Consider the following 57671-nt stretch of genomic DNA (forward strand, 5'->3'; position numbering starts at 1 on the left):
GCGGAATGAATGGAACGGACGGGTAGAGGAAACCGCCTCTCTGGCCGAATTCGAGCGCCGTTGACACCTCCCATACGGAGGCTCGTACGCCTTTGACGGAACTCTTACGGCCGACTCGTCCAGCTGCGGGAACCAATCCCCCGTCCGTCCGCATCGTCGACGGCCCACACCAGCGAGGTGTGGGCCGTCAAGGTGAGGTGTCACGAGATGCGGAACCGCAGTCGGCAGATCACCGCGTCCGTGTCACGGCGCACCGCGTGGGCGACCACAGCGCCCCGCTGGTTCTGGAGCAGCCGCTGCCACAGCCGGTCCGGCTCGACCTCGGGGATCAGCACGGTGACCCGGGTGCCGGGCTCGTAGACCGCTATACGACACACGTACGACGCTATGGGGCGGCCGAGTGCCCTGCGCTCGGAGGCAAGCCGAACGAGTGGGAACCCAGGGTTCCACTCCTCCCAAGCGCTCTCCAGGGCCGCGACCTGGGCGCGGTCCTCGGTGTCGGGGTGGCACACCGTGACGGCGCGCACCTCGTCGCCGAGGGAGGCGGCGGCGTTCAGTGCCTCCACGGTCAGCCGGGACAGGTGGGACACCGGAACGATCACCAGCGAACGCGCGCGGTGCGGCGGCTCGGGAATCCGCCCCAAGCCCAGTCGCTCACCGATCCGCCCATACGCCCGGTGCACCGTCTCGAAGGCGGCCACCAGCAACGGCACGGCGATCACTATCAGCCAAGCACCGTCCGCGAACTTGGCCGCCGTCACCACCATCGCCGAGACACCCGTGAGCACCGCACCGACACCATTCAGCGCCGCCCTGCCCCGCCACCCCCTCCCCCGCTCACCGCGCCAGTGCCGGACCATCCCCACCTGCGCGATGGTGAAGCCGATGAAGACACCGATCGCGAACAGCGGCACCAGGGTGTTGGTGTCGCCGCCGGAGAAGACGAGCAGCGCCGCCGAGACCAGGGCCAGCGCGAGCACACCGTGGCGGTGGACCTGCCGGTCGGCCTTCAGGGCGAAGACGTGCGGGAGGTAGTTGTCGCGGGCGAGCAGCTTCAGCAGCACGGGCAGGCCACCGAAGGAGGTGTTCGCGGACAGCGCCAGCAGAATCATCGTGGCGAACTGGATGACGTAGAAAGCCCAGTTGTGCCCGAGCGAAGCATCCGCAAGCTGAGCCAGGACCGTGACACCTTCGACCGGCTGGAGGTGGAAACGCGAGATGAGAACCGACAAGCCGATCAGCATCACCCCCAGGACAGCCCCCAGCGCCACCTCCGCCCGCTGCGCCCGCCGCACCCGCGGCACACGGAACGACGGCACGGCATTGGCCAGCGCCTCCACACCCGTGAGCGCACTGCACCCCGAAGCGAAAGCCTTCAGCAACAGCAGCGCACCGACCGTCGTCGCATTGCCCGCAAGAACCGAGGCATGCCCAGCAGCAGCCGCAGTGCTGACAGGCGCGGACCGGAACAGACCCACCGCGATCAGCACCAGAACCGACACCACGAAAACCGCCGTCGGCACGATGAACACCCGCGCCGACTCCACAATGCCCCGCAGATTCACCCCCGTGATCAGCACCAGCACGGCCAGACACAGCCACAACCGCTCCCCGTACAGCTCAGGAAACGCCGACGTCAGCGCCGCCACCCCCGCCGTGACAGCCACCGCCACATTCAGCACGTAATCCAGCACCAGCGACGCCGCCGCCACCAGGCTCGTACGCGCACCCAGATGCGCCCTGGCCACCGCATACGACCCGCCACCATCGGGAAACGCCGCGATCACCTGCCGGTACGAAGCCACCAGCACCGCCAGCAACCCCGCGATGCCCAACGTCACCGGCAACGTGAAACCGAGCCCCTGCGCACCCGCCGCCGCCAGCACCAGAACAATCGCCTCCGGCCCGTACGCCACCGACGCCATCGCATCCAGCGACAGAGCAGCCAGACCCGTCAAGGCGGTCAAACGATGACGCTCACCGGTATCCGGCAGCTCCTCGTCGGCGGGGGCTGCGCCGGGCGCGGCGGTAAGGACAGACATGGAAAACGGGCTCCTTCACGAACTGCACGAAAAGACCCGCGCACGCGGGGAGGCGATGCGCGGGTGCGCCCAGGTTCTGTCCACGTCCCGCCGACTCCGACCCTTCCTTGCGCCTTCTTCGCGCCGAAACCCCCGACCTTGACGCGGCCTTGACGGCTGCGTGCACCACACGACTCCCGTCGGGGCGAATCCCTTCCCGACGGCATGCGCTACGACCGGGCGTCAAGGACGAGCAGGGACGAGCAGGAACGCGGCGAGCCCGACGAAGCCCGCGATCAGCCGCAGCACCCGGCGGGCCGCGGCCTCCCCGGTGGCCGGCTCGGGCACGTGGTGACGGGTGACCTCCTCGAACATCAGTCGGCCGTGTGTGAACTGCCGGTAACAGGCGGTGCGGGTGTCCGGCAGCGGCTGTGTGCCGTCCTCGCCCCGGCGTTTCGGCACTGTCCTCGCCCGGCGTTTCGGCACTGTCCTCGCTCGCCGGGTCGTCCTCGTGCGCGCCGGAGAGCACGGCAAGCGTGGCCAGACGGGGACCAAGTCACGTACGGAGATGGAGAGTTGACGTCACATCAGTCAAGAACGGATGCGCGGACGCACCCGGTTCCTGGTGGGCGAGGGTTCGGCGTCAACGTTCCGTATGCGGTGCCCCAGGACTTGGCGCTCATACGCTGCCTCTTACGCTCCGCGCACCACCGGGGTGCTCCGTCCGCTCGCCGAAGGGCAGGGACAACACCATGGTCAGGCCCCCGCCGGGAGTGTCCTCCGGCGTGAGGGTGCCGTCCATCGCCTCCGTCAGGCCCCGCGAGAGTGCCAGGCCCAGGCCGAGGCCCGTGGTGTTGTCGGTGTCACCCAGACGCTGGAAGGGCTCGAAGATGCGGTCACGGTCATTGGGGGGCAGGCCGGGGCCCCGGTCGACGACCCGCACCTCGACGCGGCCCGCGTGGGCACTGGCGGTCAGCAGCACCTTGCGCCCGGCCGGACTGTGCCGGGCGGCGTTGGCGACGAGGTTCGCGATCACGCGTTCCAGGAGTGGGGGATCGGCCAGCACGGCCGGAACCCCCTCCAGGTCCGCCACCTCGACTTCGGGGGTGTCGGCCAGCGCCGCCGGGAGGACCTCTTCCAATGCCGTGGCCCGCAGGTTCAGCGTGAGCACGCCCGCCTGAAGGCGGCTGAGGTCCAGGAGGTTCTCGACCAGGCGGTTGAGCTTGGCCATGGACTCGTCCGCGGTCGCCAGGAGTTCCTCCCGGTCCTCGTCGGAGAAGTCGACGTCCCGGCTGCGCAGCGAGGAGACGGCGGCCCAGCCCGCCGCGAGAGGCGTGCGCAGATCGTGGCCGACCGCCCGCAGCAGCGCCGTACGCATCCGGTCGGCCGCCCTGACCGGTTCGACCTCGGCGGCGGCCTCCGCGAGCCTGGTCCGTTCGACCGCCGAGCCCACATGCGCGGCGAAGGCGGCAAGGACACGCCGCTCGGAGGAGGGCAGGGCGCGCCCGCGCAGGACGAGGAAGGCGCCGGGCCCCGCGGGCACGACCGTCGCGCCGTTGTCTCCGGGCGGCTCGTCCACCAGTTCCGCCGAGTCCATACCGAACGTCTCGCGCGTGCGTTCCACCAGCGCCGGGATCGTCGCACCACCGCGCACGATGGTGCCGGCGAGCGAGGACATGGTCTCCGCCTCCGCGGTGGCCCGCGCCGAGCGCCGCGACAGGCGCAGCGAGCGGTCCACGACAGCAGCCACTATGGCGGCCACCACCGCGAAGACCGCCAGCGCCAGCAGCGCGTTCGGGTCGTCCAGCGTGAACTGGCCGACGGGCGGGATGAACCAGTAGTTGAGCAGCAGGGACGCCGTCACCGAGGCGATCACCGCCGAGACCACCCCGCCTATGCAGGCCACACCCACCACGGTGAGCAGGAACAGCAGCGCCTCGCTGGTGAGGTTGAGCCGGTCCCGGGCCCAGTCGAGATCGAGCAGGAAGGTGAGCGCCACAGGCAGCAGCAGTCCGGCCACCGGGCCCGCGATCCTTCGTACTCGCGAGAGGGTACGGCGGCGGGAGGGCAGCAGCGTGCCGCGCCCGGCGCGTTCGTGCGTGACCGTGTGGATGTCGATGTCGCCGGAGAGTTCGACGACCGTCTCGCCGGTGCCACGTCCCGTGAGGAAACGTTCGATGCGGCCGCGGCGGCTGGTGCCGAGGACGAGCTGGGTGGCGTTCTCGGCGCGCGCGAAGTCGACCAGGGCGGTGGGCACGTCGTCGCCGACGACCGAGTGATAGCTCCCGCCCAGGTCCTCGACCAGCCGTCGCTGCCGGGCGAGCGAGGCGTGCGAGGTGCCGGCGGCGAGACCGTCGCTGCGGGTCACATGCACGGCGAGCAGATCACCGCCCGCCGACCGGTCGGCGATCCGGGCGGCCCGCCGGACGAGGGTGTCTCCCTCCGGCCCGCCGGTGAGGGCGACCACGACCCGCTCCCGGATCTCCCACACCCCGCCGATGCCATGCTCCGAGCGGTACGACTGGAGCGCCTCGTCCACCCGGTCGGCCACCCACAGCAGGGCGAGCTGGCGCAGTGCGGTCAGGTTGCCGGGGCGGAAGTAGTTGGCGAGGGCGGCGTCGACCTTCTGGGGCGCGTAGATGTTGCCGTGCGCCATCCGGCGGCGCAGCCCCTCCGGCGGAATGTCCACGAGTTCGATCTGCTGTGCCCGTCGTACGACCTCGTCGGGCACCGTCTCGCGCTGCGGCACTCGCGTGATCTTCTCGACGACGTCGTTGAGGGACTCCAGATGCTGGATGTTCAGCGCCGTGACGACGTCTATCCCGGCGGCGAGCAGCTGCTCGATGTCCTGCCAGCGCTTGGCGTTGCGACCGCCTCCTGGCACGTTGCTGTGGGCGATCTCGTCCACCAACGCGACCTGCGGCCGGCGCGCGAGGACCGCGGCGAGGTCCATCTCCTCGAACTCCCCGCCGCGATAGGCGCAGGGCGCCCGCGGTACGACCTCCAGGCCGTCGAGCATCGCCTCCGTGCCAGGACGCCCGTGGCACTCCACGAACCCCACCACCACATCCGCGCCGCGCGCCGCCCTGCGGCGCGCCTCGTCGAGCATGCGGTAGGTCTTGCCGACCCCCGGCGCCGCCCCCAGATAGACCTTCAACCGTCCGGGCCGTACGTCACCCGCACCGGGCCGTACGTCACCCGCACCAGGCAGTACGTCACCCGCACCGGGCAGTACGTCACCCCCGCCAGTCCGTACGTCACTCATGTCGGTCCGTACGTCACTCATCGCAGCCGACGTGCTCCGCTCACTGGAGATCAATTCCCCGGAGGGAAGGGTTACTTCCCCCTACCGAAGCGCTTGTGCGAGTCGTTCTGCGCGCTCATTGACGCATCCTTGGCGCTGGTCACATGGACGTTGACACTGCTTTGACGGGCCCTGGCCCGATAGGGTGAAAGCGGTGTGCCGGGAAGTCTGGTCGGCAGGGAGCCACAAGGTCTCCTTCTCATGGCCAAAGGGATGGCATGCGCAGCGTAGGAACGGTCCTGGCTCTCGTGGTCCTCGCCACCGTGGTGGCCACCTTCGCGCGCCGTTGGCGGATCCCCGCGCCCTCCCTGCTCGTCGTCGCGGGCCTCGCCGTCGCACTGTTGCCGGGGACCCCGGAGATCCAGATCAGCCCCGAGATCATCGGACTCGTCGTACTGCCACCGCTCCTGTACGCGAGTGCCGAGGAACTGCCCTGGCGCGAGTTGCGCGCCGTGTGGAAGCCGGTCGGGGTGCTGTCGATAGGCCTGGTCCTCGCCTCGGCGGCCGCGGTCGGGGCGGTCGCCTCCCTGGTCACCCCGCTGTCGTGGCAGATGGCGCTCGTGCTGGGCGCTGTGCTCGCGAGCACCGACCCGGTGGCGGTCACCGCGCTCGGCAGACGGCTCGCGCTGCCGCCCAAGGTCCAGGTCCTGGTCCAGGCCGAGAGCCTCTTCAACGACGCGACCTCGCTCGTCCTCTTCCGGGTCGCGGTGAGCGTCGCCGTGGCATCGGCAGCGGTCGGCTGGGGTGCGGCGGCGGGTGAGTTCGCGCTGCTGGCGGGTGGCGGCATGCTCATCGGCGGGGCAGTGGCGGGCGTGGTGACGCTGATCCGGCGGCGCACCGAGGACCCGGTCCTGGAGACGGTGATCGCCCTCGTCACGCCGTACGCGGCCTACGTCCTGGCCGAGGCGGCGCACGCGTCGGGTGTCACCTCGGTGGTGGTGGCCGGGGTCGTCCTCGGCGGCCGGGGCGACCGCCTCACCAACGCCCGCATACGCCTCCAACTGCACGCCGTCTACGGCACGGTGGTCTTCCTGCTGGAGAGCGTGGTGTTCTCGCTCATCGGGCTGGCGCTGCCGGCCCAGGTGCGGGCCCTGTCCGACGGCAGCCGGGCCTGGCCGCTGTACGCGCTCGCCGTCGCCGCCACGCTGATCGCCATGCGCATGCTGTGGCTGGCGCCGCTGTCCGCGGTGGTGCAGCGCAAGGGCGGTATCCAGCGCATGAACTGGCGGGTGCCGGTCGTACTGACCTGGGCGGGCACCCGCGGCGTGGTCCCCCTGGCCGCCGCCCTGTCCATCCCGGTCACCACGAAGGCCGGGGCCACGCTCACGGAGCGCCCGCTGGTCCTCGTCCTGACCACGTCGGTCGTGGTCGCCACACTCGTCGTGCAGGGCTTCACGCTGGCATCTGTCGTACGGCGCTCGGGCATCGCGCTGGAACCCGACCACACCGAACGCGAGGAGGCTCAGGCCCGCTGCAGCCTGGCCAACGCGGGCCTGAGCCGCCTGGACGAGATATCCGAACTCGAAGCCGTCCCCGACATCGTCCTCGACCGGCTCCGCCGCGGCCTGACGGCCCGCCTCGACGACGCGAGCGATCGCCTCGGGCAGCCCGACGGCGACGGCACCCCGACGGAGTCCGCCGACCTCACCTATCGCCAGCTACGACGCGACCTGATCACGGTCGAGGAGGCCGAGCTCCAGCGTCTGTACGACCAGCACCGCATCAGCGACACGACCCGCCGCCGCCTGCAACGCTCGCTGGACCTGGAGGAGGCACGACTCGCGGACGCTTACGGGCTGCCCCGCGACTGATTTTGAGCGTCCCTGACCAGGTGTCCCTGACTGGGGGGCGGCCCGTGGGTGATTCACGGTCAGCGGAACTCGGCGAGCCGCGGCCGTAGCCCGAGGGCGGTGAGCGCGGCCGCCGAGATCAGGGCTCCCAGGGCGCCGGGCAGCAGGTCCGCCACTGCCGAGCGGCCGGCCCGGACCGAGGCGGTGTAGTGCCGGCGGTTGATGTCCGTCACCTGGTCCAGCGCCGTCATCCAGGCCCCGAAGTGGGCGTTGGACGTGCCCGGTTCCCAGCCCATGCAGAACGCGACGGCCTCGCGTTCCTTCCCCTGCGCGAACAGGGCGCGGATCTTGCGGTCGTCGCGCTGGTACACGGCGTACGCCTCGACCGTCTTCTCCGCCGCGGCCCGCTCGCCGACGAAGGTGATGTTGTCGAGTTCTCGCCGGAACTCGCCGGTGAAGCGCAGGTCGTCGTGGTCGGAGCCGTATGCCTGCCACGTCGTGGCGAGCCCGTCGTCGTACGTGGTGAGCGTCGCGCCCTTGAGCCCGTACAGCTCCTGCGACTTGGCGAGGAAGGCCTGCGCGTACTGGTCCCGGCGCTCGGGGTCGAGGAGATAGCGGCTCTCGTCGGCGTTCGCGTCGTAGGCGATCGCGCGGGCTCGGGAGAGCGCGACGACGGAGTCGAAGGCGTCACGCCGTGCCCCGCGCAGGTGCTCGGCGGTGGCCGACAGCGCCTGGATGCCGAGGAGGACGGCGAGCACCGCGCAGACCGTGGCGGCCAGGACGCCGGGGTTGAGGATCCGGTGGAAGCGGCGGCCCAGGTACCACTGGAGGACGCCGAGTAGGACGAGGAGCAGTACGCCGAGGACGACGGCGACGACGAGCTGGGTCGCCAGGGTGGAACGGGTTTGTGCGTACCGCGTGTTGAACGCCCTGTTGTTGGAGTCCACCAGCTTCCGTGCGTCTGGCAGGAGGTGGTTCCGCAGCAGGTCGGTGGCCTTGCGGTAGTCCCCGAGTGCGGCCGGTTCACCGCCGGTGCGGCCGTCGTTCTCCAGGGCGCGGCCGATCAGCTCCTAGTACTCGGCGAAGTCGTCGGTCAGGGACTCCACGGTGTGCTCGTCGGCGGCGTCGCCCTGGGCGGCGACGGCGAGCGTGCGCAGGTCGTGGCCGATCGCGCGGCGCGCGTCCCCGTAGAAGCCGACCGCCTTCTCGTACGGCGTCGCCAGGCGCCCCCTGCCCCCGTCGCCGCCGGCCAGCAGAAGGTTGGCGGCCTGCGCGTCCATGTCGTTCAGGGCGAGGTCGAGGTCGGCGGCGCTGGTGGTGCGGGGCGCGTCACGGCCCGCGACGGTGTCCCAGGTGCTGGTCGCGGCGAGCCCTGCCAGGGCAAGCAACAGGGCCAGGGCGACGGCGAGCGAGACCGTGGCCACGCGCAGGAGACGCAGCCGCGCGGGCAGGGAGACCCAGTAGCGGCGGCGCAGAGCGGCCCACGCGGCCACGGCCTCGCGGCGGAGGCGACGCCCCGGGGCCACCCGGCCGCGGCCCCCCTCCGGGCCGCGGGCCGGGTCCACCCCCGGGCCGGGCGACCGGTCTGTGCTGTGACTGTGCGCTGGTCCCGGCCCCCGCCTCAGGACTGCGCGTGGTGACGGCCATGGCGGTCCCCCCTGTTCGAGCGAAGCCGAGAACTTGGGGGAGGTCACGGCCCTCCAACGTCACGCCACGGACGGTCGCCCGTGTCCCCCCGCGGCGCTCAGTCTGGAACCGGTTTCGGCCACCGACGTCGTGCGTTGATGATCTCCTGACGCCTTCTCAGGTGACCTTGACGGGGCCTTGATGTCACGCTCCGACCGGCCGTAAGAGAGGCGCAAATTCCCTGCTCGGCCGTGCGGTTCGAAGGTGCGGCCGGGCTAGATTTCCCCTCGGCCGCCGGAGAGGCCTCGGACGTCGGTGACATGACGGCTTCACCCCGGAAGCACCCTCGGTCGCCTTCCTCACCCGAAGGCATCCGAATGGCCTCCCGGCGGTCGAGCACGCGGCGGCGTTCTCGTCGTCATCGCGCCGCCGACGCCCGTGCGCAGCTCTGCGGTGCCGTGACCCCGGCACCGCAGAGCCCGGCGGCCACCACACGCTCTGTCAGCCCGACCGGTCGCCGGCGTGCCTTGTGCGCGTGGGCCCGGCTCCCCACCGAGGCACGAAGGTCCCCATGTTCTCCGCCGCTCCCCAGCAAGCCCCGCCGTCCCACCCTCGGCGCACCCCCCGGCCCGGATCGGACGGAGGGGCGAAACGCCGGGCACCGGGCGGGCTGTTCGAGCCGACGCAGCTCGTTCAGTCGTTCCCCGAGGCGCTGCGCAAACTGCACCCGCGGGTCCTGGTCAAAAACCCCGTGCTGTTCGTCGTCTCCGTCGGGGCCGTCCTCACCACCCTTTCCGCGGTCCTCCACCCCGACGTCTTCACCTGGGTGATCAGCGCCTGGCTGTGGCTGACGGTGATCTTCGCCAACCTCGCGGAGGCCGTCGCCGAAGGCCGCGGCAAAGCACAGGCCGAGTCGCTGCGCAGAGCCCGTACGGACACCGTCGCGCTACGCCTGCGCCACTGGAACTACGGCATCGACCTGCGGCACGCCGAGACGGAGGCCGTGGCCGCCACCGACCTCAAACCGCTCGACGTCGTCCTGGTCGAGGCGGGCGAGCTGATACCGGCCGACGGCGATGTCGTCGACGGCGTCGCGGCCGTCGACGAATCCGCCGTCACAGGGGAATCCGCACCCGTCATCCGCGAATCGGGCGGCGACCGCAGCGGCGTCACCGGCGGCACGACCGTCCTCTCCGACCGCATCGTCGTCCGCGTCAGCGCCCGCCCGGGCCACTCCTTCCTCGACCGGATGATCGCTCTGGTCGAGGGGGCCTCGCGCCAGAAGACCCCGAACGAGATCGCGCTGAACATCCTGCTCGCCGCGCTCACGATCATCTTCGTCCTGGTCGTCGTCACCCTCCAGCCGATGGCCGAGTACGCCGACGCCGCCCAGTCCACCACCGTCCTCGTCGCCCTCCTCGTCACCCTCATCCCCACGACGATCGGCGCCCTGCTGTCCGCGATCGGCATCGCGGGCATGGACCGCCTCGTCCAGCGCAACGTCCTCGCCATGTCCGGCCGCGCGGTCGAGGCCGCCGGCGACGTGGGCACCCTCCTCCTCGACAAGACCGGCACCATCACCCTCGGCAACCGTAAGGCCACCGCGTTCGTGCCGCTGCCCGGCATCACGGAAGAACAACTCGCCGGCGCCGCCCAGCTGTCGTCCCTGGCCGACGAGACACCGGAGGGCCGCTCCGTCGTCGTACTGGCGAAGGAGCGGTACGGGCTGCGGGCGCCCGCCGAGGGCGAGCTGAGCCATGCCCGGTGGGTGAAGTTCACTGCCCAGACCCGGATGAGCGGCGTCGATCTGCGCTGGGACAACGGTGCGGTGTGCGCGATCCGCAAGGGCGCCGCCCAGGAGGTCATCGAGTGGGTTCAGATGTACGGCGGCCACGTCCCGCCCGAGGCACGGTCGTTGACGGTCTCCGTGGCCGGATCGGGCGGTACTCCGCTCCTGGTGGCCGTGCACGACTGGGACGGGCCGCGGGTACTGGGCCTGATTCATCTGAAGGACGTCGTCAAGGACGGCATCCGCGAGCGCTTCGCCGAGCTGCGCCGGATGGGCATCCGCACGGTGATGATCACCGGCGACAACCCGCTCACCGCCCGTGCCATCGCCGAAGAGGCAGGTGTGGACGACTACTTGGCCGAGGCGACCCCCGAGGACAAGCTCGCGCTGATCAAACGGGAGCAGGAGGGCGGCAAGCTCGTCGCCATGACCGGGGACGGCACGAACGACGCGCCGGCGCTGGCGCAGGCCGATGTCGGCGTGGCCATGAACACCGGCACCGCGGCCGCCAAGGAGGCCGGGAACATGGTCGACCTGGACTCCAACCCGACGAAGCTCATCGAGATCGTCGAGATCGGGAAACAACTGCTGATCACGCGGGGCGCGCTGACGACGTTCTCCATCACGAACGACGTGGCGAAGTACTTCGCGATCATCCCGGCGATGTTCGCGGGGGCCTACCCGGGGCTGAAGTCGCTCAACATCATGGGCCTGCACAGCCCCACCTCCGCGATCACCTCGGCGATCATCTTCAACGCGCTCATCATCGTCGCGCTGATTCCGCTCGCGCTGCGGGGCGTGCGCTACACGCCGTCGTCGGCGCACGACCTGCTGCGGCGCAACCTCATGCTGTACGGCCTCGGCGGGCTCGTCCTGCCCTTCGTCGGCATCAAGCTGATCGACCTGGTGATCTCCGGGGTGCCCGGGCTGGGATGAGGAGGCTCCTGGCGGCCGGGCGGAGCCCGTCAGGGAAACGTCCTTGCACGTCAGGGGCACGTATGGGAAGGGGAGTTGCGCTTGTCGGGAGCGTGCGGGGCGGCTTCCATGGAACCTGTGAACAGCGCATGGCTTCTCTTCGACCGGCCGCCGAGTCCCGGCGCGACCCGTCGTGCGCCTCGCTGCCCGGAAACGCCCGCGTCCGCTCCGCGCTGACGCCGACGCGTCGTCCGTAGCCCTCGGGGCGCCGTGATCCGTTGCGGCGCCCCGTCCTTCGTATCCGCACCTGTCCGGCGTCCCGCGTTGGGGCCGCCGACGTGCCCGCAACCCCGGATGGACCATGTCTGACCAAGACCTCTCCCCTCTTCCCGGCCGCACCGCCCTCGTCACGGGAGCCACCACCGGCATCGGCCTGGAGACCGCCCGGCAGCTCGCCGAACGCGGTGCCACCGTGCTGCTGCACGGCCGCACCGCCGAGGAGGCACGCGCCGCCGCCGACCGACTGATCGCCATGGCAGGCATCGACGCCGCCCGACTCCGCCCGGTGGCAGCCGACTTCACACACCTCGACGAGGTCGAGTCCCTGGCGAACCAGGTCGTCGCCCAGCACCCGCACCTCGACGTGCTCGTCAACAACGCGGGCATCGCGGCGCCCGAGCGGCACACCGTCACCGCGGACGGCAACGAGATCGCCTTCCAGGTCAACTTCCTCGCCCACTACCTCCTGACCTGCCTGCTGGAACCCGCCCTCACCAGTGACCCCGGCGGCCGGGTCGTCAACGTCTCGTCGTCCCTGCACCGCACCGCGAACATCCAGTGGAGCGACCCCCACCGCGCCCGCCGCTACTCCCGGCTCGCCGCCTACGCCCAGTCGCAGCTCGCGCTCACCGTCTTCGCCGCCGACCCGCGCGTCACCGCGGTCTCCGTCCACCCCGGCGTCTGCGACACGGCGCTGATGCCGCTGTACGCCCACGAAGGCGTCACGCCCGCCGAAGGCGCCACGCACGTGGCCCGGCTCTGCGACCCGGCCGTCGAGATCGTCAACGGCGCCTACTACGACCGCGCCGAGCGCGTCACACCGGCCCCGGCCGCCACCGAGGACCGCACGATCAGGCGCCTCAACAGGCTCGCCGACCTGCTCGTCGGCCGCACCGCTTGAACTTCCCTTTCATACACCGGAGTTGACGCACATGTCCAAGCGCACCCGCAAGAAGAAGGCCCGCCGCAAGAACAAGGCGAACCACGGCCGCAAGGCCGGTCAGCGCTGAGCCCCAGGGGCGACCCCAGCACCCACCGGGGTCGCCCCGTACGCAGTGAAAGGCAGTCCCGTGATCCAGCTCCTCCCTCACCAGATCCCGGCCCTCTCCCGGTGGTTCCCCGCCGCGGCGCCCGGCCCCGCCGCCCTCGCCGAGCACGCCCTGGCCACCGGGACCGGGCAATGGTGGGCCGACCGGGCGGTACACCCGCGGGCCGTCGCCGTGCGCTGCGCCGACCACGCCCTGCTGCGTGGTGACCCGGACGCCCTCGCCGCCGGCGATCTCACGCCGCTGGCCGACTGCTGGATCGACGCACCCGACCGCTTCCTCCCCGCCCTCGGCACGACCTTCGGCCAGGTCACGCCGTGGGAGCGCATGGTGTACGTACAGCGCATGCCGCCCTCCTCGACACCCCGTCTCCCGTGGGGCGTGACGGTGCGACGGCTGGCACCCGAGCACGCCCCGGCCCTCGCCGGACTCGGCACCGACGCGGCCTGGATCCACGGCACGTGGGGCGGACCGACCGCGCTCGCGGCCTCCGGCCTCGGTTGGGCCGCCCTGTACAAGGACCGCATCCTCGCCGTCGCCTGCGCCTATCTCCTGAGCAGCACACACGAGGACGTCGCCTGCCTCACGGTCCCCGAGCACCGACGCGAACACCTCGCCCTGGCCTGCGTCACCGCCCTGTGCACGGACATCGCGGCCCGCGGCCACACCGCGAGCTGGTCCTGCTCCCGCGACAACCGCCCCAGCCGCCTGCTCGCCTGGACCGCCGGGTTCCGACTGGAGCGCGAGTACGTGCACTACGTGACCGGAAGCCCCGCGCGGCACGACCACCTCACCGCATAGCCGTTGGGGGCCTCACAGTTGGATGGGCAGGTGGCGGGGTCCGCGGAGCATGGCGTTCTGCCGGTAGGGGGGCGGGTCCTGGAGCAGGCGTGCCGTGTCGAGGTGGGGGATCAGTGCGCCGAGCGCGGCCTCGGCCTCGATACGGGCGACTGGCGCGCCGAAGCACAGGTGGATACCGCTGCCGAAGCCGACGTGCTGGTTGTCCGGGCGGGTGGGGTCGAACCGATCGGGTTCGCTGAACCGCAGGGGGTCGCGGCTGCCCGAGGCCAGCGCCAGGATGACGGACGTGCCGCCGGGGATCGTGGTGCCGGCGACGTCGATGTCGACGAGGGGAACCCGCTCGCGCATGTGGACCGGCGGCTCGTAGCGCAGCAGTTCCTCAACTGCTCGCGGCAGCAGGCCGGGGTCTTCGCGCAGACGGTGCAGCTGGTCGGGCTGGCGCAACAGGGTGAGGACGCCGTTGGTGACCAGATTGACCGTGGTCTCGTGTCCGGCGATGAACAGCAGGATGGTGTTGATCGCCAGGTCTTCCGTGCTGAGCCGTACGGCCGCGTCCGGTTCGTTGACGAGGTCGGAGAGCATGTCGCCGGTGGGGCGACCGCGGCGCTGTTCGCCGAGTTGGACCAGGTACTGGCCCATCTCCTGCCGCGCCTGGTCGGCCGCCTGCTCCCGGTCGGCGGTGTCACTTTCGGGTCCGATGTCGGCGGCCGCGACGAGGATGTCGGTCCAGCCCTGGAAGAGCTGCTCATCCTTGTGCGGGATGCCGAGCAGGCGGCAGATCACGGTCACGGGCAGTGGGTAGGCGAAGTCGTCGACGACGTCGATCTGCCTGCCCTCCTGGAACACTTCCGCCAGTTCCTTGGTCAGCTGGACGATCTCGCCGCGCATGGAGTCGACCCGGCCCGGACTGTGCGGCGGCCCGAACGGCCGCATGGCCGAGTTGCGCAGCCGGTGGTGCTCGGGGTCGTCGAGCCGCAGGAACGGCGGTTGTCGTGTCACGTTGTACGGAGCGGGAGTGGTGCGCGAGCGCGGATCGGCACTCATCCTGGGGTCGTGCAGCAGCGCGACGATCTCGTGGTAGGTGCCGATCAGGTAGCTGCCGTCCGCCTGCCGCACCGCGGGACCGGCCTCGCGGAGTTCGGCGTACAGCGGGTAGGGGTCGGGGCGGTTGGCGTAGTCGGTGATCCGGGCCAGCAGGGTGTCGGAGGCCATCGTGGCTCCTTGCGGTGGGCGGGACGTGGGTCAGCGCGTCGGCTGCACCACCGTCAGTCGTCGATCGGGCAGGTAACCGGTGAGCGCCACGGTGGGGCCGTGCGACAGCCCGCTCGGGTCGGGCACGTCGGACGGAATCGTGACGTCGGCCGCGATCGCACGGTCGGCCGCGCCGGGCGGGGGCGGGAACGGAGCGGCCGTCTCGATCAGGTGCTTGTAGTAGTCGAGCGACTTGGCCATGTCGACGGTGACCGCGGCGGTGACCCGTCCCTGGTAGCCGTAGACCACCGCAAGGCGGCGCGCCTCCAGAGAGCCCTGGGCGATGACCACGTGGTCGGAGTAGGTGGGCACGCCCACCGACTTGATGTTGAGCCCGAACTGGGTCGACCAGAACGTCGGGACGGCGAGGTGCGGACGCCGCAGAGGCCCCGGACTGACCATGTTGTGGGCCGCCACCTCGGCCTGTTCGACCGCGTTGCCCCAGTGCTCCAGGGAGAGCATCTGGTACCCGAACAGCGGGTGCGGGAACCGGGAGACGTCACCGGCCACGAAGACGTCGTCGGTGACTATCCCGTACATGTTGAAGGCCCGGCACCCGGCGTCGCAGGCGATCCCGCGCGGACCCGCCGCCAGCCCGGACTCCGCCAGCCACTCGACGTTGCGGACCGCGCCCAACGCCACCACGCACACATCCGCGTCGACGCGACTGCCGTCGGACAGGTCCGCGCCGGTGAACCGGCCGTTCCCGTCCCCGCGCAGAGCGGTGACCGTCACCCCGGTGCGCAGGTCCACGCCGTGGTTGCGCTGCATGGCCGCCGCGAGTTTCGCCAGTGTGCCGCCGAGCGCGCCCACCAGGGGTGCGGGGCCGCGTTCCGCGACCGTGACCTCGATACCCCGCTCCCGGCAGGCGGAGGCGATCTCCGAGCCGGTGAAACCGGCACCGATCACCAGCACCCGCTCCGGCCCGGCGTCCAGTCGCTCGGCCAGCCTCCCGGCCTCGTCACTGGTGCGCAGGGTGAACACGCCGTCCAGGGATCCCTCGTCCCGGTTGGGCCAGGGGCGCGCCCGGGTCCCGGTGGCGATCAGCAGCCGGTCGTACGGCAGCGACTCGCCGTCGGCCAGCATCACCCGCTTCTCCAAGGGGTCCACGCCGGTGGCGGCCACTCCCAGTCGCCAGTCGGCGTCCGGGTCCCGGCGCATCGGCAGCGCCGTGGTGTCCGCCGGCGCCTTGCCGAGCAGCACCTGCTTGGACAGCGGTGGCCGGTCGTACGGCGCACGGGGCTCGTCCCCCACCATGGTCAGTGAGCCGGTGAAGCCCTGCTCGCGCAGCGTCTCCGCGGCCCTCAACCCGGCCAGTGACGCGCCGACGATCACGATGCGGCCGTCGCTCAGATCACCGGGCACCGGCGCTCACCCCTTCGCCGAGGAGGATGGCCTGGACCGGGCACGCCGCCGCGGCCTGGCGCACGCGCTCGACCTGGTCTTCCGGGACGGCCGTGGCGTACAGCAACCCCTCCTCGCCGTGCAGCTCGAACACCTCCGGCGCGAGGAACACGCACTGCGCATAGCCCTGGCAGCGCGTGAGATCCACAACGGTCTGCATCCTCACCACCTCCTCCGTGGCCTCACCCCCTCATCCAGCATGGGGGGAGATCCGGAAGCCCGCATGGCCACCGCTCGCCGTCGTCGCGCGCCGCCGCGGCTCGCGCCCTACCCGAGCAGTTCGAGCGAGAGGTGCGGGGACAGGGCGCGCAGGAAGTCGGGCGCGTCGAAGATCTCACCGGCGGAGGCGACACCGACCGTGCGGGTCCGGCCGGTGAGGATGCGGTGGACCGCCTCCACCGCGAGCGGCGCGCTGACGGCGTAGATGTCCCGGCCGCGCGCCACGGCGCGGCGTTCGGTGGCACCGGAGCGTACGACGGCGTCGACGACGAAGGTCTGGTCGGACCGCCCGTCCTCGTCGGCCGCGATCGGTGCCGGTGTGTCCGCGGCAAAGAGGTCTCCGGCCGCCTCGGTCGTCATGTGGGTGCGCACCTCGGGGATGGAGAGGTGGCTGGGGATGGTGACCACGTCGGCCATCGTGAACTCCGCGATGACCTCCCTGGTGCCCATCGGATGGGGGAAGGGCCACTTCAGGAGTGTCAGCCTGTCGTCGTGGTACTCCAACCGCCCGTCCGTGTGGCGGACACGCCGCCCGCCTCGCCGCTCCTGGGAGACCGTGCCCGCAGCGCGTGTCCCGGGAGTGGGGTGCCAACTGCTCAGCCCGTACGCGATGTTCGCCTCGTCGGCCGCCGCCCAGTCCCCCATCGCGGCGGTGGCCAGCAGGTCGCCGAGACCGCCGTAGAAGGCCATCGCGGGGACGATCACCGCTCCCGCCGCGCGGGCGCGGTCCGCGAAGTCCGTGAACGTGTCGAGGTTGGCCTCGATCTCCGCCGCCACATCGACGTACGGGATCCCGGCGCGCAGTGCCGCCTCGATCACGGGAGCCGCGGTCACGGCGAAGGGCCCGGCGCAGTTGATCACGGCGTCCGCGCCGTGAAGGGCGCGGTCGAGCGAGGCAGGGTCGTCGACCGACGCCGGCCGGACCTCGAGTCCGGGGGCGGATGCCGCCATCGCCCGCAGCTTGCCGGTGTCGCGGCCGGAGAGCACCGGCACGAATCCGCGCTCCCGCAGATGTGCCACCACAAAGCGTCCGGTGTGTCCGTACGCGCCGAACACCGTCACCGTCTGTCCCGATCCCATGGGTTCTCCCCCGTGCTCGAAATGATCCGCTGAGAACATCCTGGCGAGGACGGGCGCCCCACCGTGAGTGTCCGGAACGACGTGGCCCGTACAATTCCGGACATGGTTACCGTCGCGCTGGCTGTCACCGAGGGGATGCTGCACTTCGAACTGTCCATGGCGTACGAGGTGTTCGGCGCCGCTCCGGTCGACGTGGCCGTCCCCTGGTACGACGTCGAGGTCTGCGGGTCGCGGGCCGTACTGCTCGGCCGGTTCCGGCTGGAGCCCGACCACGGGCTCGACCGGCTCCGGCGTGCCGACACCGTGATCGTCCCCGGCTGGGCGGACGCCGACGAGGACCCGCCGGCCGATCTCGTCGGCGCGGTACGTGCGGCCCACGAGGCGGGGGCGCGCGTGGCCTCTCTGTGCACGGGCGCGTTCGTGCTGGCCGCCGCCGGACTGCTGGACGGGAGGCGCGCGACCACCCATTGGGCGCACACCGGGGCCCTGGCCGCCCGCTATCCGCGGGTGGAGGTCGATCCGGACGTGCTCTACGTGGACAACGGCAGCGTGCTCACCTCCGCGGGCAAGGCCGCCGCGATGGACCTGTGCCTGCACCTCGTCCGTCTCGACCACGGCTCGTCCGTCGCCAACGCCGTCGCCCGCCGCCTGGTCGTGCCGCCGCACCGAGCCGGCGGCCAGGCCCAGTTCGTCGCCGCGCCGGTGCCCACCCGGGACGACCACCCGCTCGCCGCGCTGCTCCCCTGGGTGATCGAACGCCTCGACCGTCCACTCACCGTGGAGGACCTGGCGCGTCAGGCCCGGATGAGTTCGCGCCATCTGGGCCGCCACTTCAGGGCGGTGACCGGCACCACTCCGCTGCAATGGCTGCTGACACAACGGATCCGCCGCGCCCAGGAGTTGCTGGAGACGACCGACGACGTCGTCGACGCCATCGCGACAGCCACCGGTATGGGCACCGCCACGACGCTGCGGCGACACTTCAACCGGACGGTCGGCGTGCCTCCGGACACCTACCGCCGGACTTTCCGCTCACGGCCCCGCACCGACGCGAACGACGGGCGGGAAACCCCACACTGACGGTGTGCCGGCCGGACACGGCCGCCAAGGGGCGGTCCCTGTCGGCGGACGGACGGCCTGCCCCGCCGACGGGTGCACGTCGGCAGGGCACGGCCGGCCTACTCGGCCCGGGATCCCGCGGAGCGGTTGCGCAGGACCGCGAACACGGCCGCGGCCAGACCCAGTACACCCACGACCAACCCGCCGATGCCGAGCCCGCGAGCCGTCGCGTCGCTGCTCGACGCGGTCGGCTTGGCGCTGCCGGAGGTTTTCGAGGGCGCCGCCGAGGCGGTCGGGGCGCCGCTGTCCCCGTCCTGCGCGCTCTTGGCCGTGAGCTTGAGGACCGGCGCCGGGTTCTCCGGCTCCTGGCCGGCGGACGCCTCCTCGATCCAGCGAACGGTCTTGCCGTCGGAGTACGTCTGCAGTGTCTTGAAGGTCAACTGGTCGGTGTCGTCGGGCAGCTGGCCGAAGGCGACGTCGAAGTCCTGGTACTGCCCGGCCCCGATCCTGCCGCCGGTCCAGGTGATCTCGGAGACGGCGTCGGTGATGGTGCCGTCGTCGGTCTTGACGGGCGTCTTGAGCTTCGTGTCCGTCACCTTGGCGGTCCAGCCGTCCTGCGGGGTGACGAGCACGCCGAGTACGGGGTGGTCGGTGGGCAGGAAGACCTGGACCTTGGTGGTACCGGCCGTGTTCTCCTCGTTGGGGACGCGGAAGGTGAGGACACCGTCGGTGGCGCCCTTGGCGTAGCTCTCGGGATGGACGGTGACGTGCGCGGAGGCGACGCCCGCGGCGGTCAGGACCCCGGTGGCGGCGAGAGCGGTGACGAGGCCGGCGCGGCGCAGGGTGGTGCGTGTCGTGGACATGAGCGAGTGGATCTCCGTACTGGGGAGGGATGTCGAGGGTCGGACGGCGTACGACATCCCTGGCGGCGGCCCGCGCCGGTGTACGGCGTAGCGCAGCCTCAACCGCCGCGGTGACCACGCCCCGTGGACAGCCCGGCGCGCCTGTTCCGGCGTACTCGATACGCCCCGGAAGCCTGCTGCCACCTGCCACCAGGCCGCCAGCCCCGGTACGAACACGACCGCCCGCCGCAGCAGCGACCACAGCGCGGCCTCGCCGCGCCGCAGCCACCAGGTCAGCACAAGGGCCGCCATGACATGGACGGCGGTGGCGTGCGGCGTCAGCGCGTGGGAGTGGGGATGCGTAGGGGACATGCGCATCCCGTGCATGACCATCACGGCGTGTGGCCGACCGGCGTCGAACGCCAGGTGCAGCGCTCCCTGGGCCGCAAGCGTCCCACCGCCGATACCGACCAGCGAGCGCTCCCGCCCGCCCAGCAGACAGCCGACGACGAAGACCGGCAGAGCGCCGACGACCTGCACCCACACGGGTGGGGCCGTGCCCATGGCCAGCACATGGCCCCCGGCGGCGAGCAGCACACACAGCACGGCGAACACGGCCGCGCGCAGACTCCGCACCGCCGGGGACACGTTCACGTCACCCGGTGCCGCCATGCAGCGGGAGGATCTCTCCCCTTCACCGCGCATCCGCACCACCGCCACGTCCTACCTGGTCAGACCTGCTCCCCTTTACGGGTCGGACGCGGACACCGTTCAGTTCCCGGGCGATCAGATCGCGTCCTGGAGCCGTCCGTGAGGTCCAGGCGGCCTGTGACGCGCGGTAACACACTCTGTGACGTAGGGTCAATCCCTGGGGTGGAGTCCCCTGGGGGGAATCCCTGGGGGATTCTTTGAGGAGGGGGCGAATTGGGGCTGGAGCCGGTGCGGTTCTCGGTTCTGGGGCCCGTCCGTGCCTGGCGGGCGGGAACGGAGCTGGACCTGGGGCGTCCTCAGGAGAGGGCGCTGCTGGCGCTGCTGCTGGTGCGGGCCGATCAACCGGTCGGCATGGCCGAGATCGTGGGCGCGCTGTGGGGGCACCGCCCGCCGCACAGCGCCGTCAACGTGGTGCACCGTCTCGTCGGTGCGCTGCGCCGGCTGCTGGAGCCCGGACTGCCCGCACGGGCCACGGGCCACTGGCTGGTACGGGACGCGGGCGGCTACCGGCTGCTCACCGACAGCGGCTCCCTGGACCTCCTGCGCTTCCGTGAACTGCGGGACCAGGCCCGGCAGGCCGCCGCGGAGGGGGTGCCCGCCCGTAGCGCGGAGCTGTTCGCCGAGGCGCTGTCCCTGTGGCAGGGGCCGGTCGCCGCCGGGATCGGCCCAGAGGTACGGGCGCACGCGGCGTTCGGCCTGCTCAGCCGCGAGTACGTCACCGCCGTACAGGAGGCGGCCGACGCGGCGCTGCTCGCCGGTCTCCCCGGCACGGTCCTGCCCGCATTGCAAAGGGCCGCCGCCGAGCATCCGTTGGACGAACCACTGCTGTCACGGCTGGTGCTCGCGCTGGCCGCCGACGCTCGTCGCGCCGAGGCGCTGAGCACCTACCGGGAGGCCGGTGCCCGGCTCGCCGGTGAGCTGGGCATCGACCCGGGTGCGGAGCTGCGTGAAGCCCACCGGACGGTGCTGCTGAACGACCCCGCCACGGCGGCTGCGGACGTATCCCGGACGGACGCGGCCGAGACGGGCGCGGTCGCCTCCGAGGCCGATGGAACGGGCCCGGGTTCCGCCGGCCCGCGGACACCTCCGGTGCCGGCCCCCGCCCAACTCCCCCACGACCTGCCGACGTTCACCGGACGGGAATCCGAACTGGAGGAGGCACTCGGGCCGCTCACCGGTGGGAGGGCGCCCGCGGAGACGGTGGTGATCAGCGCCATCGGCGGCATGGCCGGAATCGGGAAGACCACGCTCGCCGTGCACTGGGCCCATCAGGTCGCCGACCAATTCCCCGACGGGCAGCTCTACGTCAATCTGCGGGGGTTCGACCCGTCGGGCGCCGTCATGAACCCGGGCGAGGCGGTGCGCGGGTTCCTGGACACGCTGGGCGTGCCGCCCGAGCGCGTCCCGCACGGTGTGGACGCCCAAGCCGCGCTCTACCGCAGCCTGTTGGCCGGGCGTCGCTTCCTCGTCCTGCTGGACAACGCCCGCGACACCGACCAGGTGAGACCGCTGCTCCCCGGCACCCCCGGGTGTCTCACCGTCGTCACCAGCCGCGACCAGCTGTCCGGACTGGTGGCCGCGCACGGAGCCCGCTCACTGACCCTGCGCCCCTTCGACGCCGACCAGACCCGCGCCTTCCTCGCCCGGCGGCTGGGCGCCGCGCGCATCGACGCCGAGCCCCGCGCCGTGGCCGAGATCACCGCTCTGTGCGCCGGGCTGCCGCTCGCCCTGGCCTGCGTCGCCGCCCGCGCCGCCACCCACCCCGACTTCACGCTGTCGGCGATCGCCGCCGAACTGCGCGAGGCGCACGGCAGCCTGGAGGCCTTCGCCCGCCCCGACACCTCGGCGGACGTCGGCGCGGTCTTCTCCTGGTCCCTGGCCGCCGTCTCCGCCGCGGCCGCCCGGCTCTTCCGGCTGCTCGCCCTGCATCCCGGCCCCGACCTCTCCGTACCGGCCGCGGCCGCCCTCGCCGGACGTCCGGTGCGCGCAACCCGGCGGCTGCTGAGCGAACTGACCGGCGTCCACCTCCTCGACGAACACGCTCCCGGCCGGTACGCCTTCCACGACCTGCTGCGCGCCCACGCCACCGAACTCGTCCACACCCAGGACTCCGAGGAGGACCGCGGCGCGGCCGTCCGGCGGCTGTTCGAACACTGTCTGCACACCGCCCGCGCGGCCGGTCTGCTGCTCGCCCCGCACGACGACCCGATGCCGCTGGAGCCGCCCGCTCTCCAGAGCGTCCCCGAGCCGCTCGCCGACGACACCGCCGCGCTGGCCTGGCTCACGGCCGCATACGCGGGGCTGCTCGCCGTCGTCGACGCGGCCGTCGGCTCCGGTCACGACCGGCTCGCCTGTCTGCTCGCCTGGTCCCTCGAGCCCTTCTTCGACCGGCGCGGAGCCTGGCACGACTGGGTGGTCGTCGAGCAGACCGCGCTCGATGCCGCGGAGCGGCTCGGGGACCCGGCGATGAAGGCCCGCGGACTGCGGGCGCTGGCCCGCGCGGAGGGCAGGCTGGGCCTGCACGACCGCTCGCGCCCGCGACTCGAACGCGCTCTGGAGCTCTTCACCGGGCTGGGAGACGCGGTCGGACGGGCCGACACCCACCGAAGTCTGGGCTGGGAGAGCGAGCAGCGGGGCGACCTGCCCGGTGCCCTGCGCCACAACCAGCTGGCCCTGGAGCTGTTCCGGAGCGCCGGCCTGCGAGCCGCACAGGCCAGCGTCCTCAACTCCGTGGGCTGGTACCACGCCCTGCTCGGCGAGCACCGGCAGGCGCTGAGCCACTGCTTCGAGGCCCTGACCATGCTTCAGGACCTGGGGGACCGCTACGGCCAGGCGGGCACCTGGGACAGCATCGCCTACGCCTACCAGCACCTGGGCCGCCATCCGCACGCCCTGCTCGGCTACCGCAACGCGCTCTCCCTCTACCGGCAGCTGGGGGTGCCGTATCCGGAGGCCGAGACCCTCACCCGCCTCGGCGACACCCACCTCGCGATGGGCAACCACGGGAGCGCCCGCGACTCCTGGCGAGCGGCGCTCGTCCTGCTCACCGAACTCGGTCACCCCGACGCCGAACAGGTCCGCGCCCGACTGCGTGAACGCGCCGAGCGACGTGGCTCCGCCTGAACGCGCGCGAACGCCCGGACCGCGCGGACGCCCGCGATCCACAAGGGCGAGCATGGACGTCGAGAATTTCCTCAGTCAGGGCCCTGGGCCCGACATCTCACCTCGGGAGTCCTCATGATCGATTCGGTGATGCCGCGCGACACCGCACCGGTCCGTCGTCTCTTCCGGCTGCCGGACACGACCGACGACGCGTTCCTGCACCTGGGCCTGCACGTCCAGGGCTCGGTCTCGGTGACCAGGGGCGGCACCCAGGTGTTCCTGGCCCCCGGCGACCTGGTGTTCCACGATCCGGCCCGGCGTGACCACCTGCGGTTCAGCGGCCCTTGCCGGCTGACGGTCTTCCGGGTGCCCCGCGGCCACCTGGGGGTGTCGCCCTCGGACCTGCACCGGGTCATGGGCCGGCGCGTGCGGGGCGACGAGGGCGTCGGCGCGCTGGTGTCCCACTTCCTCTCGGCGCTCGCCGCCGAGACGGACTTCCGCAGGTCGAGGACGGGCCACCGGCTCGCCCGCTCCGCCGTCGACCTCGTCGCCGTGCTCGTCACGCAGCTCCTCGGCGAGGAAACCCCCGACGCGTCGGACGTCGGATCCGAGACGGTGTCCAGGATCCAGGCCTTCATCGAAGCGCATCTGACGGATCCGGATCTGTCACCGGAGTCGATCGCGCTCGCCCACCACATCTCCGTCCGCTACCTGCACAAGCTCTTCCAGCAGGAGGGCACCACGGTGGGCCAGTGGATACGGCGGCGCAGGCTGGACGCGTGCCGGCGCGAGCTGGGCCGGAGCGCGAACCGCGGGCCGAGCGTGGCCGCCGTGGCGCAGCGCTGGGGGTTCAGCAGCCCCTCGCACTTCAGCCGCACCTTCCGGGACGCCTACGGCATGTCTCCCAGCGCATGGCAGAGTTCGACGAGGTGATGCGGTTCGAGGTGATGCGGTTCGAGGTGCTGGGCCCGTTGCGGGTCCGGCGGGCCGAGCGGGAACTCGATCTGGGGTTCCCGCAGCAACGCGCCCTCCTGGGGCTGCTCATGGTGCGGGCCGGGCGGCCGGTGCAGGTGAGCGAGATCGTGGATGTGCTGTGGGCGAGCCGTCCACCGGCCAGCGCCCCGAACGTGGTGCGCCGGTACGTCGGTGCGCTGCGGCGGCTGCTCGAACCGGGGCTGCCGCCCCGGGCGCCAGGCCGTCGTCTGTCACGCCGCACCGGTGCCTACCTCCTGGACGCGGAGCCGGACGAGATCGATCTGCTGAGGTTCCGCGAGCTCACCCTGCGGGGCAGGCGGGCGGTCGCCACCGGTCGGCCCGAGGTGGCGGTACGGCAGTTCGTCGGGGCCCTCGGCGAGTGGCGCGGGCCGGTGGCGATGGGGCTCCCCGCATCGGCGCGCGAGCACGCCCTGTTCCGCGCCGTGGAACACGAACTCGTGCTCACCACACGGATGGCGGCCGACGCGGCCCTGCTGTGCGGCGCGGCGGGCCTCGTGCTGCCGAGCCTGCGCCGGGCCATCGAACTGGAGCCCCTGGACGAGTCCCTGCACGCCCGGCTCGTGATGGCGCTGGCGGCCTGCGGACTTCAGGCCGAGGCGCTGACGGCGTACGAGGAGGTACGGCGCCGGCTGGCCGCGGAGTTGCGGGTCGCCCCGGGCGCCGAGCTGAGCGAGGCCCACACCCGGGTCCTGCGTCAGGAGGTGCGCGCGTCCGCGCCCCCGGCGCACCGACCGGTCAGGACAGCGCTGTCCGCACCGGTGAAACTCCTCGCCCGGCCCGCCCAGTTGCCGCCCGGCCTGACGGTCTTCGCCGGTCGGAGCGAGGAACTCGGGGAGCTGACCGCCCTCGCCGGGGCGGCGGCGTCCTCCGGGGCGCCCGGGACGATCCTGGTCAGCGGAATGGCGGGCGTCGGGAAGACCGCGTCGGTCGTGCACTGGGCCCATGAGGTCGCACACCGGTTCCCGGACGGTCAGCTCTACGTCGAGCTGCGCGGCCACGACGCGGCCGCCAGGCCCGCGCCGGAACCCGTGGAGGCGCTGCGTGGGTTGGTGGGGGCACTCGGAGCACCGCCCCGGCACCTCCCGGACGACCTGGCCGCGCTCACGGACCTCTACCGCGAGCTGCTCACGGACCGCCGGGTCCTCGTCGTGCTCGACGACGCTGCCGACACCGAGCACGTACGTCCGCTGCTGCCCACCGCCCCGGGCTGTCTGGCCGTGGTCACCAGCCGTGACCGGCTGCCCGGTCTGATCGCCTCCGGGGCCCGGCCGCTGCGTCTGGAACCACCGTCCGCCGCCGACGCCCGCGCCGCACTGGCCCTGCGCGTCGGCCACCGGCGGGCGGCCGCCGAACCCGAGGCGACCGAGGAGATCATCGACCGCTGCGGCCGCCTGCCGCTGGCCCTGGCCATCGTGGCCGCGCGCGCCGTCAGCCGCCCCGGCTTCCCGCTGGCCGCCCTCGCCGCCGAACTCCGCGCCGCGCACGGGAGCCTCGACGCCTTCGCGGGCGTCGGCGGGACGGCCGACGCCCGTGCCGCGTTCGCCGCGTCCCACCGGTCGCTGCCGCCCGCCGACGCCCGGCTCTTCCGCCTCGTGGCGCTGCACCCCGGCCCCGGCATCGCGGCGGACACCGCCGCGGGCCTCGCCGGTCTGTCGCCCGACGAGGCCCGGCCGATCCTCGGCCGTCTCGCCGACGCCCATCTCGTGTGCGAGGACGCGCCGGGCCGCTACACCGTGCACACCCTGCTGCGCGCGTTCGCCGCCGAGCTCGCGGAGGCCGCCGAGGCCGCCGCGACGGAGTCCCTGTCACTCCCGCGTCACTCTTTTTGAACTCGCCCCGACCTACGCTCCGAGCGGAGTGGACGACCGTCCCACGAGGCGTCGTCGCTCCTCTCGACAGTTCGGCAGGGCTCGGAGGCAACGGCGGATGACGTCCAGTTTCAGCACCATTCGGATCGACCTCGGTGAGACGGACGAGACGGGTGAGACCGGTAGGTGCCGCATGCCCATGGGCCTCGACATCGTCGTCTCGGGCGAGGCGCCCGCGGAGCTGCCCGGGGCGGGCCGGCCCTACCCGGCCCGGCGGGCACACCGGTTGGTCGCCCGGGACAGCGGCGAGTACCTCTTCGTAGGCATACGGGGCGGGAGCGGCGCGCTCGGTCCGCGGCAGCCCGAGGACGTCTTCCTCGGGCCGGGAGACATCTGCTTCTACGACGCGCACGGTCCGGCGACGCTCGACTTCCCCGAGCGTTTCCGCATGAAGGTGTTCCTCGTGCCGTACGAGTCGCTCGGCCTCGACGCGGCCGATGTGGCCCGGCTCGCGGGGACACCGGTACCCCGTGTGTCCCGGCTGGGCAGCCTGTTGTCACCGTTCCTGTCCGAACTCGCCGACACGGCCTCCTCGTCCCTGCCGCCGGTCGGCGAGCTGCTCGCCTGGAACGCCGTGAACGTGCTGGCCACCCTCGCCACCGAGCGGCTGGGCCGGGACGCCATCGCGACGCCCGACGCCCGGACACCGCTGAGGACCCGGATCCTGGAGTTCATCGACCTGCACCTGACCGACGAGGACCTCTCCCCCGAGACGATCGCCGGGGCCCATCACATCTCCGCGCGCTATCTGCACCGGCTCTTCCAGGACGAGGGCACCACGGTCGGCCGGTGGATCCAGCGGCGCCGGCTCGAGGAGTGCCGCCGGGACCTGATGATCCGGGCCCGGGGCGGTCGGACCATCGCGGCGGTGGCCAACCGCTGGGGGTTCATGAGCGCCACCCACTTCAGCCGGGTCTTCCGGGCCGCGTACGGCATGTCGCCCAGCGAATGGCGGGACACCGTCGGCCGCGCCACGCCCACCGGCCACCGCTGAGACGGTCGACGCGTTGGGCGCTGTGAGTTCAACGGCCGTGCGCTGACGGACCATTCACGCCCGCACCGCGCCTCTAGCGTGGCTGCGAGGCCGGAGCATCGCCCGGCCTCGCACCCAGGAACGACGCTTCAGGAGATTCCCATGTCCGACGCCGTAGAGCCGGTCAAGCCTGTACTGGAACCGGCCGCCGCCGCTTTCGCGGAAGCCACCGCCAATCCGCCGTACCTGTTCGACCTCGCCCCTGCGGAGGGTCGCAAGGCCGTCGACGAGGTGCAGTCCGGTGAGATCGAGATGCCGGACATCGACGAGGAGTGGGTCACCGTCCCGGGCGGTCCCACGGGCAGCGTCCGGGCCCGGATCGTCAAGCCCGCCGGCGTCACCGGCACCCTCCCGGTGATCCTCTACATCCACGGCGCGGGCTGGGTGTTCGGCAACGCCCACACCCACGACCGCCTGGTCCGCGAACTGGCCGTCGGCGCCGAGGCCGCGGTGGTCTTCCCCGAGTACGACCTCTCGCCCGAGGCCCGCTACCCGGTCGCCATCGAGCAGAACTACACGGTCGCCCAGTGGGTCGTGCGGCAGGGCGCGTCCAAGGGCCTGGACGGCAGCCGCCTCGCGGTGGCCGGCGACTCCGTCGGCGGCAACATGACCGCCGCGCTGACCCTGATGGCCAAGGAGCGCGGCGATGTCCCGCTGCTCCAGCAGGTCCTGTTCTACCCGGTCACCGACGCGAACTTCGACACCGGCTCCTACCACCAGTTCGCCACCGGCTACTTCCTGCGCCGCGACGGCATGCAGTGGTTCTGGGACCAGTACACGACCGACGAGGCCGACCGCGCCCAGATCACCGCCTCGCCGCTGCGCGCCACCACCGAGCAGCTCACCGGCCTGCCCCCGGCCCTGGTCATCACCGGCGAGGCCGACGTCCTGCGCGACGAGGGCGAGGCCTACGCGAACAAGCTGCGTACGGCCGGCGTGCCCGTCACCGCCGTCCGCTTCCAGGGCATCATCCACGACTTCGTGATGCTCAACGCCCTGCGCGGCACCCACGCCGCCGAGGCCGCGCTGACGATGGCCACCCGCACCCTGCACACCGCGCTGCACGCGGGCTGACCGGGTCCACAAGACCGACAAGGAGAACACTCATGTCCGGGAACACCACCCCCACCGCCCTGCTCGTGCACGGCGCCTTCGCCGACGCCGCCAGCTGGTCCGGCGTCATCGCGGAACTGCAGAACCACGGCATTCCCGTCGTCGCGCCGCCGAACCCGCTGCGCTCCCTCGCCTCCGACGCCGCGTACATCGCCTCGGTGGCCGCGCAGATCGACGGCCCCGTCGTACTGGTCGGGCACTCCTACGGCGGCGCGGTCATCACCGTCGCGGGCACCGCGGACAACGTGGTCGGCCTGGTCTTCGTCGCGGCGTACGTCCTCGAGGAAGGCGAGAGCCTGGGCGAGTTGCAGGGGCGCTTCCCCGACTCGCCGCTGGGCAGCAGCCTGAAGCAGGCCACGTATCCCGTCGAGGGCGGTGCCCCGGCCGTCGAGGTCACCATCGTCCCCGAGGCGTTCCCGTCCGTCTTCGCCGCGGACGTCCCCGCCGACGTCACCAGGGTGCTGGCGGTCGCCCAGCGTCCGCTCGCCGCCGGGGCGTTCACGGAGACGGCCACCGCCGCCGCGTGGAAGACCAAGCCGTCCTGGGCGCTGGTCGCCGCCGCGGACCAGGCGATCAACCCCGAGGTCGAGCGCTTCGGCGCGAAGCGTGCGGGAGCGACGATCCTGGAGGTCGAGGGCGCCTCGCACGCCGTCGCGGTGTCCCGGCCGAAGCTGGTCGCCGACCTGATCCGCGACGCGCTCCGCGCGACCGGCTGAGAGACCGGCCGAGCGAGCCGACGGCGGCCGTGTGGACGTACTCCCCCGTGGTCACGGGAGCGCGGGCGGGAGGGGGAGCCGGATCGTGAACGTCGTCGAACCGGGGCGGCTGGTCACTTCGATGGTGCCGCCGTGTGCCCGGACCAGTGAGCGGGCGACCGCGAGGCCCAGTCCGCTGCCGCCGCGGTCGCGGCTGCGGGCCTTGTCGACGCGGTAGAACCGGTCGAAGACCCGTTCCTGGTCGGCGGCCGGGATCCCGGGCCCGGAGTCGCAGACCCGCACGACCGCCGTGCCGGACGAGCCGACGCGCACCGCCTGCCCCGCCCCCGTGGCCGACACCTCCAGGCGCACCTTCGTCCCCGCCGGGGTGTGCATGGCGGCGTTGGTGAGCAGGTTGTCGAGGACCTGCCGGATACGCAGGGGGTCCAGGCGCAGGCGCACCGGGTCGGGGCCGGCCGTCACGGACAGCACGTGTTCCCCTCGCCCGGCGCGGAAGGCGTCCGCGGCCTCCCGCGCCAGTTCCGTCAGGTCCGCGTCCTCCAGCCGCAGCGGTGTCTCCACCTCGGCGGCGTCCAGGCGGGCGAGGAGGAGCAGGTCGTCGAGGAGTACGCCCATCCTGGCGGCCTCGGCACGCAGCCGGGCCAGGTGCTTCTCGCGTTCCTCGGGCTCGTTGGCGGCGGCGTACTGGAAGAGATCCGCATAGCCGCGTACCGACATCAGGGGCGTACGCAGCTCGTGCGAGGCGTCCGCGACGAACCGGCGCAGTCGCTGCTCGGCCTCGGTGCGGACGGCGAGCGCGTCGTCGATGTGCTCCAGCATGGTGTTGAACGCGGTGCGCAGTTCCTCGACCTCGGGTCCACCGCGCCCGCCCCCGGCCCGCACCTCCAGCCCCGCCGAGCCGGTGAGGTTGTGCGAGGTGATGCCGCGGGCGGTGTGGGCCATGTCGCTGAAGGGCTTCAGCCCGCGCCGCAGTACCGTCCGGCCGATCACGACGAGCCCGAGCAGGGCGAGCGCGAAGGTGACGACCTGGACCGTGATCAGCTGCCGCATCGTGGCCTGCATGTCCTGCATGGGCGCCGCGGTGACGAGGACGACCCCGGGTTCGACCTCGCAGGCACGCAGCTTGTACGTGCCCTCCCCCGCGATGTGCGCGGTGCGCAGCAGGTGCGCGTCACCTCCGTCCGGCAAGGCCTGGGCGACGGCGGTGAGCTCGGCGGTGTCGGCGGGGACGTCGGCGGGCTTGCGCAGGACCGCCGTACGGCCCTGGACGTCGTACACGGCGGTGAACCAGCCGTAGTAGGGCCGCCGCTGGACGATGCCGTGCGCCTGGGCGTCCTTGGACTGGGTGACCTGGACGACCTTCATCTGCTCGCCGAGCTGACGTTCCAGGTAGTCCTTCATGTACGTCGTCAGGGCCGTGCCGACGACGGCGAACACGACGAGGGACAGCACGCCGATGCCGAGGGCCAGCCGGGTGCCCAGGCGTGTCCGGCGGTAGGCGCCCCGCAGACGGCGCAGCGCGCCGCCGGTCCCGGAGCCGCTCACTCGGCGACCTGCCGCACCACGTAGCCGACGCCGCGCACGGTGTGGATGAGCGACTCTCCGCCGTCGGACTCGCCGTTGCCGTCGAGCTTGCGGCGCAGCCGGCTGACGACGAGTTCCACCACGTTGGAGCGGCCACCGAAGCCGTACTCCCACACGTGGTCGAGGATCTGGGCCTTGGTGAGGACGGTCGGCGACTTGCGCATGAGGTAGCGCAGGACCTCGTACTCGGTCGGGGTGAGGGTGAGCAGCCGGTCGGCGCGCCGCACCTCGCGGGTGTCCTCGTCCATCGTCAGGTCGGCGACCTGGAGCACGGAGCGCTGGAAGCCGGGGCCCGCGGCGCGCCGCAGGACGGTCCGCAGTCGCGCCATGAGCTCTTCCACGGCGAACGGCTTGACGAGGTAGTCGTCGCCGCCTCGGGTGAGGCCCGCGACCCGGTCCGCGACGCCGTCGCGGGCGGTGAGGAAGACGACGGGCACCATCGTCCCGGACCGGCGCAGCCGGTCGAGGACGCCGAACCCGTCGAGGCCGGGCAGCATCAGGTCGAGCACCACGATGTCGGGGTGGAACTCGGCGGCCCGGCGCAGCGCGTCCTCTCCGGAGTACGCGGTCATCGCCTCCCAGCCCTCGTAGCGGGCGACCGTCGCGACGAGGTCGGCGATGGGAGGGTCGTCGTCCACGACCAGGAGGCGCACTTTTTCCACCCGCTCATAGTGCGTGACGTGGCCGCCGACGCCATAGCCGCCGGCGTCTCTGATCCACATCGATAAACACTTGAAAGTTGAGCGACAGGAAAACGACAGCTCTCACCGGGCAGGCTCGGTGTCCCCACACCCGAACGAGGAGCTGCTCTCCGTGACCACTGTCGAACGTGTCCAGCCGCCCCCGACGGCGATACGCCCGAAGGTGGTGGCCCGCACCGGGCTGTACGCCCTGCTGGCCGCGAACGCGGCCGTCGTGACCGTGTTCTTCCTCCAGGCCGGGCCCGGCTCGGACACCCTGATCATGCTCGGCCGGCTGGCGGGCCTGTACGGGGCGCTCCTGATGGCCTTCCAGCTGCTGCTGGTCGCCCGCCTGCCGTGGCTCGACCACCGGATCGGCATGGACCGGCTGACCTCCTGGCACCGCTGGGTCGGCTTCGGCCTGCTGTGGACGCTGCTGTCGCACGCGCTGTTCATCACCCTCGGCTACGCGGGTGCGGCGTCGGCGTCCTTCTGGGACGAGCTGGTGGAGCTGGCCACGACGACCGAGGGCGTGCTGCGGGCGATCGTCGCGCTGGCCCTGATCCTCGTGATCGGCGGGGTGTCGGCGCGCTTCGCGCGGCGCCGGCTGGCCTATGAGACCTGGCACTTCATCCACCTCTACACGTATGTCGCGGTGGTGCTGGCCTTCACGCACCAGGTCGCGGTGGGCACCACCTTCACCACCTCGTCCGCGGCGACCGCCTACTGGTGGGGCCTGTGGGGCGTGGCGCTCGGTTCGGTGTTCCTGGGCCGGGTGGTTCTTCCGGTGTGGCGGAACCTGCGCCACCAGCTGCGGGTCTCGGCCGTCGTCCCGGAGTCCGACAACGTCGTCTCGATCTACGTCACCGGGCGCGACCTCGACCTGCTGCCCGCACGGGCGGGACAGTTCTTCCTGTGGCGGTTCTTGACCAAGGACCGCTGGTGGCAGGCGAACCCGTTCTCCCTGTCGGCCGCCCCGGACGGCAACCGGCTGCGGCTGACCGCGAAGACGGCCGGCGAGGGCACCGCGGCCCTGCGGCACCTGAAGGTGGGCACGCGAGTCTTCGCCGAGGGCCCCTACGGCGCCTTCACCACCCTGCACCGCACCCGCTCGGAGACCCTGCTCGTCGCGGGCGGCGTGGGCATCACCCCGATCCGGGCCCTGCTGGAGGACCTGCACGACCATGTCGTGCTCATCTACCGGGTGGCCACGGACCGGGACGCGGTGCTCCTCGACGAGCTGCGGGAGCTCGCGCATGCCAAGGGCGCCGAGCTGCACGTGGTGACCGGACCGGCCACACCGGACAAGCTGGCGCCGCGCGAGCTCGCGCGGCTCGTGCCGGACGTCGCCGAACGGGACGTCTTCGTGTGCGGGCCGCCCGCCATGACGAGCGCGGTGCTGCGCACCCTGCGCGACCTGGGCGTGCCGGGGCCGCAGATCCACTTCGAGCGTTTCAGCCTGGCGGGATGAGAGGGACACCGTGAAACGAGCACTGCCTGTACTGGCCCTGTCCATCGCCGGTCTGATCCCGCTGTGGCGCTACGCCCCGTCGAGCGGTACGACGACGACCACCGAGGTCGCCGCGCCCGCCTCGACTCCGTCTTCATCTTCTTCGTCCTCTTCTTCGTCCTCCTCATCTTCTTCGTCGCCTTCCTCGTCCGCCTCGTCCTCGGCCTCCCGAGTCGTCCAGGGCTCGACCGTCAACACCTCCAAGGGCGCCGTGCAGGTGGAGGTGACCTTCGAGGGCGACAAGATCAGTTCGGTGCGGATGCTCCAGCAGCCGAACCATCCGCAGACCACGGCGGCCGTGCCGAAGCTGATCCAGGAGACGCTCCAGGCGCAGAGCGCCGACATCGACGCGGTGTCCGGCGCCACCATCACCAGCGACGGATACGTCACGTCGCTGCAGGCCGCACTCGACGCGAAGGGATAGCGGGATGCGGCGCGTCGAACAGGTCATGGGGTTCCCGGTCTCGCTGCGGATCGACGACGAGAGCGCGTCCGAGCAGACCGCGGACCCCGTGTTCGCGTGGCTGCGCGAGGTCGACGCCCGCTTCAGCCCGTTCCGTGCGGACAGCGAGGTGTCCCGGCTCGACCGGGGTGAGCTCACCCCCCACGAGCTCAGCCCGGACCTGACCGAGGTCCTCGGCCTGTGCGAGGAGTACCGGGTCGCGACCGGCGGCGCGTTCGACGTGCGGCTGCCCGGCCGCGGCCTGGATCCCTGCGCGATGGTGAAGGGCTGGTCGGTGCAGCGGGCCGCGAACCTCCTCAGCGGTCGGGGGACTTCCCGGTTCTGTCTGAACGCCGGTGGTGACGTGGTGGCGGCGGGCGGTCCCTGGCGGGTGGGCGTACGCCATCCCGAGCGGGCCGACCGGCTGTGCACGGTGCTGGAGATCACCGACGGCGCGGTGGCGACCTCCGCGCGCTACGAACGCGGGGACCACATCCTCGACGGGCGCACCGGCCGCCCGGCCACCGGGCTGCTCAGCATCACCGTCGTGGCGCCGTCACTGACCGCGGCGGACGCGACGGCGACGGCGGCGTTCGCGATGGGCGCGGAGGGCGTCGAGTGGGCCGCGTCGCGCGAGGGGTGCGAGGTGTTCGCGGTCGACGCCGAACGCAGGGTCCTGCGTACGGCGGGGCTTCCCGTGGCCGGATAGCTTTCGATCGAAGCTCGGCCTCCGGTGTCTCGTTCGAGTCGTACAGCGGCGCCGGCCGCTACCTCCGGCACTACGACTACCTGCTCCACACACAGCCCGGCCGACACGACGCTCGCCAGGGCGGACGCGACGTTCTACGCCGAGTGACCCACCCCGGCACCTTCGGATCCAGCCACAGCCCGGCCGCTCCCGCGGCCGGGCTGTGCTGTTGAAATGAGCCAACTTACCGGCGAGTACGAATCGTGGCCATTCACCCTCAAGTACCGAAATCCCACCCTTCCACCTCACGTGAATTTTGATTATGAAGAGGGGAACTAATAAAAGTTTCAATTTACAGCGGGGGAAACAGTTCGTTTCCGCAAGATCGAAGTGGACCCCGCGTTCGACACTGCGTCAGCAGGCGTTGCCGCAGGCCGAATCGGGGTCGCGGAGCCGACCGACCAGCGGTCACCGTCCCCGCCAACTCCCCCGGACAAGGCCTCTGTTGCCAGCTCGCACCTGGCTCGGCGGCGGCTGTGTCGACCGTGTTACGTCCGGTAATGGCGGCCTCCTTGAGAGTTTGACTTTCACGGGGATGCGCAATAAGCATGAGCGTGCTTCACATCGGCTGACGGCTTGTTGTGAAGCGCAAGCGCTCTCCGCTCTCCCCCCACCAATCCTCACCCTCGTGCGATTTGGAGCGTTCGCGTGCCTGTGTCGAAGTTCGATACTTCCGGCCTGTTTGCCGTAGAGGACATCGTCATCGCCCTGAACCCGTTCGCCGTCCCCTCGGCACGGGTCACGGCGGCCGCCGTACGGGCGGGCGGTCTCGGGGTGCTCGACCTCACCGCGGGCGGGCGCCGGGCGGCGGCGGAACTCGCGCTGACCGAGGAATGGTCGGCCGCCGGTTTCGGCGTACGGCTCCGCGACAACGATGCCTTTCCCGCGCGGGATCTCCCCGCCTGCGTCCACACCGTCCTGCTGACCACCGACGCCTCCTGCACGCCCGCGGACTTCCCCAGCCACCGCGTACTCGTCGAGGTGACCGGCCGCGCCCAGGCGTTACGCGCCGCCGCGGCCGGGGCACACGGGCTGATCGCCCGGGGCCACGAGGCGGGCGGTCCCGTGGGCGAACTGAGCACCTTCGTGCTGCTCCAACAGCTCCTCGACGAAGACGAGTTGGACCTTCCGGTCTGGGCCTGCGGCGGCGCGGGCCGGCACACCGCGGCGGCCGTCGTCGCGGGCGGCGGCGCCGGTGTCGTCCTGGACACCCAGCTCGCCCTGCTCGCCGAGGCCGAGGCCGAACTGCCCGCCGGGACCTCCGCGTTGCTCGCCGGGCTCGACGGCTCCGAGACCACCGTGGAGGACGGCCGCCGAGTCGTACGGCGCCGGGGTGCCCCAGAGGGCACACCGGCCCCCGAGATCGGTCAGGACGGCTTCCTCGCCGCCCGTTTCCAGGAGCGCTGGGGCACCGTCCACGCGGCGGTGCGGGGCGTACGGGACGCCGTCCTCGACGCCTTGAAGAGCGCGGGCCCCGGTCCCGACTCGTTGAAGAGCGCGGGCCCCGCTCCCGACTCGGCGAGGAACGCGGGTGCCTCGCTCGGCCCCGACGGCTCGGTCAGCCGCCCCTTCGGAAGCGAACTGCCGGTCGCCCAGGGGCCGATGACCCGGGTGAGCGACCAGGCCGCGTTCGCCGCCGAGGTGAGCGGCCACGGCGGGCTGCCCTTCATCGCGCTCGCGCTGTCCGGCGCCGACCAGACCCGCGCCGTACTGGAACAGACCAGGGACGCGCTCGGCGACGCGCCCTGGGGCGTCGGCGTCCTCGGCTTCGCCGCCGAGGAGATCAAGGCGGCCCAACTGGAGGTCGTACGGGAGATCCGCCCGTCCCACGCGATCATCGCAGGCGGCCGTCCCGCGCAGGCCGCCGCGCTGGAGGAGGTGGGCATCTCCACCTTCCTGCACGTGCCGTCGCCGGGGCTGCTGAAGCAGTTCCTGGAAGCGGGCGCGCGCAAGTTCGTCTTCGAGGGCGCCGAGTGCGGCGGCCATGTCGGGCCGCGGGCCAGCTTCCCGTTGTGGGAGGCACAGCTCGGCGTGCTCGACGACTTCCTGGCGGGCGCGAAGAACGGCACCGCCACCGAACTCCAACTGTTCTTCGCGGGCGGAGTGCACGACGAGCGCTCCGCCGCCATGGTCACCGCGCTCGCCGCGCCGCTGAGCGCGCGAGGTGCCGCCGTGGGCGTGCTGATGGGCACGGCGTACCTGTTCACCGAGGAGGCCGTGAGCGCGGGCGCGGTGCTGCCCCTGTTCCAGCGGCAGGTGATCGACGCCGAGCGCACCGACCTCCTGGAGACCGCGCCCGGGCACGCCACCCGCTGTGTCCACAGCGCGTTCACCGACGAGTTCGCCGCGGTCAAGAAGGACCTGGCCGCCCGCGGGACACCCGGCCGCGAGGCCTGGGAGCAGCTGGAGCGGCTCAACGTGGGGCGGCTGCGGCTGGCCAGCAAGGGCATCGAGCGGGTCGACGGCGGGCTGAGCGCGGTCGGCGAGGACAGACAGCTCGCCGAGGGCATGTTCATGGCCGGCGAGGTCGCCGTGCTGCGCTCCGCCGTCACCACCGTCGCCGAGCTGCACGCCTCGGTCACCACCGGGGCGGCCGGCTTCCTGGCGGCACGGCGGGAGGCCCTCGGCATCGGGGAACCCGTCGCCGAACCCTCCCCCGAGCCGCTGGACATCGCGATCGTCGGCATGGCCTGCATGTTCCCCGGGGCCCCCGACCTCGCCACCTTCTGGGCGAACGTGCTGGCGGGCGAGGACGCCGTCACCGAGGTGCCCGCGACCCGCTGGGACGCCGAGCTCTACCACGACCCGCGGGGCGCCGGGGAGAAGACCCCGTCGCGCTGGGGCGGCTTCCTGCCCGAGATCCCCTTCGAGCCGCTGCGGTACGGCATTCCGCCCGCCTCGCTGCCCGCCATCGAGCCGGTGCAGCTGCTCGCCCTGGAGGCGGCGCGCCGCGCCCTGGAGGACTCCGGCTACGGCAGCCGGTCCTTCGACCGGGCCCGCGCGTCGGTCGTGTTCGGCGCGGAGGCGGGCAGCGACCTCTCCAACGCGATGACCCTGCGCTCCGTCCTGCCCGCCTACCTGGGCAGCCTGCCGCCCGCGCTGGACGAACGGCTGCCGAGGCTCACCGAGGACTCCTTCCCCGGCATCCTCGCCAACGTCATCGCGGGCCGGATCGCCAACCGCCTAGACCTCGGCGGCGCCAACTACACCGTGGACGCCGCCTGCGCCTCCTCCCTCACCGCCGTCGACGTGGCGTGCAAGGAGCTGGCGAGCGGGACGAGCGACCTGGTGCTGTGCGGCGGCGCCGACCTGCACAACGGCATCAACGACTACCTGCTCTTCGCCTCCGCGCACGCCCTCTCGCCCTCGGGCCGCTCCGCGCCCTTCGACAGCGCGGCCGACGGCATCGCGCTCGGCGAGGGCGTCGGCTGTGTCGTCCTCAAGCGGCTCACGGACGCCGAGCGGGACGGCGACCGGGTGTACGCGGTGATCAAGGGCGTCGGCAGCGCCAGCGACGGCCGGGCGCTCGGCCTGACCGCGCCCCGGCCCGAGGGCCAGTACAACGCGCTGACCCGGGCCTACCGCAACGCGGGCATCTCGCCCGCCGAGGTCGGGCTCGTCGAGGCGCACGGCACCGGCACCGTCGTCGGCGACCGCACCGAACTCGGCTCCCTCACCCGGGTGTTCGAGGAGGCCGGGGCTCCGCCCGGCGCGTGCGCGCTCGGCTCGGTCAAGTCGCAGATCGGGCACACCAAGTGCGCGGCCGGACTCGCCGGACTGATCAAGACCTCGCTCGCCCTGCACACCGGTGTGAAGCCGCCGACCCTGCACCTCACCGAGCCGAACCCGGCCTGGGACGCGCAGAGCAGCCCGTTCTCCTTCCACACCGAGGCCCGCCCCTGGTCCGCCGCCCCGGCCGAACGGGTGGCCGGGGTCAGCGCCTTCGGATTCGGCGGCACCAACTTCCACGTCGTCCTGCGGGCCTACGAGGGCGGGCCGCCGCCGGTCACCTCGGCCCAGCACTGGCCCGCCGAGCTCTTCACGTTCCGGGGCGCGGACCGGGCGACGGCGGTACGGGCCGCCTCCGACCTCCTCGCCCTCGTCGAGGCGGATCCCGGGCCGTACGAGCCGTGGCGGCTGCGGGACTTCGCGCTCGCCGCGTCCCGGCGCGCCGAGGCCGCCACCACCAGAGGCACCCGGAACGCCGGAGGCACGGCAAGCACCGCAGACACAGCAGGCACCGCAAGCACCCGTGGCGCCCGGACCTGGATCGCCCTCGTCGCCGGGTCGACCGAGGAGCTGACGGCACTGCTGCGCCGCGCGGTCGCCGGTGAACACGCGCCGAAGGAAGGCCTGTTCGCTGCCGACGAGGACGAGACGGGTGACGTGGCACTGCTCTTCCCCGGGCAGGGCAGCCAGCGCCCCGGGATGTTCGCCGAACTCTTCGTCGCCTTCCCCGAACTCCAGCGCCACCTGCGGCTCGACGAGACGACGGCCCGTGTCCTCTTCCCGCCCGCTGCCTTCGACGAGACGGGCCGCAAGGAGCAGCAGGAGCGCATCACCGACACCACCGTCGCGCAGCCCGCGCTCGGCCTGACCGGGCTCGCCGCGTTCCAGCTCCTGACCAGGGCGGGAGTGCGCCCGGCGATGGCCGCGGGCCACAGCTACGGAGAACTGGCCGCGCTGGCCGCGGCGGGCGCCCTCACCCCCGACGCGCTGCTGCGCACCAGCCGTGAACGCGCCGCCGCCATCCTGCGCGCCACCGGCGAGGGCGACCCCGGCACCATGGCCGCCGTCGCCGCGGGCGAACCGGAGGTCACGGCGGCCCTCACCGCCGCGGGCCTGGCCGGTTCGGTGGTGACGGCGAACCGCAACTCGCCCCGTCAGACGGTCATTTCGGGTCCCACCGAGGACGTCCTCACCGCCGTGGAACGACTGCGCGCCCAGGGGCTCGGCGCCAAGCGCATCCCGGTCGCCTGCGCGTTCCACAGCCCGCTGGTCGCGGCGGCCGGCGAGACCTTCGCCGAGGTGCTCGCCGAAGTCCCGTTCGCGCCCACCGACTTCCCGGTCTGGTCGAACCGTACGGCCACCCGTTACCCACGGGATCCCGAGGAGATCCGGTCCGAACTCGCCGCGCAGATCGGCTCCCCGGTCCGGTTCGCCGACCAGGTCGAGGCGATGTACGAGGCCGGGGCCCGGGTCTTCGTCGAGGCCGGACCCGGCTCGGTGCTGACCCGGCTGGTGGGTGCGGTCCTCGGCGACCGGCCGCACCGCACGGTCGCCCTGGAGGAGGGCCGACGTGCCGGTCTCGCCGGGTTCCTCGCCGCGCTCGCCCACCTGGCCGTCGCCGGTGCGGACATCAGGACCGCGTGGCTCTTCCAGGGCCGGGACGCGGTCCCCGCCGACGCCCGCGCCCCGCGTCCCAGGCGCGCCGCGTGGACGGTCGACGGCCATCTGATCCGTACGGCGGACGGCGTGATCCCCGCCGCCGCACTCCACCCCGCCGAGCGCGTCCCGGAGGCCCTCGTGACCCACAGCAGCCCCGTCGGACCAGTGGCGGCGGCCACCGGATCCGAGGCCCTGATCAGCGAGTTCCTGCGCACGAGCCGGGAGATGATCGCGGCGCAGCGGGATGTGATGCTGGGGTACCTGGGAGCGGATCCGGGTGTACGTCCCGCGACCCCCGCCCCGATCACGTACACCGACGCTCCCGTCACGGTGACCGCGCTGCCCGCCGCCGCACCGGTCGCGGTGGCCGTACCGGCAGGTGGCTCGGTGCTGTCGGTCGTGCTCGAGGTGATCGGCGAGCGCACCGGCTACCCCGTCGACATGATCGAACCCGACCTCGACCTCGAAGCCGACCTCAGCGTCGACTCCATCAAGAGAGCCGAGATAGCCGGCGAACTCGCCACCCGCCTCGGCCTCACCACCACCGGCGACACCGACGTCGAGGAACTGACCAAGGCCCGTACCGCCGCCGCGATCACCGCGCTGGTCGAGCGGGTGACCGGCCCGGGAGCCGCCCCGGCGCCCGTTTCCGCCCCCGCCGCAGGGACCGCCCCGACCGCCGAATCCGTCCTCGCCGTCGTCCTCGACGTGATCGGCGAACGTACCGGCTACCCCGTCGACATGATCGAACCCGACCTCGACCTCGAAGCCGACCTCAGCGTCGACTCCATCAAGAGAGCCGAGATAGCCGGCGAACTCGCCACCCGCCTCGGCCTCACCACCACCGGCGACACCGACGTCGAAGAGCTGACCAAGGCCCGTACCGCCGCGAGCATCGCCGCGCTGGTGGCGGGCGCCCGGGGTGAGGCGGCCGAACCCGCGGGCCCGCAAGCCGGTCCGGCCGCCCCCGAACCCGTCGTCGTGGCGCCCCAGCGTCTCGTGATGCGGGAGTTCGACCTCGCCCCCGCCGATCCGGTGCCCTCCAGTGACCTGCTGATCGGCCGCAGTTTCCTGCTGCTCGGTTCCGGACCGGTCGCCGAGGCGCTGACCGCCCGCCTGACCGTGCACGGTGCCCATGCGGTGACCGCCGAAGAACCCCCGGCCGAGGGAGAGTTCGACGGGATCGTGCACGTCGTCGCGCCGGACGCCCCGCCCGCCCTGCCGGACGTCTTCCCCGCCTATCAGCGGCTGCTGGCGGGCAACCCGCGGTGGGTGCTGGCCGCGGGCGCCTCCCCCGGGCTGCGCGGCTTCTTCCGCTCCCTCGCACGGGAGTACCCCGACACGGTCGCCCGGGTCGTCGAGCACGCGCCCGGCACCGCGCCCGAGGACATCGCCGCGGAGCTGGTCGCCGAGCTCACCGCACCGGGCCACGAGCCGGTCGTCCTGCGCTCCCCCGGCACGAGGCGCGGACTGCGCATGGCCGAGGAGGGGCTCGGTCTGCTCGGCAGCACGGGCGCGGGGCCGGCCGGGGACGGTGCCGCCGAGGCCGCCGCGCTCGGCCTGAACGCCGACTCGGTCGTCCTGCTGGTGGGCGGCGCCCGGGGGATCACCGCCCGGTTCGCCGCGACCCTGGCCGCCGCGAGCCGCTGCCGGATCGAACTGTTCGGCCGCACCGCCCTGCCCGAAGGCGCGGAGGATCCCGCCCTCGCCGCCGCGGGCACCGCCGGTGAACTGCGGAGCGCGCTCATCGCGGGCGGGCTGCGCGTCCCCGCCGAGATCGAGCGGGCGATCGGCCGGATCCAGGCCGAACGCGAGGTGCGCGCCACCCTGCGCACCCTCGCCGCCCTCGGCTCCGAGGTCCGCTACCGCGCCGTGGACGCGCTGGACGGCGACGCCGTGCGCCGGGCGGTGAAGGAGATCCACGCCGAGCACGGGGGAATCGACGGCGTCGTATACGCGGCGGGCGTGATCGAGGACAAGCTGATCGCCGAGAAGAGCCCCCGGTCCTACGACCGGGTGTTCCGTACGAAGGTCGACGGGGCACGCGAACTGCTGGCCGCGCTGAGCGAGTTGCCGGACGGGGAAGGCCCCCGGTTCGCCGTGCTGTTCGGCAGCATCGCCGCGACCCTCGGCAACCGCGGCCAGTCCGACTACGCCGCCGCCAACGACGCCCTGGAGACCCTCGGCGCCCGCTGGGCGGACTCCGCCACCGGCCGCCGCGGACTGACCGTCCACTGGGGTCCATGGGCGCCGACCGGCGACGGCAACCACGGCATGGTCACCCCCGAGCTGATGCGGCACTACGCGGGCCGCGGCATCCAGCTCATCGACCCCGACGAGGGCACCATGAGCCTGCTGCGCGAGCTGGCCTGGGGACCCGAGGGCGACACCGCCGTCGTCTACACGGCGTCGGGCTGGTGACCGAGGTGACCGGCCCCCGCGCCGAACCCATCGCCATCGTCGGCATGTCGGTGCTGTTCCCGGGCGCCCCCGACCTCGCCACGTACTGGCACAACCTGGTCTCCGGTGTCGACGCCATCACCGAGGTGCCGCCCGGCCGCTGGGACGCCGAGGAGTACTACGCGCCCGGCGCCGAGCCCCGCGCCGACCGGGTCTACTGCCGGCGCGGCGGCTTCGTGGACGAGCTGGCCGAGGTGGACGTGACCGAGTTCGGGATCATGCCGGCCGCGGTCCCGGCCACCGAGCCCGACCAGCTGATCGCGCTGCGGGTGGCCGCGGCGGCCCTCGCCGACGCGGGCGGAGCCGACCGACTGCCCGCCGACCGGCACCGGGTCGGTGTGGTGCTCGGCCGGGGCGGCTATCTCACCCCCGGCCTGGTCCGGCTCGACCAGCGGGTGCGGACCGCGAGCCAGCTCGTGCGCACCCTGGGCGAGCTGCTGCCGGACCTCGGCGCCGACCGGCTGGAGGCGGTGCGACAGGCGTTCACCGACCGGCTCGGGCCCGAGGCGCCGGAGTCCTCGATCGGTCTCGTGCCCAACCTCGCCGCGTCCCGGCTGGCGGGCCGGCTCGACCTGCGTGGGCCCGCCTACACCGTGGACGCCGCCTGCGCCTCCTCGCTCATCGCCGTCGACCACGCCGTGCGCGAACTCGGCAGCGGGCGCTGTGACGTGATGCTGGCGGGCGGGGTGCACCACTGCCACGACATCACCTTCTGGAGCGTGTTCAGCCAACTCGGCGCGCTCTCCCCCAGTGAGCGCATCCGGCCGTTCGACCGGGGCGCGGACGGCGTGCTGATCGGCGAGGGCACCGGTGTCGTCGTCCTCAAGCGGCTCGCCGACGCCGAGCGGGACGGCGACCGGATCTACGCCGCGATCACCGGCACCGGCGTCGCTTCCGACGGACGTACGACCAGTCTGATGGCGCCGGACTCCGGCGGCCAGGTCCGCGCGGTCCGCCAGGCATGGGAGGCCGCCGGGCTCGACCCGTCCGCCCCCGGCTCGATCGGCCTTCTGGAGGCACACGGCACCGCCACCCCGGCGGGCGACGGCGCCGAACTCACCACGCTCGCCGAGGTGTTCGGACCACCGCCGACGGACATCCCGGGGGACGCGCCGGACGTGCCGGACGCCGTCATCGGCTCGGTGAAGTCGATGATCGGCCACACCATGCCCGCGGCGGGCGTCGCCGGGCTGATCAAGGCCGCACTCGCCGTCCACCACCAGGTGCTCCCGCCGACCCTGCACTGCGACGACCCGCATCCGGCGCTCGCCCGGACCCGGTTCACGCCCATCGGTGCCGCCCTGCCCTGGCGGACCGACGACCGGCAGCCGGTGCGCCGGGCCGCCGTCAACGCCTTCGGGTTCGGCGGCATCAACGCGCACGTCGTGCTCGAAGAGGTCGCGGTCGCGCGGCGGCCGGCCGAGGTGTACGAGCCGGAGCCGGTACTGCGGCTGACCGCGCCGACACCCGAGGCGATGGCCGCGCTCCTCGACCGCTCCGACTCCGCGATCATCAGCGCCGGTCTCGACGAACGCGTCCCCACCGCCGATCCGGTGCGGCTCGCCGTCGTCGGGCCGACGGCCAAGCGGCTGGCGCTGGCCCGCAAGGCGGTCGCCAAGAGGAGGGGGTGGCGCGGTCGGGGCGACGTGTGGTTCGTGCCGCGCCCCCTGCTGGGCCCCGGCGGCGGCAGGCTCGCGTTCGTCTTCCCCGGCCTCGAGGCCGAGTTCGCGCCCAACTCCGAGGACATCGCACGGCACTTCGGGCTGCCCTGGTCGCGCGCCGTCACCGACGCCACCGTGGGGGACGTGGGCCGGCAGGGCACCGGCGTCTTCGAGCTCGGCCGGCTCCTCGACACCGCGCTGCGCCGCCTCGGCGTCGTCCCGGACGCGCTCGCCGGGCACAGCCTCGGCGAGTGGACCGCGATGGCCGCCGCCGGAATCCACCCCCCGGAGGAGGTCGACGCCTTCCTCGCCGACTTCGACCCCGACGCGCTGAGCGTCCCCGGACTGGCCTTCGCCGCGATCGGCGCCCCCGCCGAGGTGGTACTGACCGAGCTGGCCGGCCGCGGGGACGTGGTCCTCTCCCACGACAACGCGCCCAACCAGTCGATGATCTGCGGCCCCGAGCCCGCCGTCGCCGCACTGGTCGGGGTGTTCAGGGCCCGGGCGGTGATCTCGCAGATCCTGCCGTTCCGCTCCGGCTTCCACACCCCGATGCTGGAGCCCTACCTCGATCCGATCAGGAAGGCCGCCGAGGCCTACACCCTGCATCCGGCCGCGCTGCCCCTGTGGTCCGCGACGACCGTCGCCCCCTACCCGGACGAACCGGCCGCGATCCGCGAGCTGTTCATCCGCCACCTGCTGGAGCCGGTCCGCTTCCGGCCCCTGGTGGAGACGATGTACGCGGCGGGCTTCCGGGCGTTCGTCCAGCTCGGCGCGGGGCAGCTCGGCTCGCTCATCGACGACACCCTGCACGGCCGCGACCACCTCGTGGTCCCCGCCCACTCCCCGCACCGCCCGGGCCTGCCCCAACTCCACCGTGTGGCAAGCGCGTTGTGGGCGGACGGGGCCGCGCCGGACCTCGTCCCGCTGCTGGGCAGGACCTCGGCCTCGACCGTCGCACCGGCCCGTACGGTACGCCGTCCGAGCCGTCCCGTACGGCTGGACCTGGGCGGCGCGAACGTCTCGCTGGACCCGGAGACCCGCGAGCGGCTGAGCGCCGCGCTGGCCCGGCCGCGGCACACCACGCCCCAGGACGCCGCGGCCCTGGCGGAACAGGGCCCGCTGGGCGCGGAGTTGTCGGCACTGCTGCGGGACGCGACGGCGCTCGCCTCGGACGTGGTGACGGCGGGGCGACGCGGACGCGGATCCCCGCCCCGCCCCCGTACGGGCGGCACGCCCCCGAAAAACGGCACCGGCCTTCGTACGGCCGAGCCCGCCACCCCCGAACCCCAGCCCCAGCCCCTCGAAGCGACCCTCCACGTCTCCGTCGACACCATGCCGTACCTCCTGGACCACTGCTTCTTCCGGCAGCCCGCCCAGGCCGATCCCGCCGACCGCTGGCCCGTGGTCCCGGGCACCACCGTGATCGCCCACCTCATGGAGTTCGCCGAGCGGGCCGCGCCCGGCCGGCGCGCGGTGGCCGTCCACGACGTACGGCTGCACCAGTGGATCACCGCCACTCCGGCCGTCGACATCCCCGTACGGATCGTCCCCGAGGGCCCGGACAGAGTCACCGCCTCACTCGGCCCGTACGCCCGGGCCGTGGTCGAACTCGCCCAGGATCGGCCCCGGTTCACGCCTCCGGAGCCCTGGACCTTTCCCGCCGCGCGGGAGGAGAAGCCCGAGCTGACCGCGGCGGAGCTGTACTCGCGCCGCTGGATGTTCCACGGCCCGCGCTTCCAGGGCCTGGCCGAGCTGACCGCGGTCGGCGACCGGCACGTACGCGGGGTGCTCGTCACCCCGCCCGCGCCGGGCGCCCTGCTGGACAACGTGGGGCAGCTCCTCGGCTACTGGATCATGGCCCGGCAGCCGGTGCGGACGACGGTGTTTCCGGTCGGCATGAAGGAGATCCGCTTCCACGGCCCGCACCCCGCTCCCGGCGAGCGCCTGGAGTGCCTGATCCGGATCACCTCCGTGACCGACGCCACCCTCGAGGCGGACATGCAGCTGGTCCATCGAGGGCGGGTGTGGGCGGAGTTCAGCGGCTGGCAGGACCGCCGGTTCGACAGCAATCCGCGCATCCGCGAGGTGGACCGGGAGCCCGAGCGGTACACGCTGTCCCGGATGCAGCCCGGCGGCTGGGCGCTGGTCCACGAGGAGTGGCCCGATCTGGCCACCCGCGAGCTGATCATGCGCAACATCCTGGCGGGCGAGGAACGCGAACGGTACGCGGCACACGCCCCGCGCGGCCGGCGGCAGTGGCTGCTCGGCCGGATCGCCGCCAAGGACGCCGTACGGAACGTGATGTGGGACGCCGGGGCGGGCCCCCTCTACCCGGCCGAGGTCAGGGTCGGCAACGATCCGGCCGGCCGCCCCTTCGTGACCGGCGGCTACGGCAGGACCCTGCCCGAACTGCACGTCTCCATCGCCCACCGCGGCGAGACGGCCGTGGCGATGGCCAGGAGGGAGGGGCCCTGCGGCATCGACATCGAGGAAGTCACCGACCGCCCCGAGGGCACCCTCGCCGTGGCCCTCACCACCGCCGAACGCGAGCTGCTCACGTCACTCGTCCACCGGCCGGGGGCAGCCCCCGAACGGCTCTGGTTCACCCGTTTCTGGGCCGCCAAGGAGGCCGTCGCGAAGGCGCGCGGCACCGGACTGGGCGGCGAGCCGAAGCGGTTCGAGATCACCTCGGTCGACGACGACCGGCTGACCGTCCGTACCGCGGGCGAGGAGTACCGCGTGCGGCACTGTGCGCTGACCACCCCCCGGCCGTCCGCGGGGCCCGGCAAGGAGTACGTCGTGGCCTGGACGGCAGTCAACGATCAGGAGAACGAAGATGACCACTGAACTCGACCGTCCCGTGGGCCAGTCGGACAGCGGACGGACCTCGGCGCCCGACGCGGCGACCGCGCTCGCCGACATCTCGGCCATCCTGCGCACCGTGCTGGAGGAGTACGGGCTCGACGACTCCGAGATCACCCTCGACACGTCCTTCCACGACGACCTGGAGCTGGAGAGCATCGACCTCGTCACCCTCTCCGCCCAGCTGCGCGAGTTCTACGGCGAGCGCGTCAACTTCGCCGCGTTCATAGCCGACCGCGGGCTTGAGGAGATCATCGCGCTCACCGTCGGCGATCTCGTCGGCTACGTCGTGGACTCACTGGCCGTCGCGGAGGTGGGCTGACATGGCGACGATGCGGGTGAACGGCATCGACGTACACGTCCAGCGGCTGGGCCACGACAGCGGCTCCGCGCGCCCCGTCGTGGTCCTCATCCACGGTCTGCTCATCGACAGCCTCGCCAGCTACTACTTCAGCCTCGCGCCGCGGCTCGCCGAGGAGGGCCTGGACGTCGTCATGTACGACCTGCGCGGGCACGGCAAGACCTCCCGGCCGCCGACCGGCTACCGGATGGAGGACTTCGTCGACGACCTCGACGGACTGCTGGACGCGCTGGTGATCGACCGTCCGGTGCACCTCGTCGGCAACTCCTTCGGCGGCGCCGTCGCGTACGCCATGGCCGCCGCCCGCCCCGAGCGGGTCGCGAGCGTCATCGCCATCGAGGCGGAACCGCCGGCCCGGGCGTGGGCACGGAACATGTACGAGGGCCTGGTCGGCGAACAGGGCGGACTGGTGGTCCAGCAGGTCACCCAGTGGCTGCGGGAGAACCCGGGCGAGCGCAACGCCCGGCCGTTCCGGGCGGCGGGCCGGGTGCTCGACGAGACCGCGCTCGCCCAGGAGATCCCGCTCAGCGCCCTCCTCGACGAGGACCTGTCCGCGATCCGCTGCCCGGTCTTCGCCATCTTCGGCGGCGCGTCCAAGCTGTCGGCGCAGACCGGGATGCTGGAGGCCTCGCTCCCCCACTGCCGTACGGTCGTCCTGCCCGACCTCGGCCACTCGGTGCTGGTGGAGGCCACCGCACAGACGTACGCCCTCGTACGCGACTGGCTGTTGCTCGGCCAGGAGGCGCACGCGCTGGGGGAGGCCCGCTAGATGGGCCGGTTCCTGTTCGTGGTGCCGCCGCTGGTCGGGCACGTCAACCCGGCCGTGGGTACCGCGGCGGCACTCGCCGGGCGCGGGCACGAGGTCGCGTGGGCGGGCCACCCGGAACTCGTCCGCGCTCTCGTCGGGTCCGACGCCGTCGTCTTCCCCTGTGCCCTCCCCGAGGACGGGCTCTCCCGGCCCGCCGACCTGAAGGGGCCGGCCGCGTTCCAGTTCCTCTGGGAGGGCTTCCTCGTCCCGCTGGCGGACGCGATGGCGCCCGGGGTACGGGCGGCGATCGAGGCGTACGACCCCGATGTCGTCGTCTGCGACCAGCAGGCGGTGGCGGGTGCGCTGGTCGCCGAGTCCCTCGGGCGCGTCTGGGTGACCTCGGCCACCACCTCCGCCGAACTCGTCGACCCGCTGGCCGGTATGCCGAAGGTCGCGGCGTGGCTGGACGGGCTGCTGGCCCGGTTGCGGAACCGGATCTGCGACGGGGCCGGCTCGGCGGACCCCCGCTTCTCCCCGCACGGCGTCCTGGCGTACACCACCCGCGCGCTGCTCGGCCCTGCCGAACTGCCCGACCGGGTCTGGCTGGTGGGCCCGTCCGTCGCCGCCCGCCCCGCGAGCGGCGACGACTTCCCCTGGGACTGGCTGGACGCGTCGACTCTGCCCACCGTCCTGGTCAGCCTCGGCACGGCCAACAACGACGCCGGGGCCCGTTTCCTGAACGCGGCCGCGCAGGCGCTCGGCGGGCTGGCGGGCCGAGTGCGGGCGGTGCTCGTCGATCCCGGCGGCCTCGTCGGGGGCCCGGTCCCCGACAACGTCCTCGTGCGCGCCCACGTTCCCCAACTCGCCCTTCTCCCACGGCTCGACGCGGTCGTCTGCCACGCCGGGCACAACACCGTGTGCGAGGCGCTGTGGCACGGTGTCCCGCTCGTCGTGGCGCCGATCCGCGACGATCAGCCGATCGTCGCCGGGCAGGTCGTGGACGCGGGCGCCGGGGTACGGCTGCGGTTCGGTCGCGCCGACGCGGCCAGGATCCGCGCGGCGGTCGAGACGGTCCTCGACCCGGCCGGGGGCCACCGGAAGGCGGCCGAGGCCGTCGGGGAGTCCTTCCGCGCCGCGGGCGGCAGCGCCTCCGCCGCCGCCCGCCTCGCGGCACTGCCGGCCGGGTCGGCCGTGACGCGCGCACGAGGCGGCGCGTGAACGACAACGGCACGAGCAAGCACCGGCCGCCGACCGACGGCCGTCGTCCCGACCCTGCCCAGGGCACCGCCCACGTCCAGGATCGCGGCCCGACGGCGCCCAAGACGCCGGGTCCGGGCCCGTGGGAACGCCACCTGGCACCGAGCGCGGACACGCCCTCCGCCGAACGGGCGGACGTGCCCAGCCCGGAACGGCGACCCGGCACCTTGACCGACGCCACACCAAAATCCGAAGGGGCCGCGCCGCCCCCGCCCACCGGCTCGCTCGTCGCCCTCGTCGGCTACGCCCGGCCCCACTGGCGTGTGCTGCTGCTCTCCCTCGTACTCACTCTGCTGGCCAGCGTGTCGGGGCTGGTGCAGCCGAAGTTCGCACAGGCGATCCTGGACCGGCTGGACGACGGCGGCAGCGTGGTCACTCCGGTCGCGCTGCTCGCCGCGTTCCTGGTCGCGGGCGCCCTGCTCACCGGTCTCAACGCCTGGCTCCAGCAACGGACTTCGGAGCGGGTGGTGCGGGAGGTGCGGCGCGGTCTGGTGCACCGGCTGATCCGACTGCGGGTCGCCGAGCTGGACCGGCGGGCCCCCGGGGACCTGATCGCCCGCGTCACCTCCGACAGCACCCTGCTCAAGAGCGCCGCCACCGAGGGCCTGATCATGACGGTCAACGGCGTCCTGACCTTCGCCGGGGCGCTGTTCATGATGGCGACGCTCGACGCGCGTCTGCTCGGCGTCACGCTGCTCGTGCTGACGATGGTCGGTGTCGTGATCACCGTCATCCTGCCCCGGATCAAGGCGGCCGTGGCCCGCTCCCAGGCATCGGTCGGAGCGGTCGGCGCCGTCCTCGACCGCACCCTCGGCGCGGCCCGCACGGTCAAGGCCAACGGCGCAGAGGGCCGCGAGACGCGCACCGCCGAGGACGCGGTCGACGAGGCGTACGCCGCCGGGCTGGTCGGCGCCCGCTACAGCGCCCTCGTCACCATGGTCGGCGGCGCCGCCATCCAGACCGCGTTCCTGGTGGTGCTCGGCGTGGGCGGCACCTTCGTCGCCCACCACTCGATGTCGGTCTCCGAACTGATCGCCTTCCTCCTGTACGTCTTCTTCCTGGCGAGCCCGGTGTCCCAGCTGGTCGGCGGCGCGGCCCAACTCCAGCAGGGGCTGGGCGCGGTGGGCAGGATCCAGGAGGCGGGCGCGCTGCCGGTCGAGGACGACATCGACGCGACCGAGCCCGCGCACACCCCCGCCCACGCCGCGCCACCGGCCGTCGAACTGACCGGGGTCGAGTTCACCTACCCCGGCCGCGCCCCGGCCCTGCGCGGCGTGAGCTTCACCGTCCCCGGCGGCACCCGCACCGCGCTGGTCGGTCTGTCGGGCGCGGGCAAGACCACCCTCTTCTCGCTCCTCCAGCGCTTCTACGAGCCGACCGCGGGCACGATCAGGATCGGCGACCAGGACATCGCGGCCCTGCCCCGCGCCGAGGTCCGGCGCCGGATCGCGTACGTCGAGCAGGACTCCCCCGTGATGGCGGGCACCCTCCGCGAGAACCTCCTGTACGCGGCGCCCTCGGCCACCCGGGAGCAGCTGGCCGAGGCCCTGGCCGTCACCCGCCTCGACGGTCTCCTCGCCCGCCTTCCCCAGGGCCTGGACACGCCCGTGGGCCCGCGCGGCGTCACCCTGTCCGGCGGCGAACGCCAGCGCCTCGCGATCGCCCGCGCCCTGCTGCGCCGCCCCCAGGTGCTTCTGCTCGACGAGGCGACGGCCCAGCTCGACGCCCGCAACGAACAGGCCCTCGGTGAACTCGTCGCCCGCACCGCGGGCCGCTGCACGGTCCTGCTGATCGCCCACCGGCTGTCCACGGTCACCGACGCCGACCAGATCGTGGTCCTCGAACACGGCGACGTCCGCGCCGTGGGCACCCACCACTCCCTGGTCGACGACGACGACCTCTACCGCGAACTGGCCGCCACCCAACTCCTGGCCGCCGAACCGGCGGAGCACCGGGTCAGCGCAGCGTCAACCGGTACGTCAGCGGTGAACGCCCCGTGATCAGTACCCGCACCCCGTCCGGAGTCAGGGAGCCGCTCAGCCACGCGTAGCGCTCCCCCGGGTCCACCACCGCCGGCTGCCGGCCGCCCTTGCCGTTGCCGGGGCCGAAGGTGATGTGGTCGGTGCCGACGGTGTAGGTGGCCTCGCCGGAGACGAGTTGGAAGGTGTCCGGGGAGCCGGGGACGGGTTCGAGGCCGTCCCCGGTCAGGGTGCCGCCGGGGCGGAAGCAGAGTTCGAGGGCGAGTGGGCTCGCGCAGCCCTCGCCGGAGAGGTCGAAGGAGATGTCCCAGGCTCCGCCGCCGACCTCACGGACCAGGACTTCGGTGCGGAGTGTGCGGTACTCCTTCGGGCGGTGCGGGAAGTCCATCGCGGACCAGAAGCGGCTGTCGTCGGTGAGGGGGTAGGCGCCGTCGGGGCGGCGGTGCCCGGGGGGCAGTGGGTGGTGGAAGGCGCCGCGGACCTCGGCGTGCAGCCGCCAGCCGTCGTCCGTGCGCTCCAGTCCCTCCGCCCGGAAGTGGCCGAGGGCGAAGAACCGCGGGGCCAGCCGGAGCGAGTCGAGGATCGCCGCGCCCTTGCGCATCTTGAAGAAGGTCGGGTTGGTGGACAGGCCGGACGAGATGGCGTGCAGTTCCGGGAAGTCGGTCCCGCCGAAGACGCTCGCCGTGTGCGTGCCGCGACGGACCCGGACGAGGCGGCAGCTGTCGTCGTGGTGCTCGAAGTCGTCGGGCAGGGCGGCCACTTCGGGCAGAGGGGCGGCCAGCTCCGGCCGGTCCAGGACCTGGGCGAGACGCTCGCCGATCGACGTCTCGCCGAAGGTCTGGTCGGTGCCGCGCTCCTGGAGCAGCGCGGCCACCGCCGCGAACCGTCCGTCTCCGTCGCGCAGCGCCATCTCCCGGTACTGGAGCCAGAACTCGGGCAGGTGGACGACCCTCGTCTGGTCCTGGCGGCGCGAATGGACCGTCTCCACCTCGCCGTTGGGCTCGATGACGTACAGGTTGGCGGCCAGGTTGTCGCGTACGTTCGCGTAGAGGTCCGTACGTCCGTAGTGGCGGGCCAGTACGAGCAGCGCCGGATTGGTCACCGCGGCCGAGTAGTTGGGGCTGCGTTCGCTGTACTCGCCGCCGGGCAGCTGGTCGATGCCCTCGGCGAGCCAGGCCTCGATGCGCTCGGGGTAGGCGGGGTCGGGCCAGCGGGCGTGGATGCGGGCGAGGGCCGCGCAGACCAGCCAGCGGTGGTTGGCGGTGTGGACGCCACCGGTGGCGAGGGAGGGGCCCGCCAGCCGCAGGATCCGCTCGATCGTCGCCCGCAGTCCGGTGGTCGCCTCGTGGGCGTCCTCCTCCAGCAGGTGGTGGATCAGGTTGAGGTCGACGACCGAGAAGGCGGTGTCCGCCGGGTTGCCGTCCGCCCCGTGCTCCCACAGCCCGTTGTCGTACTGCTCCTCGGCGAGCGCGTCGGCGAGTTCGGCGGCGGGGCCCAGGAGCGCGGCGCAGTGGTGGTACGCCGAGCCCTCGTGCACGTACACCGAGACGAGGGTGCGCAGCGCACGGGTGGCCGCGCGGGCCTCGCCGCCGTCACGGAGTTCGACGAGATCGGCGGCGTACCCGTCGAGGACGGCCTTGGCGCTGGTCTCGGCGGTCGCCGTGAGCAACTCGACGAACGCGGTGTCGAGGGGGACACCGGTGTCGGCGAGCGCGGCGAGGAAGGTCTTGCGGGCTGTCACTGGGGCTCCTGAGAGGGATCGCGCTGTTCTTCCACGTCGCTGTGGTCGAGGGTGGTGTCTTTTAGGTCTGTGCGGTCTCGTACGTCCGTGCGGTCTCGTACGTCGATCGCGGTGAGCGCCATCGCCAGTGACCCTCCCTTTCAGAAAGCGCTTGCACCAGGAGCGACCCTAGGTAATGCGCGGATGTCACTACAAGACCCGTACACCGATGAAGGTGCCGACGGGCGAGGGAGGCCACGGCGGCGGGGATGTCCGCGAACCGGTCGTTCGAGAGCGGGCTGCCGGTGCGGGCGCGGGCGCCGCCGGACGTCTGAGCAGGGGGTTCTTCGGAATCCGAATCCCACAGGGACCCCTATGCATGCGGTGTATACACCAGATGTACAGTCTTCGCATGCCTTCGCTGACCAAGAAGATGAAAAGACCGGGGACCTGGTTGCGTTCGACGGCCGCCTTTCTGGCGGCCGTTTCGCTTGCTCTGCCGCTGACGGGGTGCACGACCCTCCACACCACCGCGCCGGCCGCCGCCCGCACGCAGGCCGCCGCCGGCGCCCCGGCGAAGTTCGGGACCGTGGACTGCCGCCAGGCCAAGTGCATCGCGCTCACCTTCGACGCCGGGCCGAGCGAGAACTCGGCCAAGCTCCTCGACATCCTCAAGGAGAAGAAGGTCCCGGCGACCTTCTTCCTGCTCGGCAAGCGGCACATCGAGAAGTACCCGGAGCTCGTCAAGCGGATGGCCGCCGAGGGACACGAGGTCGCCAGCCACACCTGGGACCACAAGATCCTGACGGAGATCAAGCCCGCGGAGATACGCGAGGAGCTGGAGAAGCCCGACGACGCGATAGAGAAGCTCACCGGGAAGCGGCCGACGCTCATGCGCCCGCCGCAGGGGCGGACCGACGACACCGTGCACAAGATCAGCCGCGAACTCGGCCTCTCGGAGGTCCTGTGGAGCGTGACCGCCAAGGACTACGAGACGTTCGACCCCAAGGTCATACAGCAGCGCGTCCTGAAGCAGTCGAGCCGGGACGGGATCATCCTGCTGCACGACCTCTACCCGGGCACCGTGCCCGCGGTGCCCGGGATCATCGACGCGCTCAAGGAGCGGGGGTACGTGTTCGTGACCGTGCCGCAGCTGCTGGCGCCGGGGAAGGCGAAGCCCGGTACCGTCTACCGCCCCTGACGGCCGCGCGTCAGCCCAGCCGCACCGGCAGTACCCGGTAGCCGTGGCCGATGAAGGACTCGGCGAGGCGGGCCGGGCCGTGGGTGTCGTCGAGGCTCAGGTCGGGGAAGCGGGCGAAGAGCGCGGGGAGCGCGAGGGACGCCTCCAGGCGGGCCAGTGGGGCGCCGATGCAGTAGTGGACGCCGTGGCCGAAGGCGAGGTGCTCCTTGTCCGCACGGCCGAGGTCGAAGCGGCCCGCGCTCTCGCCGTGCCGCAGCGGGTCGCGGCCGGCCGCCGCGTACGTCGCCAGGATCGCGTCGCCCCGCGCGATCAGTGTGCCGTCGGGGAGCTTGATGTCCTCGACGGCGTACCGCAGCGGGAGGTTGGCGATGGAGGGGGCCCAGCGGAGGGTCTCCTCGATCACCTCGCTCCAGGGGATCTCGCCGCCGCGCACCCGGAGCAGCTGCTCGCGGTGGGTCAGCAGGGCGTGGACCGCGTTGCCGATCAGGTTGACCGTGGTCTCGTGGCCCGCGCCGATGACGAGGAGGAGGGTGTCGATCAGTTCGCTCTCGGCGAGCTGCGAACCCTCCTCGTCCCGGGCCGCGATCAGGGCGGTCGTCAGGTCGTCGCCCGGCCGCTCACGCTTGGCGGCGACCAGTCCGGCGAGCAGTTCGTGGATCTCCCGGTAGGTGGCCATGGCCTGTTCGGGGGTGATGGTGGTGTCCATGTTGGCCTCGATGAGGCGCGCGGTGTCGGCGCGCCGGTCCTCGGGCAGGCCGAACAGCTCGCAGATCACCTGCATCGGGAGCGGGTGCGCGTAGGCGGACCTGAGGTCGACCCGCCCGTCGGGGGCCTCGGCCATCCGGTCGAGCAGCGTGGCGGCGAGTTCCTCGATGCGGGGCTTGAGCGCGTCCGTACGGCGTTTGGTGAACGCGGGCGAGACGAGTTTGCGCAGCCTGCGGTGGTCGGCGCCGTACGCGGTGAACATGTTGGTCACGCCGACCCAGAGGGTGATCCAGCTCTCGCGGTACTCGCCGCCGATCCAGGCGGGCCAGTGCTGGTTGGGGTCCTTGGAGACCCGGTCGTCGGCCAGGAGCCGCTTGAGGATCTCGTACTGGGTGGGCGCCCAGGCCCGTATCCCGCCCGGCAGTTCGATGAGGGCCGCGGCGCCGCGCTCGCGCAGCAGATCCGCCTCGCCGTGGAGGTCGGCGCCCGCGGGGTCGATGACGTGGGGCTGGTCCGGCACGTGGACTCCTGTTCTCTGGACCTTCTCCGGACCTTCTCTGGACCGGTTGGTCACGGGGGGTGGAGTGCAAACGGGGAGTACTCCCCGGATAGCCTGGTGGGTGGCGGACGATGTGTCAACAGCGCGAGGGCTGGCGGGAGTTGCGTGCGACCGGGGCGAAATCGACGGGCGGGTAGCTGGGCGGCGCGGTTAGCATCGCGTGCCGTCGGCCTCGTGCGGTCGGCTTGGTGCCGTCGGCTTCGTGCCGTGGGGCGGGGCTTTGGTGAGGGAAGCGGGGGCGTATGGGCGGGGAGTCGCTGACGGCGGCGGTGCGGAGTGGGGACGTGAAGGCGGTGACGGCGCTGTTGGATGCCGGCGGGGAGTCGCTGACGGTGGCGGTCCGGAGTGGGGACGTGAAGGCGGTGAAGGCGCTGTTGGATGCCGGCGGCGATCCCGACGTCGTCGACGACCGGGGCACGCCCGCGCTCTGCCTGGCGGTGGACGGCTTCGACCTGGCCACGGTCGAGGTCCTGATGCGCTCCGCCCGGCTGGACCGGGTCGTGGACGGCCAGACCCCGCTGCTGCGGGCGGTCGACCGTGGCGCCTCCGACATCGTGACCGCGCTCATCAACCACGGGGCGCAGATGCGGCACAGAGACCGTGAAGGACGTGACGCCCTCGCGCTGGCCCGGTCCTGGCACGAGACGGGCGCCGTGGCCGAGCTGCGCCGCAGGTGCGGTTCGGCGGGAACGGTGCGGTGCGAGACGGTTCGTGACGAGAACGGGGTGAGCGTCGAGGAGCTGACGCTGGCCGGTCTGACGGTCCGTACCGGGCACAGCGCGATCCTGACGGCGCTGGAGCCCCGGTACGGGATCAGGACCTCGTTCACCGAGCTGCTGTCGAGGGCGCTGGCCGAACCGGACGTCGACCACGAGATCTGGTGGGTGACGACGAATGTCCTCCAGGAGCGCCGCGATCGCGCCACGTGGGACATGGCCGCCGCCCTGCGGGACCGGCCGGACCCGCAAGAGCGGTACTTCGGTGCGGAAGTGCTCCGGCTGTTCAACCTCTTCGACTACAGCGACGAGGCACCGTTCGACGCCCCGCTGGTCGATCTCTTCCTGCCGTGGGCCGCGCGCGAACCGGATCCGCGCGTGCTGCGGCCCCTGACCGCGGGACTGTCCGGCGCCCTGGATCCCCGTGCCGAGCGACCCCTGCACGACCTCGCCCGGCATGCCGACAGCGGGGTTCGGGAGTGGGCGGTCTTCGGTCTGCAGTACGGAGTCGACGCCGGGCGTCGTGACGCCCTCGCCACGGTCCTCGCGTGCACCCGGGACGAGGTGGCCGAGGTCCGCCGGGGAGCCTGCGCCGCACTGGTCTCCGCGCCCGCGGGTTCCGAGGTCTCGAACGCCCTCGCGGCGTGTCTCACCGACGAGACGGAGGACGTACGGGTCACCGCGGCCGTGCAGTTGGCCCTGCGCGACGATCCGCGCGGCGACGAGATCCTGGCCGCTCTCGACGCCAGTGACGATGAAGGGCCGTACTTCTGGCAGCTCTACGACGTGGGGCGGCACCGCCGGAAAACGGACGCGACCGCGCCACGCTGACCCGTGAGGTCGTGAGGTCGTGAGGTCGTGAGGTCGTGAGGTCGTGGGTGGGTCGGGGCCGTGCCGGTACGTCGAGCCCGTCGCCGCCGGATCAGACGTGGGCCGGGCAAGGGAGCCGTTGCTCGATCCGGACGTAAGCGACGGGCTTGCGACGCACCGGCACGGCCCCTTCCGTGCGTCGCCGGGTGGATCCGTGGCACCACATTTCCCTTCTAGAACATCTACTTCAGGGTTTTCGATGCCAACTCCAGTGATCCCCGCCGGTCGGTTGGTGCTGCGGATCAGACTGGTCGCCCAACGACGAGGGAGGGGGCCGCATGGGCGTCAAGAAGATTCTGACGATCAAGCTGGAGATCGAAGTCAACGAGAAGGTGACCCGGCACAGCCGCGTGAGCGACACGTACGGCGAGGTGGTCATTGCCGCCATGGAGGCCGCTCGTGCCCACATGCCGACGGACAGCATCGAGCAGATCACCACTCAGGCACGCTGGGAGTACCGGCACTGGGACCCGAAGCCGATCACCTACGCCAATGGTGAGGTCCCGGAGGTGGAAGACCTCACGGACGACGAGATCGAGTGGCTGGACGAGGAGTGAGACGTGGAGGAGCCCCGACCATCCGAGGACAGCCGGGGCTTCTCTCACCTCGGGAGGCTGGGGGAGCCTCTACGGGCTTGACCTCGCGAGGGAGCTGGGAGACCTCTGCTCGTCCCGCCACTCGACGACGAGGGCGTCCAGGGTCTGGCGGAAGGCGGTGTGCGTCCCGGCGGCGTTGGCGGCCTCGATCACCTCACCGAGGAACTCGTACGCCTGCTCGTCCAGCAGGTCGCTCAGCCACGGGAACACGATGCTCTTCATGCCCTCAGCCACCCGATCTGCTCCGGGCGCGGCACGTTGACACTCAGCTTCTCGTCACTGGGGGCGTCCCACTCGGCGCCTCCCCCGGCAAGCGGCCGGAGCACGTACGTACCGCCCTGGACGTCGGTGATGATCCCGTTCCTCTGGGCGTCGTGGTCGTGCACCTGGTCGCCGATCCACGGCTTGCCGTCCCTCACAGCGCTCCCTCGTACCGGATCTCGGCCCAGACCGTCTTGCCCCAGCGGTGGAGGTCGGTGCCCCAGCGGTCCGAGAGGGCTTCCACCAGGACGAGGCCACGGCCCCGGATCTGGTCGCCGTTGGAGTCCGTCCGCATGAGGGGGATGTCCCGGGAGCGGTCGACCACGGCGAGCCGGACCCAGTTCTCCTTGCGCAGGACGATGATCCGGATCGCGGGGAGGCGGGCGTGGTCGACG

The 57671-nt window shown here is 72.5% G+C and carries 42 protein-coding genes (1 of these 42 running past the window's edge); 24 read left to right on the forward strand and 18 right to left on the reverse strand.

The genetic code is table 11. The annotated features are described in order from the left end of the window. Positions 1-200: 200 nt before the first annotated feature. The 3 genes from AQJ27_RS30400 to AQJ27_RS30410 form a co-directional block, all read right to left on the reverse strand. Positions 201-2042: an APC family permease gene (locus AQJ27_RS30400; RefSeq protein WP_067375560.1), complete on the reverse strand. Its 1842-nt coding sequence runs from the start codon at positions 2040-2042 to the stop codon at positions 201-203. Between the two features lie 222 nt (positions 2043-2264). After that, positions 2265-2483 carry a hypothetical protein gene (locus AQJ27_RS30405; RefSeq protein ID WP_067375562.1) on the reverse strand — a complete coding sequence of 73 codons (219 nt, stop codon included), beginning with the start codon at positions 2481-2483 and terminating at the stop codon, positions 2265-2267. 217 nt (positions 2484-2700) lie between these two features. Beyond that, positions 2701-5307: an ATP-binding protein gene (locus tag AQJ27_RS30410; protein WP_235613772.1), complete on the reverse strand. Its 2607-nt coding sequence runs from the start codon at positions 5305-5307 to the stop codon at positions 2701-2703. Positions 5308-5543: 236 nt separating this feature from the next. On the opposite strand from AQJ27_RS30410, the gene AQJ27_RS30415 reads away from it, so the two are divergent. Further along, positions 5544-7136: a Na+/H+ antiporter gene (locus AQJ27_RS30415; RefSeq protein ID WP_067375564.1), complete on the forward strand. Its 1593-nt coding sequence runs from the start codon at positions 5544-5546 to the stop codon at positions 7134-7136. Between the two features lie 59 nt (positions 7137-7195). On the opposite strand, the gene AQJ27_RS30420 is transcribed toward AQJ27_RS30415, so the two are convergent. Together AQJ27_RS30420 and AQJ27_RS30425 are read right to left on the reverse strand one after the other, a co-directional pair. Continuing rightward, on the reverse strand, positions 7196-8062 hold the full coding sequence (locus AQJ27_RS30420) for a hypothetical protein (RefSeq protein WP_067375566.1): 867 nt from the start codon (positions 8060-8062) through the stop codon (positions 7196-7198). Between the two features lie 123 nt (positions 8063-8185). Beyond that, positions 8186-8641, reverse strand: coding sequence for a hypothetical protein (locus tag AQJ27_RS30425; RefSeq protein WP_067375568.1), 456 nt, complete (start codon positions 8639-8641; stop codon positions 8186-8188). 671 nt (positions 8642-9312) lie between these two features. Here AQJ27_RS30425 and kdpB point away from each other — a divergent pair. From kdpB to AQJ27_RS30440, 4 genes are all read left to right on the forward strand, one after another. After that, on the forward strand, positions 9313-11466 hold the full coding sequence (gene kdpB / locus AQJ27_RS30430) for a potassium-transporting ATPase subunit KdpB (RefSeq protein WP_067375570.1): 2154 nt from the start codon (positions 9313-9315) through the stop codon (positions 11464-11466). Positions 11467-11806: 340 nt separating this feature from the next. Further along, positions 11807-12625 carry an SDR family NAD(P)-dependent oxidoreductase gene (locus AQJ27_RS30435; RefSeq protein WP_067375573.1) on the forward strand — a complete coding sequence of 273 codons (819 nt, stop codon included), beginning with the start codon at positions 11807-11809 and terminating at the stop codon, positions 12623-12625. A 31-nt stretch (positions 12626-12656) separates the two neighbouring features. Continuing rightward, positions 12657-12734 (forward strand): 50S ribosomal protein bL37, encoded by a 78-nt coding sequence (locus AQJ27_RS60865; RefSeq protein WP_373306503.1) that lies wholly within the window; start codon positions 12657-12659, stop codon positions 12732-12734. A gap of 60 nt (positions 12735-12794) precedes the next feature. Continuing rightward, complete coding sequence (locus tag AQJ27_RS30440) at positions 12795-13571, forward strand: GNAT family N-acetyltransferase (protein WP_067375575.1); 777 nt, start codon at positions 12795-12797, stop codon at positions 13569-13571. Positions 13572-13583: 12 nt separating this feature from the next. On the opposite strand, the gene AQJ27_RS30445 is transcribed toward AQJ27_RS30440, so the two are convergent. The 4 genes from AQJ27_RS30445 to AQJ27_RS30460 form a co-directional block, all read right to left on the reverse strand. Continuing rightward, positions 13584-14783 (reverse strand): cytochrome P450, encoded by a 1200-nt coding sequence (locus tag AQJ27_RS30445; RefSeq protein WP_067375577.1) that lies wholly within the window; start codon positions 14781-14783, stop codon positions 13584-13586. Positions 14784-14813: 30 nt separating this feature from the next. After that, the gene (locus AQJ27_RS30450; RefSeq protein WP_067375579.1) at positions 14814-16187 is read right to left on the reverse strand and encodes an NAD(P)/FAD-dependent oxidoreductase; all 1374 of its coding nucleotides are present in this window, start codon (positions 16185-16187) and stop codon (positions 14814-14816) included. Then, positions 16177-16386 (reverse strand): ferredoxin, encoded by a 210-nt coding sequence (locus AQJ27_RS30455; RefSeq protein ID WP_054237112.1) that lies wholly within the window; start codon positions 16384-16386, stop codon positions 16177-16179. Before AQJ27_RS30455 ends, AQJ27_RS30450 begins: the two co-directional genes overlap by 11 nt. 107 nt (positions 16387-16493) lie before the next feature. Beyond that, complete coding sequence (locus AQJ27_RS30460) at positions 16494-17525, reverse strand: saccharopine dehydrogenase family protein (RefSeq protein ID WP_067375581.1); 1032 nt, start codon at positions 17523-17525, stop codon at positions 16494-16496. Between the two features lie 102 nt (positions 17526-17627). Between AQJ27_RS30460 and AQJ27_RS30465 the strand changes: the two genes are divergently transcribed. Beyond that, positions 17628-18605: a helix-turn-helix domain-containing protein gene (locus tag AQJ27_RS30465; protein WP_067375583.1), complete on the forward strand. Its 978-nt coding sequence runs from the start codon at positions 17628-17630 to the stop codon at positions 18603-18605. A gap of 98 nt (positions 18606-18703) precedes the next feature. On the opposite strand, the gene AQJ27_RS30470 is transcribed toward AQJ27_RS30465, so the two are convergent. Continuing rightward, positions 18704-19447, reverse strand: coding sequence for a YcnI family copper-binding membrane protein (locus AQJ27_RS30470; protein WP_067375957.1), 744 nt, complete (start codon positions 19445-19447; stop codon positions 18704-18706). Positions 19448-20350: 903 nt separating this feature from the next. On the opposite strand from AQJ27_RS30470, the gene AQJ27_RS30475 reads away from it, so the two are divergent. The 6 genes from AQJ27_RS30475 to AQJ27_RS30500 all read left to right on the forward strand — a co-directional run bounded on the left by AQJ27_RS30475 (position 20351) and on the right by AQJ27_RS30500 (position 28965). Beyond that, positions 20351-23260 carry an AfsR/SARP family transcriptional regulator gene (locus tag AQJ27_RS30475; RefSeq protein WP_067375584.1) on the forward strand — a complete coding sequence of 970 codons (2910 nt, stop codon included), beginning with the start codon at positions 20351-20353 and terminating at the stop codon, positions 23258-23260. A gap of 114 nt (positions 23261-23374) precedes the next feature. Continuing rightward, positions 23375-24172 (forward strand): helix-turn-helix domain-containing protein, encoded by a 798-nt coding sequence (locus AQJ27_RS30480; RefSeq protein WP_067375586.1) that lies wholly within the window; start codon positions 23375-23377, stop codon positions 24170-24172. Then, positions 24151-26064, forward strand: a complete 1914-nt coding sequence (locus AQJ27_RS30485) for an AfsR/SARP family transcriptional regulator (protein WP_235613773.1) — start codon at positions 24151-24153, stop codon at positions 26062-26064. Before AQJ27_RS30480 ends, AQJ27_RS30485 begins: the two co-directional genes overlap by 22 nt. A gap of 97 nt (positions 26065-26161) precedes the next feature. Further along, a complete protein-coding gene (locus AQJ27_RS30490) occupies positions 26162-27097 on the forward strand; it encodes a helix-turn-helix domain-containing protein (RefSeq protein ID WP_067375588.1) in 936 nt (311 codons plus the stop codon). 141 nt (positions 27098-27238) lie between these two features. Then, complete coding sequence (locus AQJ27_RS30495) at positions 27239-28210, forward strand: alpha/beta hydrolase (RefSeq protein ID WP_067375590.1); 972 nt, start codon at positions 27239-27241, stop codon at positions 28208-28210. A 32-nt stretch (positions 28211-28242) separates the two neighbouring features. Next, positions 28243-28965, forward strand: a complete 723-nt coding sequence (locus tag AQJ27_RS30500; protein WP_067375592.1) for an alpha/beta fold hydrolase — start codon at positions 28243-28245, stop codon at positions 28963-28965. A gap of 51 nt (positions 28966-29016) precedes the next feature. Here AQJ27_RS30500 and AQJ27_RS30505 read toward each other — a convergent pair whose 3' ends face one another. Next, a complete protein-coding gene (locus tag AQJ27_RS30505) occupies positions 29017-30510 on the reverse strand; it encodes a sensor histidine kinase (RefSeq protein ID WP_167552131.1) in 1494 nt (497 codons plus the stop codon). Then, complete coding sequence (locus tag AQJ27_RS30510; RefSeq protein WP_067375594.1) at positions 30507-31271, reverse strand: response regulator transcription factor; 765 nt, start codon at positions 31269-31271, stop codon at positions 30507-30509. The genes AQJ27_RS30505 and AQJ27_RS30510 overlap by 4 nt, the downstream gene beginning before the upstream one ends. Before the next feature lie 91 nt (positions 31272-31362). On the opposite strand from AQJ27_RS30510, the gene AQJ27_RS30515 reads away from it, so the two are divergent. From AQJ27_RS30515 to AQJ27_RS30555, 9 genes are all read left to right on the forward strand, one after another. Next, a complete protein-coding gene (locus AQJ27_RS30515; protein ID WP_067375961.1) occupies positions 31363-32700 on the forward strand; it encodes a ferredoxin reductase family protein in 1338 nt (445 codons plus the stop codon). Positions 32701-32710: 10 nt separating this feature from the next. After that, positions 32711-33163, forward strand: coding sequence for an FMN-binding protein (locus AQJ27_RS30520; RefSeq protein ID WP_067375596.1), 453 nt, complete (start codon positions 32711-32713; stop codon positions 33161-33163). Between the two features lie 4 nt (positions 33164-33167). Then, entirely contained in the window at positions 33168-33890 is a 723-nt protein-coding gene (locus tag AQJ27_RS30525) for an FAD:protein FMN transferase (protein WP_067375598.1), read from the forward strand. A gap of 687 nt (positions 33891-34577) precedes the next feature. Further along, positions 34578-41738, forward strand: a complete 7161-nt coding sequence (locus AQJ27_RS30530) for a type I polyketide synthase (protein WP_067375600.1) — start codon at positions 34578-34580, stop codon at positions 41736-41738. A gap of 44 nt (positions 41739-41782) precedes the next feature. After that, on the forward strand, positions 41783-46288 hold the full coding sequence (locus tag AQJ27_RS30535) for a type I polyketide synthase (RefSeq protein ID WP_067375965.1): 4506 nt from the start codon (positions 41783-41785) through the stop codon (positions 46286-46288). Beyond that, positions 46278-46625, forward strand: a complete 348-nt coding sequence (locus tag AQJ27_RS30540; protein ID WP_067375602.1) for an acyl carrier protein — start codon at positions 46278-46280, stop codon at positions 46623-46625. The genes AQJ27_RS30535 and AQJ27_RS30540 overlap by 11 nt, the downstream gene beginning before the upstream one ends. Before the next feature lies 1 nt (position 46626). Beyond that, on the forward strand, positions 46627-47433 hold the full coding sequence (locus AQJ27_RS30545; RefSeq protein ID WP_067375604.1) for an alpha/beta fold hydrolase: 807 nt from the start codon (positions 46627-46629) through the stop codon (positions 47431-47433). After that, positions 47434-48630, forward strand: a complete 1197-nt coding sequence (locus AQJ27_RS30550; RefSeq protein WP_067375606.1) for a glycosyltransferase — start codon at positions 47434-47436, stop codon at positions 48628-48630. Positions 48631-48836: 206 nt separating this feature from the next. Then, positions 48837-50669, forward strand: a complete 1833-nt coding sequence (locus tag AQJ27_RS30555) for an ABC transporter ATP-binding protein (RefSeq protein WP_067375967.1) — start codon at positions 48837-48839, stop codon at positions 50667-50669. On the opposite strand, the gene AQJ27_RS30560 is transcribed toward AQJ27_RS30555, so the two are convergent. Further along, positions 50626-52389, reverse strand: a complete 1764-nt coding sequence (locus tag AQJ27_RS30560) for a hypothetical protein (RefSeq protein WP_079065373.1) — start codon at positions 52387-52389, stop codon at positions 50626-50628. The two genes, AQJ27_RS30555 and AQJ27_RS30560, sit on opposite strands and share 44 nt — an antisense overlap. Continuing rightward, positions 52386-52511 (reverse strand): hypothetical protein, encoded by a 126-nt coding sequence (locus AQJ27_RS60215; RefSeq protein ID WP_268814605.1) that lies wholly within the window; start codon positions 52509-52511, stop codon positions 52386-52388. Before AQJ27_RS60215 ends, AQJ27_RS30560 begins: the two co-directional genes overlap by 4 nt. Before the next feature lie 290 nt (positions 52512-52801). Here AQJ27_RS60215 and AQJ27_RS30565 point away from each other — a divergent pair, with 290 nt between their 5' ends. Continuing rightward, on the forward strand, positions 52802-53569 hold the full coding sequence (locus AQJ27_RS30565; RefSeq protein WP_067375969.1) for a polysaccharide deacetylase family protein: 768 nt from the start codon (positions 52802-52804) through the stop codon (positions 53567-53569). A 10-nt stretch (positions 53570-53579) separates the two neighbouring features. Here AQJ27_RS30565 and AQJ27_RS30570 read toward each other — a convergent pair whose 3' ends face one another. After that, positions 53580-54794 (reverse strand): cytochrome P450 family protein, encoded by a 1215-nt coding sequence (locus AQJ27_RS30570; RefSeq protein ID WP_067375608.1) that lies wholly within the window; start codon positions 54792-54794, stop codon positions 53580-53582. A gap of 281 nt (positions 54795-55075) precedes the next feature. Between AQJ27_RS30570 and AQJ27_RS30575 the strand changes: the two genes are divergently transcribed. Further along, the gene (locus AQJ27_RS30575) at positions 55076-56380 is read left to right on the forward strand and encodes an ankyrin repeat domain-containing protein (protein WP_067375610.1); all 1305 of its coding nucleotides are present in this window, start codon (positions 55076-55078) and stop codon (positions 56378-56380) included. A gap of 317 nt (positions 56381-56697) precedes the next feature. Then, on the forward strand, positions 56698-56976 hold the full coding sequence (locus AQJ27_RS30580; protein WP_067375612.1) for a hypothetical protein: 279 nt from the start codon (positions 56698-56700) through the stop codon (positions 56974-56976). 69 nt (positions 56977-57045) lie between these two features. Here the strand turns inward: AQJ27_RS30580 and AQJ27_RS30585 are convergent, their stop codons facing one another. The 3 genes in view from AQJ27_RS30585 to AQJ27_RS30595 are tightly spaced (each overlapping or abutting the next) and all read right to left on the reverse strand, a layout consistent with a single transcriptional unit that may run on beyond the window. Beyond that, positions 57046-57237: a hypothetical protein gene (locus AQJ27_RS30585; RefSeq protein WP_159064422.1), complete on the reverse strand. Its 192-nt coding sequence runs from the start codon at positions 57235-57237 to the stop codon at positions 57046-57048. Continuing rightward, the gene (locus AQJ27_RS30590) at positions 57234-57434 is read right to left on the reverse strand and encodes a hypothetical protein (RefSeq protein WP_201264431.1); all 201 of its coding nucleotides are present in this window, start codon (positions 57432-57434) and stop codon (positions 57234-57236) included. Before AQJ27_RS30590 ends, AQJ27_RS30585 begins: the two co-directional genes overlap by 4 nt. Next, positions 57431-57671, reverse strand: the 3' portion of a protein-coding gene (locus tag AQJ27_RS30595) for an ATP-binding protein (RefSeq protein WP_067375618.1). It continues 179 nt past the right edge of the window; the window shows 241 of its 420 coding nt (coding positions 180-420); its start codon lies beyond the right edge, outside the window — the gene reads right to left on this strand; the stop codon is at positions 57431-57433. The genes AQJ27_RS30590 and AQJ27_RS30595 overlap by 4 nt, the downstream gene beginning before the upstream one ends.

Origin of the sequence: Streptomyces olivochromogenes (genome assembly GCF_001514115.1) — a bacterium.
Lineage (GTDB): Bacteria > Actinomycetota > Actinomycetes > Streptomycetales > Streptomycetaceae > Streptomyces > Streptomyces olivochromogenes.

Bases quoted from the DNA above. Each gene is read 5' to 3' on its own strand.
- AQJ27_RS60865 (WP_373306503.1), top strand. From the start codon at position 12,657: ATGTCCAAGCGCACCCGCAAGAAGAAGGCCCGCCGCAAGAACAAGGCG.
- AQJ27_RS60215 (WP_268814605.1), bottom strand. From the start codon at position 52,511: ATGGCGCTCACCGCGATCGACGTACGAGACCGCACGGACGTACGAGAC.
- AQJ27_RS30400 (WP_067375560.1), bottom strand. From the start codon at position 2,042: ATGTCTGTCCTTACCGCCGCGCCCGGCGCAGCCCCCGCCGACGAGGAG.
- AQJ27_RS30495 (WP_067375590.1), top strand. From the start codon at position 27,239: ATGTCCGACGCCGTAGAGCCGGTCAAGCCTGTACTGGAACCGGCCGCC.
- AQJ27_RS30445 (WP_067375577.1), bottom strand. From the start codon at position 14,783: ATGGCCTCCGACACCCTGCTGGCCCGGATCACCGACTACGCCAACCGC.
- AQJ27_RS30550 (WP_067375606.1), top strand. From the start codon at position 47,434: ATGGGCCGGTTCCTGTTCGTGGTGCCGCCGCTGGTCGGGCACGTCAAC.
- AQJ27_RS30460 (WP_067375581.1), bottom strand. From the start codon at position 17,525: ATGGGATCGGGACAGACGGTGACGGTGTTCGGCGCGTACGGACACACC.
- AQJ27_RS30540 (WP_067375602.1), top strand. From the start codon at position 46,278: ATGACCACTGAACTCGACCGTCCCGTGGGCCAGTCGGACAGCGGACGG.
- AQJ27_RS30490 (WP_067375588.1), top strand. From the start codon at position 26,162: ATGACGTCCAGTTTCAGCACCATTCGGATCGACCTCGGTGAGACGGAC.
- AQJ27_RS30480 (WP_067375586.1), top strand. From the start codon at position 23,375: ATGATCGATTCGGTGATGCCGCGCGACACCGCACCGGTCCGTCGTCTC.
- AQJ27_RS30470 (WP_067375957.1), bottom strand. From the start codon at position 19,447: ATGTCCACGACACGCACCACCCTGCGCCGCGCCGGCCTCGTCACCGCT.
- AQJ27_RS30410 (WP_235613772.1), bottom strand. From the start codon at position 5,307: ATGAGTGACGTACGGACCGACATGAGTGACGTACGGACTGGCGGGGGT.
- AQJ27_RS30415 (WP_067375564.1), top strand. From the start codon at position 5,544: ATGCGCAGCGTAGGAACGGTCCTGGCTCTCGTGGTCCTCGCCACCGTG.
- AQJ27_RS30580 (WP_067375612.1), top strand. From the start codon at position 56,698: ATGGGCGTCAAGAAGATTCTGACGATCAAGCTGGAGATCGAAGTCAAC.
- AQJ27_RS30485 (WP_235613773.1), top strand. From the start codon at position 24,151: ATGGCAGAGTTCGACGAGGTGATGCGGTTCGAGGTGATGCGGTTCGAG.
- AQJ27_RS30565 (WP_067375969.1), top strand. From the start codon at position 52,802: ATGAAAAGACCGGGGACCTGGTTGCGTTCGACGGCCGCCTTTCTGGCG.
- AQJ27_RS30535 (WP_067375965.1), top strand. From the start codon at position 41,783: ATGTCGGTGCTGTTCCCGGGCGCCCCCGACCTCGCCACGTACTGGCAC.
- AQJ27_RS30545 (WP_067375604.1), top strand. From the start codon at position 46,627: ATGGCGACGATGCGGGTGAACGGCATCGACGTACACGTCCAGCGGCTG.
- AQJ27_RS30435 (WP_067375573.1), top strand. From the start codon at position 11,807: ATGTCTGACCAAGACCTCTCCCCTCTTCCCGGCCGCACCGCCCTCGTC.
- AQJ27_RS30455 (WP_054237112.1), bottom strand. From the start codon at position 16,386: ATGCAGACCGTTGTGGATCTCACGCGCTGCCAGGGCTATGCGCAGTGC.
- AQJ27_RS30510 (WP_067375594.1), bottom strand. From the start codon at position 31,271: ATGTGGATCAGAGACGCCGGCGGCTATGGCGTCGGCGGCCACGTCACG.
- AQJ27_RS30500 (WP_067375592.1), top strand. From the start codon at position 28,243: ATGTCCGGGAACACCACCCCCACCGCCCTGCTCGTGCACGGCGCCTTC.
- AQJ27_RS30465 (WP_067375583.1), top strand. From the start codon at position 17,628: ATGGTTACCGTCGCGCTGGCTGTCACCGAGGGGATGCTGCACTTCGAA.
- kdpB (WP_067375570.1), top strand. From the start codon at position 9,313: ATGTTCTCCGCCGCTCCCCAGCAAGCCCCGCCGTCCCACCCTCGGCGC.
- AQJ27_RS30525 (WP_067375598.1), top strand. From the start codon at position 33,168: ATGCGGCGCGTCGAACAGGTCATGGGGTTCCCGGTCTCGCTGCGGATC.
- AQJ27_RS30585 (WP_159064422.1), bottom strand. From the start codon at position 57,237: ATGAAGAGCATCGTGTTCCCGTGGCTGAGCGACCTGCTGGACGAGCAG.
- AQJ27_RS30575 (WP_067375610.1), top strand. From the start codon at position 55,076: ATGGGCGGGGAGTCGCTGACGGCGGCGGTGCGGAGTGGGGACGTGAAG.